Source organism: Pseudidiomarina terrestris, assembly GCF_030466375.1.
Lineage (GTDB): Bacteria > Pseudomonadota > Gammaproteobacteria > Enterobacterales > Alteromonadaceae > Pseudidiomarina > Pseudidiomarina terrestris.
This window is the reverse complement of sequence record NZ_JAGGJE010000003.1, coordinates 56,115-113,785: the sequence shown is the minus strand read 5'-3', so window position 1 is coordinate 113,785 and position 57,671 is coordinate 56,115. Positions and strand designations below refer to the sequence as shown.

At 52.4% G+C, this 57,671-nt stretch carries 43 protein-coding genes (2 of these 43 cut by a window edge); 20 read left to right on the top strand and 23 right to left on the bottom strand.

Annotated features, from left to right (window positions below):
* The 4 genes in view from J6J28_RS09040 to J6J28_RS09025 are tightly spaced (at most 27 nt apart) and all read left to right on the top strand, a layout consistent with a single transcriptional unit that may run on beyond the window.
* Positions 1-1,446, top strand: partial view of a TonB-dependent receptor gene (locus J6J28_RS09040; protein ID WP_301721219.1) — the 3' portion only. Its footprint begins 657 nt before the window's first position; the window shows 1,446 of its 2,103 coding nt (coding positions 658-2,103); its start codon lies beyond the left edge, outside the window; it ends in the stop codon at positions 1,444-1,446.
* 27 nt (positions 1,447-1,473) lie between these two features.
* Positions 1,474-2,094, top strand: a complete 621-nt coding sequence (pnuC, locus tag J6J28_RS09035; RefSeq protein WP_301721218.1) for a nicotinamide riboside transporter PnuC — start codon at positions 1,474-1,476, stop codon at positions 2,092-2,094.
* Positions 2,076-2,858 carry a phosphotransferase gene (locus J6J28_RS09030; protein WP_301721216.1) on the top strand — a complete coding sequence of 261 codons (783 nt, stop codon included), beginning with the start codon at positions 2,076-2,078 and terminating at the stop codon, positions 2,856-2,858. The genes pnuC and J6J28_RS09030 overlap by 19 nt, the downstream gene beginning before the upstream one ends.
* Positions 2,859-2,867: 9 nt before the next feature.
* Positions 2,868-4,214: an MFS transporter gene (locus J6J28_RS09025; protein ID WP_301721215.1), complete on the top strand. Its 1,347-nt coding sequence runs from the start codon at positions 2,868-2,870 to the stop codon at positions 4,212-4,214.
* 83 nt (positions 4,215-4,297) lie between these two features.
* On the opposite strand, the gene J6J28_RS09020 is transcribed toward J6J28_RS09025, so the two are convergent.
* From J6J28_RS09020 to J6J28_RS09005, 4 genes are all read right to left on the bottom strand, one after another.
* Positions 4,298-4,498, bottom strand: a complete 201-nt coding sequence (locus J6J28_RS09020) for a DUF3185 family protein (RefSeq protein WP_301721214.1) — start codon at positions 4,496-4,498, stop codon at positions 4,298-4,300.
* A 70-nt stretch (positions 4,499-4,568) separates the two neighbouring features.
* A complete protein-coding gene (locus J6J28_RS09015; protein WP_301721212.1) occupies positions 4,569-5,045 on the bottom strand; it encodes a Dps family protein in 477 nt (158 codons plus the stop codon).
* 107 nt (positions 5,046-5,152) lie between these two features.
* Entirely contained in the window at positions 5,153-6,076 is a 924-nt protein-coding gene (gene trhO / locus J6J28_RS09010; RefSeq protein WP_301721211.1) for an oxygen-dependent tRNA uridine(34) hydroxylase TrhO, read from the bottom strand.
* A gap of 72 nt (positions 6,077-6,148) precedes the next feature.
* Positions 6,149-6,682 carry a protein tyrosine phosphatase family protein gene (locus tag J6J28_RS09005; RefSeq protein ID WP_301721209.1) on the bottom strand — a complete coding sequence of 178 codons (534 nt, stop codon included), beginning with the start codon at positions 6,680-6,682 and terminating at the stop codon, positions 6,149-6,151.
* 109 nt (positions 6,683-6,791) lie between these two features.
* Between J6J28_RS09005 and recC the strand changes: the two genes are divergently transcribed.
* The 5 genes from recC (at position 6,792) to J6J28_RS08980 (ending at position 18,897) form a co-directional block, all read left to right on the top strand.
* The gene (gene recC, locus J6J28_RS09000) at positions 6,792-10,235 is read left to right on the top strand and encodes an exodeoxyribonuclease V subunit gamma (protein ID WP_301721208.1); all 3,444 of its coding nucleotides are present in this window, start codon (positions 6,792-6,794) and stop codon (positions 10,233-10,235) included.
* Positions 10,228-13,929 carry an exodeoxyribonuclease V subunit beta gene (recB, locus tag J6J28_RS08995; RefSeq protein ID WP_301721207.1) on the top strand — a complete coding sequence of 1,234 codons (3,702 nt, stop codon included), beginning with the start codon at positions 10,228-10,230 and terminating at the stop codon, positions 13,927-13,929. Before recC ends, recB begins: the two co-directional genes overlap by 8 nt.
* Entirely contained in the window at positions 13,920-15,884 is a 1,965-nt protein-coding gene (gene recD, locus J6J28_RS08990) for an exodeoxyribonuclease V subunit alpha (RefSeq protein WP_301721206.1), read from the top strand. The genes recB and recD overlap by 10 nt, the downstream gene beginning before the upstream one ends.
* Positions 15,881-16,300 carry an alternative ribosome rescue aminoacyl-tRNA hydrolase ArfB gene (gene arfB / locus J6J28_RS08985; protein ID WP_301721205.1) on the top strand — a complete coding sequence of 140 codons (420 nt, stop codon included), beginning with the start codon at positions 15,881-15,883 and terminating at the stop codon, positions 16,298-16,300. Before recD ends, arfB begins: the two co-directional genes overlap by 4 nt.
* 74 nt (positions 16,301-16,374) lie before the next feature.
* Positions 16,375-18,897 (top strand): penicillin acylase family protein, encoded by a 2,523-nt coding sequence (locus J6J28_RS08980; protein ID WP_301721203.1) that lies wholly within the window; start codon positions 16,375-16,377, stop codon positions 18,895-18,897.
* Here J6J28_RS08980 and J6J28_RS08975 read toward each other — a convergent pair.
* The 7 genes from J6J28_RS08975 to J6J28_RS08945 form a co-directional block, all read right to left on the bottom strand.
* Complete coding sequence (locus J6J28_RS08975) at positions 18,878-19,765, bottom strand: MaoC/PaaZ C-terminal domain-containing protein (protein WP_301721201.1); 888 nt, start codon at positions 19,763-19,765, stop codon at positions 18,878-18,880. The genes J6J28_RS08980 and J6J28_RS08975 overlap by 20 nt on opposite strands.
* A gap of 240 nt (positions 19,766-20,005) precedes the next feature.
* The gene (locus J6J28_RS08970) at positions 20,006-21,646 is read right to left on the bottom strand and encodes a PepSY domain-containing protein (protein WP_301721199.1); all 1,641 of its coding nucleotides are present in this window, start codon (positions 21,644-21,646) and stop codon (positions 20,006-20,008) included.
* Complete coding sequence (locus J6J28_RS08965) at positions 21,643-22,374, bottom strand: hypothetical protein (protein WP_301721198.1); 732 nt, start codon at positions 22,372-22,374, stop codon at positions 21,643-21,645. Before J6J28_RS08965 ends, J6J28_RS08970 begins: the two co-directional genes overlap by 4 nt.
* A gap of 68 nt (positions 22,375-22,442) precedes the next feature.
* Positions 22,443-25,145 carry a TonB-dependent receptor gene (locus J6J28_RS08960; RefSeq protein ID WP_301721197.1) on the bottom strand — a complete coding sequence of 901 codons (2,703 nt, stop codon included), beginning with the start codon at positions 25,143-25,145 and terminating at the stop codon, positions 22,443-22,445.
* A 327-nt stretch (positions 25,146-25,472) separates the two neighbouring features.
* Positions 25,473-26,516 carry a bifunctional glycosyltransferase family 2/GtrA family protein gene (locus tag J6J28_RS08955; RefSeq protein ID WP_301721196.1) on the bottom strand — a complete coding sequence of 348 codons (1,044 nt, stop codon included), beginning with the start codon at positions 26,514-26,516 and terminating at the stop codon, positions 25,473-25,475.
* Positions 26,517-26,526: 10 nt separating this feature from the next.
* Positions 26,527-27,552 carry a DUF3667 domain-containing protein gene (locus tag J6J28_RS08950; protein ID WP_301721195.1) on the bottom strand — a complete coding sequence of 342 codons (1,026 nt, stop codon included), beginning with the start codon at positions 27,550-27,552 and terminating at the stop codon, positions 26,527-26,529.
* A 138-nt stretch (positions 27,553-27,690) separates the two neighbouring features.
* Positions 27,691-27,993 carry a hypothetical protein gene (locus J6J28_RS08945; RefSeq protein ID WP_301721194.1) on the bottom strand — a complete coding sequence of 101 codons (303 nt, stop codon included), beginning with the start codon at positions 27,991-27,993 and terminating at the stop codon, positions 27,691-27,693.
* 211 nt (positions 27,994-28,204) lie between these two features.
* Here J6J28_RS08945 and J6J28_RS08940 point away from each other — a divergent pair, with 211 nt between their 5' ends.
* The gene (locus J6J28_RS08940) at positions 28,205-28,744 is read left to right on the top strand and encodes a WYL domain-containing protein (protein ID WP_301721193.1); all 540 of its coding nucleotides are present in this window, start codon (positions 28,205-28,207) and stop codon (positions 28,742-28,744) included.
* 2 nt (positions 28,745-28,746) lie between these two features.
* Here J6J28_RS08940 and J6J28_RS08935 read toward each other — a convergent pair whose 3' ends face one another.
* A complete protein-coding gene (locus tag J6J28_RS08935; RefSeq protein WP_301721366.1) occupies positions 28,747-29,211 on the bottom strand; it encodes a methylated-DNA--[protein]-cysteine S-methyltransferase in 465 nt (154 codons plus the stop codon).
* A 57-nt stretch (positions 29,212-29,268) separates the two neighbouring features.
* Here J6J28_RS08935 and J6J28_RS08930 point away from each other — a divergent pair, with 57 nt between their 5' ends.
* A complete protein-coding gene (locus J6J28_RS08930; protein WP_301721192.1) occupies positions 29,269-30,480 on the top strand; it encodes an Nramp family divalent metal transporter in 1,212 nt (403 codons plus the stop codon).
* Position 30,481: 1 nt separating this feature from the next.
* On the opposite strand, the gene J6J28_RS08925 is transcribed toward J6J28_RS08930, so the two are convergent.
* Positions 30,482-31,468 carry a hypothetical protein gene (locus J6J28_RS08925; protein ID WP_301721191.1) on the bottom strand — a complete coding sequence of 329 codons (987 nt, stop codon included), beginning with the start codon at positions 31,466-31,468 and terminating at the stop codon, positions 30,482-30,484.
* Positions 31,469-31,537: 69 nt separating this feature from the next.
* On the bottom strand, positions 31,538-33,217 hold the full coding sequence (locus J6J28_RS08920; RefSeq protein WP_301721190.1) for an NAD-dependent malic enzyme: 1,680 nt from the start codon (positions 33,215-33,217) through the stop codon (positions 31,538-31,540).
* 74 nt (positions 33,218-33,291) lie between these two features.
* Here J6J28_RS08920 and J6J28_RS08915 point away from each other — a divergent pair, with 74 nt between their 5' ends.
* Complete coding sequence (locus J6J28_RS08915; protein WP_301721189.1) at positions 33,292-33,741, top strand: OsmC family protein; 450 nt, start codon at positions 33,292-33,294, stop codon at positions 33,739-33,741.
* On the opposite strand, the gene J6J28_RS08910 is transcribed toward J6J28_RS08915, so the two are convergent.
* A complete protein-coding gene (locus J6J28_RS08910; protein ID WP_301721188.1) occupies positions 33,727-34,425 on the bottom strand; it encodes a 2OG-Fe(II) oxygenase in 699 nt (232 codons plus the stop codon). The genes J6J28_RS08915 and J6J28_RS08910 overlap by 15 nt on opposite strands.
* 179 nt (positions 34,426-34,604) lie before the next feature.
* Here J6J28_RS08910 and J6J28_RS08905 point away from each other — a divergent pair, with 179 nt between their 5' ends.
* The 5 genes from J6J28_RS08905 to J6J28_RS08885 all read left to right on the top strand — a co-directional run bounded on the left by J6J28_RS08905 (position 34,605) and on the right by J6J28_RS08885 (position 44,079).
* Positions 34,605-37,085 carry an ExeM/NucH family extracellular endonuclease gene (locus J6J28_RS08905; RefSeq protein ID WP_301721187.1) on the top strand — a complete coding sequence of 827 codons (2,481 nt, stop codon included), beginning with the start codon at positions 34,605-34,607 and terminating at the stop codon, positions 37,083-37,085.
* A gap of 148 nt (positions 37,086-37,233) precedes the next feature.
* Positions 37,234-38,937, top strand: coding sequence for a serine hydrolase domain-containing protein (locus J6J28_RS08900; RefSeq protein ID WP_301721186.1), 1,704 nt, complete (start codon positions 37,234-37,236; stop codon positions 38,935-38,937).
* Complete coding sequence (gene gdhA / locus J6J28_RS08895; RefSeq protein WP_301721185.1) at positions 38,934-40,286, top strand: NADP-specific glutamate dehydrogenase; 1,353 nt, start codon at positions 38,934-38,936, stop codon at positions 40,284-40,286. Before J6J28_RS08900 ends, gdhA begins: the two co-directional genes overlap by 4 nt.
* Before the next feature lie 111 nt (positions 40,287-40,397).
* The gene (locus J6J28_RS08890; protein ID WP_301721184.1) at positions 40,398-42,554 is read left to right on the top strand and encodes a S46 family peptidase; all 2,157 of its coding nucleotides are present in this window, start codon (positions 40,398-40,400) and stop codon (positions 42,552-42,554) included.
* A 148-nt stretch (positions 42,555-42,702) separates the two neighbouring features.
* Entirely contained in the window at positions 42,703-44,079 is a 1,377-nt protein-coding gene (locus J6J28_RS08885) for a DUF3300 domain-containing protein (RefSeq protein ID WP_301721183.1), read from the top strand.
* 81 nt (positions 44,080-44,160) lie between these two features.
* On the opposite strand, the gene J6J28_RS08880 is transcribed toward J6J28_RS08885, so the two are convergent.
* The 3 genes from J6J28_RS08880 to J6J28_RS08870 all read right to left on the bottom strand — a co-directional run bounded on the left by J6J28_RS08880 (position 44,161) and on the right by J6J28_RS08870 (position 49,221).
* Positions 44,161-47,043, bottom strand: a complete 2,883-nt coding sequence (locus J6J28_RS08880; protein WP_301721182.1) for an insulinase family protein — start codon at positions 47,041-47,043, stop codon at positions 44,161-44,163.
* A 116-nt stretch (positions 47,044-47,159) separates the two neighbouring features.
* Entirely contained in the window at positions 47,160-48,191 is a 1,032-nt protein-coding gene (locus tag J6J28_RS08875; RefSeq protein ID WP_301721181.1) for a GGDEF domain-containing protein, read from the bottom strand.
* A gap of 16 nt (positions 48,192-48,207) precedes the next feature.
* A complete protein-coding gene (locus J6J28_RS08870) occupies positions 48,208-49,221 on the bottom strand; it encodes a CNNM domain-containing protein (protein ID WP_301721180.1) in 1,014 nt (337 codons plus the stop codon).
* Between the two features lie 103 nt (positions 49,222-49,324).
* Between J6J28_RS08870 and J6J28_RS08865 the strand changes: the two genes are divergently transcribed.
* Positions 49,325-50,023, top strand: a complete 699-nt coding sequence (locus J6J28_RS08865) for a DNA-3-methyladenine glycosylase I (RefSeq protein ID WP_301721179.1) — start codon at positions 49,325-49,327, stop codon at positions 50,021-50,023.
* A 6-nt stretch (positions 50,024-50,029) separates the two neighbouring features.
* Here J6J28_RS08865 and J6J28_RS08860 read toward each other — a convergent pair whose 3' ends face one another.
* Positions 50,030-50,728, bottom strand: a complete 699-nt coding sequence (locus J6J28_RS08860) for an aspartate/glutamate racemase family protein (protein WP_301721178.1) — start codon at positions 50,726-50,728, stop codon at positions 50,030-50,032.
* Between the two features lie 41 nt (positions 50,729-50,769).
* Entirely contained in the window at positions 50,770-52,125 is a 1,356-nt protein-coding gene (gene gorA, locus J6J28_RS08855; RefSeq protein WP_301721177.1) for a glutathione-disulfide reductase, read from the bottom strand.
* A gap of 111 nt (positions 52,126-52,236) precedes the next feature.
* Between gorA and J6J28_RS08850 the strand changes: the two genes are divergently transcribed.
* On the top strand, positions 52,237-52,944 hold the full coding sequence (locus tag J6J28_RS08850; RefSeq protein WP_301721176.1) for a M48 family metallopeptidase: 708 nt from the start codon (positions 52,237-52,239) through the stop codon (positions 52,942-52,944).
* Here the strand turns inward: J6J28_RS08850 and J6J28_RS08845 are convergent.
* Positions 52,941-55,244, bottom strand: coding sequence for a S9 family peptidase (locus J6J28_RS08845; RefSeq protein ID WP_301721175.1), 2,304 nt, complete (start codon positions 55,242-55,244; stop codon positions 52,941-52,943). The genes J6J28_RS08850 and J6J28_RS08845 overlap by 4 nt on opposite strands.
* A gap of 104 nt (positions 55,245-55,348) precedes the next feature.
* On the opposite strand from J6J28_RS08845, the gene prlC reads away from it, so the two are divergent.
* The gene (gene prlC, locus J6J28_RS08840) at positions 55,349-57,415 is read left to right on the top strand and encodes an oligopeptidase A (RefSeq protein ID WP_301721174.1); all 2,067 of its coding nucleotides are present in this window, start codon (positions 55,349-55,351) and stop codon (positions 57,413-57,415) included.
* On the opposite strand, the gene J6J28_RS08835 is transcribed toward prlC, so the two are convergent.
* Both J6J28_RS08835 and J6J28_RS08830 read right to left on the bottom strand, forming a co-directional pair.
* Positions 57,412-57,615, bottom strand: a complete 204-nt coding sequence (locus J6J28_RS08835) for a DUF2970 domain-containing protein (protein WP_301721173.1) — start codon at positions 57,613-57,615, stop codon at positions 57,412-57,414. The two genes, prlC and J6J28_RS08835, sit on opposite strands and share 4 nt — an antisense overlap.
* A 2-nt stretch (positions 57,616-57,617) precedes the next feature.
* Positions 57,618-57,671, bottom strand: partial view of a hypothetical protein gene (locus tag J6J28_RS08830; RefSeq protein WP_301721172.1) — the 3' portion only. Its footprint extends 291 nt past the window's final position; 54 of the gene's 345 nt are visible here — the last part of the coding sequence; its start codon lies beyond the right edge, outside the window; its stop codon occupies positions 57,618-57,620.

Sequence of the window (57,671 nt, the reverse complement as noted above, 5' to 3'; positions counted from 1 at the left end):
AATATTCGCTTGAACCTGTTCACCGACCTCGGCTCGAGCTGGCAATTGCGTACCACCATTCATGATCTGCATCAGGACAATGGGTACGACGCATTTTCTTTGGATAACAGCCGCCAAACACTCTCTGATGAGCCGGGCGAAGATGATCTGGACTCCACCGCGGCGCGCTTTGCACTGAGCTATGCTGGTCGCCTTGCGAATCTGGAACTGTCCTTTACTCACCTCGATGCCGACAGCGTCTACAGCTATGATGAAGACTGGACCTTTGTCGGTATTGCACCAGGCTGGGAATACAGTTCATTTGATGCGTACCGCCGTGATCGCACAGATCAGACCCTGGAAGCTCGTTGGGTCAGCGCTCGTCCATTAGCATTGCTGGGTGGTGAAACGGACTGGGTGGCCGGACTTTACCACTATCAGCGCGACGAAGAACTGGTTCGTGATTTCTTTAACTGGGACAGCTATCAGCAAGACCAGTTTTTCAGTACTTATGAAAGTCGTCACCTTGCGGCGTACGGTGAGCTGGCGCAAAACTTTACCCAAGCCTGGCGGTTGACCGCGGGCGCCCGCGTTGAGCGCTACGATAATCCTTATCAGGACAGTAATGGTGTGCAGGCCGAGCCGGAAGATACCATGTGGGGTGGACGGTTGAGTCTGAGCTATCTGCCCGCCACAGATCATCTCTGGTATGCGACCCTGGCACGGGGCTACAAAGCCGGTGGTGTCAATGGTGAAGCACTGGGCAAAGTACAGGATACCGAACTGACGGAGCTGCGTGACTATCTACTGGCGCGCGCCACTTTCGCGCCTGAGCTGTTAACCAGCTTCGAAGTCGGGCATAAGCGCGTCAATGCCGATGACACCTTTAGTATGCAAGTGGCAGTGTTCATGCATCAGCGTGACGACGTGCAGCTCAAAGGCTGGGTCAATCGCGACCAAAGTTTTGTGGGCTATCTGCAAAATGCAGCACAGGGCAATGCTTACGGTGCTGAGCTGGAATTCAATTACCGCCCGGTCGATCAACTTGAGTTGTTCACCTCTGTGGGCTTACTGGAAACCGAGATTGAAGGCTTTGTCACGGAAGATGGCGTTGACATGAGTGGCCGCGACCAGGCTCATGCGCCCAACTATCAGTACAATGTTGGTGCTCGCTACGCCTGGAGTAAACAGCTTAGCGGTGTTATCGAAGTCGATGGCAAGGATGGCTTTTTCTACTCGGATTCGCACATGAGCCGTGCCGATGCTATGGCTGTGCTGCATGCCAGCCTGAAATGGCAGGCCGAGGACTGGCAGGTCACCTTGTGGGCGCGTAACCTGACGGACCAGGACTATGGTATTCGTGGCTTCTACTTCGGTAATGATCCGCGCCTCGAGTATGTACCGCAGACTTACGAGCAGTACGGTGAGCCGCGTCGCGTCGGAGTGACCTTCAAGTACTCGTTTTAATCCCATAACAGGTAAAGGTGTGCGGTGATGATAAGCTTTGCGGAGATTTGGCAACAGTTGTTAGCAACTTCCTGGCTGGAGTGGCTGGCAGTGGCTCTGGCGATTGGTTATCTGGTACTCGCCGCGCACCAATCCTTGTGGTGCTGGTATGCGGCCGCCATCAGCTGTGTGATCTACACGCAGTTGATGTTTGGTGCGCAGTTGTACATGGAATCGGCTCTGCAACTCATATACGTGGCCTTGGCCGCGTATGGCTGGTGGCAATGGCGGTACGGCCGTGGTCAGGATGATGCGACCGAGGTACAGGAGTACAGCTGGCAGTGGCACCTGCAATGGCTCGTGGGCCTGGCGGTGGTCGCTGCCGGCATTGCTTACCTGTTGCAGACTTATACGGACGCCGATGCCGTTTGGCTCGACAGTTACACCACGGTCTATTCACTCTTTGCGACCTGGCTGTTAACCCGCAAGCAGTTCGCCAACTGGTGGTACTGGCTGGTCATCGATGCTATCTATGTTTACCTGTATAGTAGTAAAGGCTTCGTGGTTACTGGAGGTCTGTACTTTGTTTATCTTATACTGGTCGTGTATGCGATGCGGCAATGGCAAACAACACAGGTGGATAGTAAACAATGCGAGAACAGTGGTTAGAAAGTTTACCCATTCGTGGTGTCATTAAAACCGAGCCGCTACTGCGCGGTGTCGCCAACAATGTCTATAAAATAACCACCACGCAAGCCAAATACATTCTCAAACAGTTTCGTTTCGACCATCCCTACGGCCTCGATCGTGAGCAGGAAGTGCGCGTTCAGCAGCAACTTGCTCAGTATCAGCTGGCGCCGGAGGTGATTCATTACGACGCGCCTCAGGGACTTGTCCTGCAGAGCTTCCTGGAAGAGCCTGATCTTGCCCATACTAAACTGCCGATGGCGGATAAATTAAGAGAGTTGGCGGATGTATCGGCACATATCCACCGCTTGTCTGTGGATGTTCCGGTCTGGTCTTTGCGCGAGCGCTTGCAGCGTTACTGTCTGCAGCTTGCCGAGTTTGATGCCGAGCGAGCACAGCACTTCAGTACGCGACTGGAGTTGTTCCGTAAGTTGTTAGACAGCTTCGCCGCGCGTCCGGTGTTTTGCCATAACGACCTGGGCATGCATCATATCTTTATAACACCTACCCTGCGAGTCATCGACTGGGAGTACGCCGGCTTGGGCGAACGTTATTTCGATCTAGCCAATACTATGGCCGTTAATGAATTGGACCTGCCGCAACGTAATGCGTTTATCAATGCCTATGAATCCGCTGCAGGCTTTGCAGTCGATCGACCAACCCTGGAGAACTGGCGCGAGCTGGTTGCTCTGGTGAATCAACTCTGGTACGAATTACATCACTATCTACAACGCATCACAGATTAGGGAGCGGGTATGAGCCGCAGCAGTTCAGAGCGTGATTTAACGGAACAAGTGTACGGTTATCTGGCAGAGGACGAAGATGCCAGAGTTTGTAAAGATATTCCGGAGGCCGCCTGCAACGATCAACCGAAGGCATTTGTTGCCCATTTGATCGCACTGAGTATGACCAAACTTGGTGACTCACTGGTCAGCGCGCGCCTGGTTCTGCCCTGGATTCTTGCGTCACTTGGAACCTCTTCTGTCTTTATCAGTGCTCTGGTGCCGTTGCGCGAGTCGTTAGCGCTGTTACCGCAGCTTATTATTGCTCAGCAAATGCGGGAAACCCCGGTACGTAAGTGGTTCTGGGTGTTTGGTAGTGTCGGCCAGGCATTATCTCTGGTGGGCATGTTACTCAGTGTCATCACGCTGCGCGGCAGTGCTTTAGGCTGGGCCATTGTCATCCTGCTAACGATTTTTAGTATTTCGCGGGGGGTCTGTTCGGTATCCATTAAAGATGTGCAGGGCAAGACCATTTCCAAAACACGCCGCGGGCGGCTCTCCGGCATCGCGGCCTCGGTTGCAGGTCTTTTATCAGTGTTGACGGCATTGGTAGTGCTCATGGCACCGACGTTGTTAGGCGGTACCTTGGAGCAGGGCAACGTGCTGATTTTCTCTGGCTTATTAGGTACAGCAGCGGTGTTATGGCTGGCTGCCGCGGCGACCTACGCACAGGTACCGGAAGTGCCCGGCGCCACTGAGGGGGGCGGCAATGCCATGATAGAGGCGCTAAAGTCGATGCGCTTGCTCTGGCAGAACAAACAGTTTGGCAGTTTTGTTCTAACGCGCGCCTTGCTCGTTTCTTCCGCATTCGCAATTCCGTTTATCGTGGTGATGATTCAACGTAGTGGGGAAGGTAGCTTGACCAGCCTGGGCGGCCTTATGCTCGCCAACGGTATTGCCGGCATGATGGCCGGGCGGTTCTGGGGGAAATGGTCGGACTCGGCGAGTCACTATGTGATGGCGGCAGCGGCTTTTCTGGCGGTGCTGATCATGGCCAGCGCCCTTGCTCTGTATAGCTTTGCTGAAGCCTGGCTGGCCCAGCAATGGCTGGCAGGACTGCTAATCTTTGCCGCGGCGGTGGCCCATCATGGCGCCCGTGTTGGTCGGAAAACCTATCTGGTGGATATGGCAACGGCGGATAATCGCGCCCAGTTGACTGCGGTGTCGAATACTGTCATTGGCGGTGTGTTGCTGCTCGGTATCCTGCTGGGGGCGCTGGACAGCTATGCCGGCGTTGAGGCCGTTATGGTGACCCTGATCGTATTGGGTAGCATCGCCGGAGTGCGCGCCTTGACCTTACCAAACGTGCAGCGCGATTAAATCAGAGACCTAAAAAAAGCCAACACCCTGGAGTGTTGGCTTAGCACTGTACCGTTCTCGTAAATTTCTACTTAACGACTTGCCTATTTTCTGCCGCGAACTGTGCCGTAAAGGCCCACAATAACTGCGACAACGCCGCCGATCAGATACCACATGGCGTCATCCGTGGTTTCGCCGGTGACGGCTTGCGAAACTTCTGAAGCTGGCGAGTTGTACGCCTGGTAGCCGAAGTAAAGCAAGATAATACCAACCACAAGTAAAATAATGCCGATAACTTTATTCATGAAATCGTCCTTAGGTTTATTGACTGTGTTTAGGTACTGCTGCTTTCAGCATAGCAAAGAAATCAATGAATTAGGAACCAAGATAGGATGTTAGCATCCACGCGGTTTTTTCCTGCTCTTTAATGTAGTCACTCATCAGTGCAGATGTACCTTCGTCGTCAGCGTCGCCGGCCAACCCCAGCAGTTCACGTTGCAGACGAATAGTGGTGCGATAGCTTTCCAGAATTTCACGTACACAAGCTTTGCCGTCGTGAATATCTTTCGCTTCCTGGATTTCACTGCTCTTGATGTAAGTTGAATAGGCGTGCAAGGGGCGCTGGCCCAACGTCAGAATGCGCTCTGCAATTTCATCAATTTTCATGAGCAAGTCGTTGTAGGTTTCTTCGAATTTGGCGTGCAGCTCAAAGAATTCCTGACCTTTCACATTCCAGTGAAAGCCGCGCACGTTCATGTAGAACACTTGATAGTTGGAAAGCAGCTGATTCAATTTCTCAGCGAGCTGTTCTGCATGTTTCTGCTCAAGACCAATAACGTTTAGCTGTTGCATCTGTAAACTCCTGCCTGTGGTTCTAAATTGTTGTTTCTACAATAAGATGTAAGGGTCAGTATAGACCCTTTCAAGGCGAACAGAGAAATCGATACAAACGATTAGGGTTATCGGCTTCCTTCAACTTTTCCGTCGCGGATATGTGCTTCGCCGCGTTGTTTGGCCAGCTGAATCTGCTTTTCCCGTTCGGCAAAACGCTCTTTTTGCTCAGTTGTGGTCTGATCATAACAGTGGGGGCAACTGACGCCTTTCTGATAGTGCTCAGATTGCTTTTCAGTCTCAGTAATGGGCATGCGACAGGCATAACACTGGTCATAATCGCCCTGTTTGAGGCCGTGGCGGACAGTCACGCGTTGGTCGAAAACGAAGCAGTCGCCGTTCCAGGTGGTCTCTTCTTCTGGCACCTCTTCCAGGTACTTGAGGATACCGCCTTTCAGGTGATAGACGTCATTGAAGCCAAGCGACTTCAGGTAGGCTGTTGATTTCTCGCAGCGAATACCACCGGTACAAAACATGGCTACTTTTTTGTGCTGCTCAGGGTCAAGATGATCTTTCACGTAGTCAGGGAAGTCGCGGAAGCTTTCGGTTTTCGGATTCACCGCACCTGCAAAGGTACCGACTGCATACTCGTAGTCGTTACGCGTATCGATGAGCAGAACCTCAGGGTCACGGATCAGATCGTTCCAGTCTTTAGGATCCACATAGGTGCCGACCACATTCTTCGGATCGACCCAGTCGATACCCATGGTCACAATCTCTTTTTTGAGTTTGACCTTGGTGCGGTAAAACGCTTGTGTATCGCTAGGTGATTCCTTGTGCTCAATATCGGCAAATTCAGGGCGTGAGCGAATAAACGCGAGCACATTGTCAATGCCTTCACGGGTTCCGCAAATGGTACCGTTAATGCCTTCACGGGCAAGTAACAGGGTGCCTTTCACACCATTGTCGACCAGGCAGTCGTAGAGTGGGGTACGAAAGGCTTCGAAATCGTTAATTTCCACAAACTTATAGAGTGCGGCACAAATATACATGGAGCTGTCCTTCTTTTGGCGGTTCGGATCGCAAATCCGAGGTCAAAATTGCGCGCGCATTCTAGCATATATTTATTCGTTGAGCAGCTCCTCAACACGCTTGCGCAGGCTGGTCATGCCGTAACGCTCACCGATCGCCAGGGCTTCAGCGGTATCAGCACCCTGAAACCAGGCGGCGCGTAATGCCATCAGAGCTCCAACCCGATTACTACTGGCGCAATGCATAAAGATATTTTTGTCTTCATTCAGCCATAAGGTCTGATGAAACAGCTTCACATTCTCTTCCGTCAGATCGTCGGCGCCGGCGATTGGAATGTGATAATAGGCCAGGTGATTATGGGTGGCCCATTCGGCTTCATGGATGTCGGCCATCTCGGCATGACTGCGCAGGTTCACGATCATGTCGACCCCGGCATCAGCAAGCATGGCAACTTCATGTTTCTTGGGCTGTCCGCCGGTGGCATGATTTGGGGCTGGGTGAGAAAAGTTGTAAATAGTCTCAAGATTATCATTGACGGCGATACCGTCGTTGTCTGCTGGCTGACTTGCGCAACCGGCAAGGGGAATCAGCAATAGCAGGACGAGTAACAACTGTAACTTTTTCATCTTCGACTCCTCGTTTAGAGTTTCGCGCGACACTAGATGTCGTGCAGACTTGCTAGCCTAGTCGGGCATGATTGGGTAGGATGATCCTCATGCATGGAGAGGATAGCAAATGAGTGAACAAAGCGCAGGATTAATCGTCGCCCACGGGCATCGGTTAGAGGATCTTACCGAACTGGTTGTCCGGCTTACAAGGATTGCCCCTCTTGCTCCATTAGAGAGCGAATGTGTGCTGGTACAGTCGAATGGGATTGCGCAGTGGCTCAAGCTGCATCTGGCACAAGCAACTGGCATTGCGGCGATGCTGGATGTGACCTTACCGGCTCGGTTTCAGTGGCAAGCCTATCGTGCGGTGCTTGGTGAAAACCTGCCGCGCTACTCCCCTTTTGATAAAGACCGCTTAACCTGGCGTCTGCTGCGGGTGTTGCCTCGCTACCTGGGTCAACCTGAGTTTGCAGCACTGCAAAACTACATGCGTGATGACAGCGAGCAGCGCAAGTTGTATCAGCTCTGTGAACGCCTTGCCGACTTGTTTGATCAGTACCAGATGTATCGTGCCGACTGGCTTGCCGACTGGGCTGAGGGCGGTGCTACCCAAGCGGATGCAGAGAACGCCTGGCAGCCATTGCTGTGGCGTGCGTTACTTGCCGACGTCGGTAATGAACGATGGAACAACCGGGCTGAGCTACATCGCCGTTTTGTCACTGCTGCGCGCGCCCTGACACCACAACAACGGCCGCCCGGGCTGCCGCCGCGAATCATTGTGTTTGGCATTTCCAGCTTGCCGCAACAAATGATCGAGGTTTTGCATGCCTTATCATCCTGTTGTCAGGTGATTTTGTGTGTCCACAACCCCTGTAAGCATTTCTGGATGGACAGTATTGATGGCCGCGACCTGTTTAAGGAAATTAAACGCAAGCGTCAGGGGCGAAAGCCGGGGCAGGCGGAGCTTGATATTAGCAACCTGCACAGTGAAACCCATGCATTGCTGGCCTCCTGGGGGAAGCAGGGCGGCGATTACATCGGCATGCTGGACCAATTCGATGCTACTGCTGAAAAAGGCTCTCAGTTTGAGAGTGTCGCATTTGATTTGTTTGATGAGGACCTCCCGGCCCAGCCGACACAGCTGAGCCAGCTGCAGTCGGATATCTTAAATTTACGCAGCAATCAGGAAGCGCAATCGTTGTGGGGTAATTTGCCTGATAACGATGACTCGCTGCAGTTTGTCAGCTGCCATAGTCCGCAACGTGAGGTCGAGGTCTTACATGACCAACTCCTGCATTTGTTTGCCACGCACGACGATCTGAAACCCAGTGACATTATTGTCATGGTGCCTGATGTGGATGGCTATGCCCCGCACATCAGTGCTGTGTTTGGCCGTTACCAGCGTGGCGATGACCGTTCCATCCCATTTACTATTGCCGATCAGGGGATGCGTCACAGGCATCCGATACTGGTGGCATTAGAATACGTGCTGACCTTAAATCTGCAGCGCGCCACCGCCAGCGAGATCCTTGATATTTTGCAGGTCGAGGCGCTGCAACAGCGCTTTGATTTGAGCCCGCAGGATGTGGTGCAGTTACAAACCTGGTTGCAGGAAGCGGGCGTGCGCTGGGCTCTGCACGAAGAGCATCGCCAGCAACTGGGCTTGCCGCCAGCCGCGGGGCGTAATTCCTGGCTGTTTGGTTTGCGGCGTATGCTGTTGGGGTATGCCGTCGGCAGCCAGCCCGATATCGACTCGGCCTGGCAGGACGATGAACCCTATCCGGAGGTGGGGGGACTGGCTGCTAACGCTGCGGGGGCTTTACAGCAAGTGGTACAGGCCCTCAGTGACGCCTTTTCAATGACCACCGAAGCTTTGACTCCGGATGCCTGGAGTGAGCGTTTACTTACTTTGATGGGGCGTCTGTTCAAGGCAACAGATGACAGCGACGAGCTCCTACTGAATCGTTTACGTAAGCAGCTGGAAGAGTGGGTCAGTGCTGCCGATGCGGCACAATTTCACGATCAGGTGCCCCTGACGGTGGTGGTTGAAAGTTGGCTCTCACGGGTCGATGAGCATCAGCTGAACCAAAGGTTTTTGGCCGGTAGTGTGAACTTTGCGACGCTGATGCCGATGCGGGCAATCCCCTTCAAGGGGGTGTTCCTGTTGGGGATGAATGACGGTGAGTATCCACGCCAGCGCAAGCCATTTGATTTCGATCTGATGGCCAGGGACTCACGTCCCGGTGACCGTTCGCGGCGCGAGGACGATCGTTACCTGTTTCTGGAAGCCCTGTTGTCCGCGCGCAATTGGCTGTATGTCAGCTGGTGTGGGCGCAGTATTAAAGACAACACGGACAAGCCGCCATCGGTACTGGTCAGTCAATTACGTGATCACCTGCAACAGCTTGGCGCGCAGGCCCCCGTGCAACATCACTTTTTACAGCCCTTTAATCCGGCGTACTTTCGCCAGCCTCAAAGTGGTCAGAATTATTTTACCTTCGCGCGTGAGTGGCAAAGCTTACATCAACAACAACCTCAGCCTCAGCCTGTTAAAGTCCAGCCGGCTGCTGAGTCCTGGTTACCAGAAGGCGCGGTCAACCTGCGTCAGCTGTATCACTTTTACCAGGAGCCCGCTCGCTGGTTAATGAACCTGCGCTTTCAGTCCTATTTACCGACTGCCCGCGTGGAAACAAATGACGAAGAGCTTTTTACCCTCGATGGTCTGACACGCTGGGAGTTAATTACTGCCATGAGTGAGCCATTGCTGACCGCTGCCGATGAAGATGCTGACGCTGATACCTGGTTGCACTGGCTCAATGCCTATAGCGAGCGATTGCAACGAGAAGGGCGTTTAAGTGGTGGTGCAGGGGGCGAACTGCAGAAGCAGAGCCTGATACAGACCGGACAGTTACTGTGGCTGGCGGTAACTGCAGAGTGTGAGCGTTATCCCTGCGTTCTGGAGCAGGAAATGGTGCAGGCTGGCGCCAGGTTACGGGTGGCCGATACATTTACCGGTCTGCGGAAAAATGCTGCCGGCCAACGTGTGCGACTGAAGCTGTCGGCTTCCAGGCTGGTGGAAAAGTCGGGTCAGCCCAGGTACCTCAAACTGGCACAAACCTGGCTTGAGCACCTGCTGTTGAACACCAAAGCGGCCACCACCACGCAGTTGATCAGCGAGGAAAAAACGCTGAGCCTGACCGCGCTCACGCCGGAATGTGCGCAGCAACAGCTGCAGCAAATTCTGGACTGTGCCGAGCGAGGCTTACAAGAGCCGCTGCCGGTGCATCTGGAGCTGGTGCTGGAAGGCTGGAAGAAATCTCTGAGCAAAGGAGCAGCGGACTTTATTAGCGCAGGCGATTTCGCATTTTTAAACGATGCCGCCGAGCGTTTTTATGAGGAGGGGACGCGGCATAATAGTACCGGGCCGCTGCGGTTACGGGCACGATATATGAGCCGGTTCTATCCCGCGTTTACCGATTTAGCTGAGGTGGAAAATCAGTCGACGCTGCTCGCTGAGAAACTATACCTGCCCTTACTTGAATGCTTGAGCGGAGGAGCAACTAATGAATGATGTTGCCGCAAAACCTCTGGTACCACTGCATTTTCCGCTGCGTAACAGCCATTTGATTGAAGCCAGTGCGGGAACCGGAAAGACCTACACCATCGCCGCGTTGTATCTGCGGCTGGTGTTAGGACACGATGCAGCAGACCCAGGTCAGCAACATGCCGGTGCGCGGATGAGGTCGCCACGCGAGATCCTGGTCGTGACCTTTACCGAGGCCGCGACCGAGGAACTCCGGGATCGCATCCGGGCGCGCTTAACCGAAGCTGCAGCGTATTTTCGCGGTGAACTGACGGCAGTGGATAGCTTTTTACGCGAGTTGCGCAGCGAATACCCGGAGGCCGCCTGGCCATTGCAGGCGCGGGTACTCGATTTAGCGGCACAACAAATGGATGAGGCGGCGGTATCAACGATTCACGGGTGGTGCAATAGCATGCTCAGTGAGCATGCCTTCGCCAGTGGCAGTCTCTTCACGCAAACGCTGAACGCCGATAACAGTGAGCTGCGGCTGCAAGCCGCGCAGGACTACTGGCGCCACTTTATTGCTGCGACTGCAGCTCATGACCTTGCCAGCTACCAGTTAATGACGGCGACCTTTGCCAGCCCCGAAGCTATCGTGAAGCGTTGTCGCGAGCTGGTACAAACCCATGATGGTGAGTCAGGGCCAGGCGATCTTGGGGCTATTCAGCGGTATCTGGAGGCTGAGCGAGCGTTTCGCAGTGAATTTCATAATGCGGGGCTTTGGCGACAACGTCTTGCGCAATTTCGCGAGAGTTTTGTCCCTAAGCTGGGCAATAAAGCTCTTATCGATGGCCGCAAGCTGACGGCTAAGAACCTGACGAACTGGTTGGCTGATTTCGACGACTGGCTCATTGAGCTGGACAACGAAGTCGCGGACGTCGCATTATTTCCAAAACTTACGCCGGCGGCACAGCGGCGCTTGACTACCGAAGGCGTGCAAGATGCCGCTAAGGTTGAGCTGAGTACAACAGAACTGGCATTCCCGGCGCTGGTCGAAGAGGCAATGCAACGTCAACAGCAGCTGCCAGATCCTACCCCAGAATTGCTGCGCCACGCCGCCAACTGGACCCGAAGCCGCTTTCGTGAGCTGCAGCAGCAACGCGCCGAAATTGGTTTTGACGACATGCTCACGCGGCTGCGGGATGCCTTACGCGGCGAAAATGGCGAGCCGTTGGCCGCTGCCCTGCGCAAGCAGTTCCCCATCGCCATGATTGATGAATTTCAGGATACCGACCCGGTGCAGTACGAAATATTCGATCGTATTTACCGTATCGCTGAAACTGACGAAGAACAGGGTATTTTCCTGATCGGCGATCCTAAACAGGCGATCTATTCTTTTCGCAATGCGGATATTTTCACCTATCTCGCGGCGCGCCTGGCGACGCGCGGCCGTCATCATACCCTAGCGGTCAATTTTCGCTCCACGCATGCGATGGTGGGCGCGGTTAATGCCCTTTTTGCACAGGCAGAACAAGCGCCACGGGGGGCCTTTTTGTTTAAGGCCGAAGATGAAAATCCCTTGCCCTTTATTCCTGTCGCCGCCAACGGTTTAGGTTCTGATTTTGTTTGCCAGGAGCAGGTGCAGCCGGCATTGGAGTTTGATCTGGTACCTTCCACGGGCAGCACAAAAGCCAACAACCCGGAGCTCGACGCAGCTCTTGCCAACGGCTTTGCTGAGCGAATTGTAAGTCTGCTAAATGACCCGACCGCGGGTTTTCACCATCGTGAAAGCGGTGCGTTTGAGGCGCTGCAGCCGCAGCATATTGCAATTCTGGTCAGCAATGGTTTTGAAGCGCGGTTGATACGTGATGCCCTGCGGCGGCGTGCGGTGGGTAGCGTTTATCTGTCCGAGCGCGACTCAGTGTTTGGCGGCAAATTGGCGCTGGACGTTTACAGTCTTCTCGATGCCTGCGCGAATCCGCGTGATCCAAGCCGGCTCCGGGGGGTGTTTGCCTGTGAGCTGCTGGGGCTCGACCTTGCGGAGCTGGCCAATATTACCGATCAGGAGCTGCGTTGGGACAGTTTCGCTGAACAATTTGCCAGCTATCACGATGCCTGGCAGCGCCATGGCGTGCTGGCGATGCTGCAACAATTGCTGCATGACTTCGAGGTTCCGGCACGGTTACTGGCGCAAGCCAATGGCGAGCGCCAGTTGACCGATGTGTTGCATTTAGCGGAGCTACTGCAACAGCAAGCGCAGCAGGTAGAGGGCAATCATGGTTTACTACGTTTTCTGGCTGAGCATATTGAACAGGCACAAAGCGACAATAACCGCGCCAGTAGTGCCGAGATGCAGTTGCGACTGGAAAGTGATGCCGAGCTGATTCAGGTGGTCACCATTCATAAATCAAAAGGGTTACAGTATCCATTGGTGTTTCTGCCCTTTGCGTCCCGCGCCCGCCAGGACGCCCCGGCCTACCCGCATCGCTACCACGATGCCGAAGGGAAGCTACGGGTTGCGCTGGATGGTGAGGATGCGGAAGTTGCGGAACGTATTAAGGCAGAGAACTTTGCCGAGGAGCTGCGCAAACTTTATGTCGCGGTCACTCGTGCGCAATACGCGACGTTTATCGGGCTGGCGGATTACAAGACACGAGGCAATAGCGCCATTAACTACTTGTTTGAGCATGGCGCAGGTGGAGAGGGTGGCAAACAACCACTACCTGAGCTGTCCGACTTTATGTTGCCTGATGTGAGCCGTACCGCAGATTTAACTGAGTTTCAGACCCTGAGCCAATTCCAGTCCGAACAGGCATCGCCTGCTGAGGTTCATGTCTGCAGGATGCCAGCAACGCACCGCTTCGAACCCTGGTGGGTAGCCAGCTACAGTGCGCTACGCTACGGCGAATGGGTGACCAGTGATGATGCTGAGGGCAGCAACGTGGTCGAAGCTATGCATGAAGATCAGACCGAGGTGGTCGAGCAACCTGTCGCAGATAGTATTCATAGCTTCCCGCGCGGCGCGACACCAGGAACCTTTTTACATAACTTGCTGGAGGATGCCGCCAACGAGGGCTTTGCCAAGGTTGTTGCTGATCCGGAAAGGTTCGGTCCGTGGGTTGCAGAACGAACGCAACTGGCGCCCTGGCATGAGCATGAAAATTTGCTCAAGGGTTGGTTGCATGAGTACCTGCACACCGATTTTGTACTGGGTGACACGGAACAGACCTGTTGTCGGCTGGTGGATCTAACGAGTTATCAGGCAGAACCGGAATTCTGGTTTCCTGCGCACCAGGTGGATGCCGAGCGTCTCGACGCGCTCGTACGTGGGTACGTGTTGCCAGAGCATGGCCGCCCGCGCGTGCTCGCGACGACCCTCAACGGCATGTTGAAAGGCTTTATCGACCTCGTGTTTGAATGGCAGGGCAAATACTATGTCGCTGATTACAAGTCGAATTACTTAGGCGCCAATGACAGTGCCTACCTACCGGCAGCAATGCGGGATAAAATTCTTGAGAGTCGCTACGACATGCAGTTTGTTATTTATACCCTGGCGCTGCACAAGTTGTTGCAGGCGCGTCTGGCTGACTATGATTATGATCGCCACGTTGGTGGCGCCTTGTACCTGTTTCTTCGGGGGCATCAGGCTCCCTCAGCGGGGGCCTTTTTCCATCGGCCCGAGCGGGCGCTTATTGAAGAGCTGGAGCAGCTGTTTGAACACCCGGAGGCGCTATGCAGTTAATCGCGAATCTAAGGGGTTGGTATGAGCAAGGCTGGTTGCGTGCGATTGATTTGAGTCTTGCCGAGTACCTGTATAGCAAGTTAGGTGCCGATGCTGAGGCCGTCGCGGTGCTGGCCGCTTTAGTCAGTCATCAGTTAGGGCATGGCCATCCATGCCTTGAGCTGAACGAGCTCTGGCAGGACCCTGAAGCCACCCTGCAAATCCCACCAGAGCACGCCTCTTATAGCAGCGTGCATCTATGTGCATCAGCCACTGAAATGGTGGCCGCGCTCGGTCCGGCCATCGTTGAACAACTGGCGCAGTCGACGGCCGTCAATACACTCAACTCGCCGCTGGTCTTGCAGGGCCAGGAGCGCTTGTACTTACGTCGCTACTGGGATTATGAGCAACAGATCAAACAGGATCTGGCGTTGCGAATGGCCCAGCAGGAGCCCATTGCGACGGACGCTCTGCGTGAGACGCTTGATGACTTATTTGGCGTTGCGACGACATTAAGCTGGCAACGGCTGGCATGCGCCATGGCAGTGCGTAGCGGCTTCACGGTAATTACCGGTGGGCCTGGAACGGGCAAAACCTATACCGTGGTGCGGTTGCTGGCCACTTTGCAAAAGCACAGAGCCGATGCCGAACCGCTTCGGATACGGCTGGCAGCGCCGACGGGGAAAGCGGCTAAGCGCATGGAAGATTCTATTAACGAAGAGCTCAAGCGCTTACCAACCGAGTACAGTGACTTGCTCACTGAGAACCAGGCGGTCACTTTGCACCGCTTGCTTGGCACTCAGTCGCGTAGTCGTGCATTTCGACACCATGCCAATAATCCCTTGCTCGCCGACGTGGTGATTATTGATGAAGCATCAATGGTTGATATTGAAATGATGGCGGCCATTACTGCTGCCCTGCCAACCACCACTAAATTAATTCTGCTGGGCGACAAAGATCAACTGGCCTCGGTTGAGGCCGGTGCAGTGCTTGGCCAACTATGCGACGAAGCTGAACAGGGGCATTATGCTGCAAATCTGGCGCAATGGCTGAATGCCACACTCACCAGCCCGGCCGTGAGCCGCGGCGATGACGTGGGTGCGCAGGAGTCAATCAGGCTTGCCGACGATCTGATTGACGCCGAAGGCGCGTCACAGTGGCCTTATCTGCAGCACACCGTTATGCTCAGAGAAAGTCGCCGCTTTAAGGCCGACGAGGGCATTGGTAAGTTGGCAACAGAGATTAACCAGCAACGTACGGCCTGGTTGAGGGAATGGTTAACCCGGGCTGAAGCGCTTACCAGAGAAGATGCAAAACTGGCCAATATTCAGTTGTTACAGGTCAGCAAAAACTCAGCAGCAAGCTTCAAAGCGCTGGTGCAGCAAGGCTATCAACCCTTACAACAGCTGGTCAGCGCCGGAGCTGAAGGCTTTCATGATGATGCTGCCTGGGGCGAAGCTTTATTAGAGCAGCTTGAGCAATTTCAGATGCTGGCTGCGTTACGTCGCGGCGACTGGGGTATGCAGCGTTTAAATGAACTTGCTACGCTATGGTTGAACGGCGATCGCGTGACCAGTGAGCAATGGTTTGTTGGCCGCCCGGTGATGATTACGCAGAATGATTACAGCCTGGATCTGCGTAACGGTGATATCGGCATTGTGGTCCAGCGCCGTCCGGATGAACCCCCGCGGGTCCTTTTCCGGGGCCACAAGAAAGGCAGTTTACGCTGGCTGTTGCCGTCACGGCTGACGCATGTAGAAACAGCGTACGTAATGACCATCCATAAATCGCAAGGCTCTGAGTTTACCCATACCGTGGTGGTGGTTCCAGAACACGATACGCCATTGTTAACGAAAGAGCTTCTCTATACCGGGATCACTCGGGCACGGAAGCAGCTGACACTGGTCTGCGCTAATCCCAGGCTGGTGCTGCAGGCAACTCAGCGGCGAATTCTTCGAGGCGGAGGTTTGACATGAATACGATAAAAATCTCGCAACGTGTAGCTGTGCCGGAGAGTGAGCTAGAGTGGCAGTTCATCCGCTCCAGTGGCGCCGGTGGGCAGAACGTGAATAAGGTGGCCACTGCCGCTCAGCTGATTTTTGATATTCAGTCTTCCTCGCTGCCGGATTTCTATAAGCAGCGTTTGCTCAGTAAAAGTGACCACCGAATTACCCAAAGCGGAAAAATTATAATCAAGAGCCAGGCGACTCGCAGTCAGGCCCACAATCGCGAACTGGCGCTGGAGCAGTTTATTGAGCTGGTGGCGAGTGCCGGCAAGGTACAGAAGCGCCGAATTGCCACCAAACCCAGCAAGGCGAGTAAGAAGCGCCGAATTGAAAAGAAGAAAAAGCGTGGTGATACCAAAAGCTTGCGACAAAAGCCATTGGTCTGATCCCACTTGCGACTCCGCGCGGGAGTGGCCATACTCTGACCGGCTAAAACAAAAAACTAACAGGTATTAAAAAAATGGCAAACTATTCTAAAAATGGCGTTTGGCGCCCATTACTGACAGCGGTGTGTGTTGCTGTACTGGCCGGTTGTGGCAGTAGCGATTCAGAGCCTGATGATAACGTCGGCACCCCGGATCCAGAACCTACAGGACTGGTCGCATTTGCACCTGATGGACAGGTCGAAGCGGATATCACCTGGACCAATTACGGCGTGCCTTACATCACCGCAGATAATCTCGAAAGTCTGGGTTATGGTGTTGGCTACGCATTTGCTCGCGATAATATTTGTATTCTTGCCGATCAGGTCGTCAAGTTTAATTCAGAACGGGCGCGTTATTTTGGCCCGGATCGTATCCCTGGTAGCGGCGACTCTGACAATATCTTAAATGACTTTGGCTATCTGGCGCTTGGTATCAGAGAAAACGCCGAACAGGGTTTTGAGCAAATCAGCGAACGTGCGCAAGCTCTGATCACCGGTTATGCCACGGGTTACAATCGCTATCTTGCAGATACCGGGGTCGATAACATTGCCCCAGCTTGTGCCGGCCAGCCGTGGGTGAAACCCATCACTCCGATCGACATCATGACCTATGCACAAGGCGTGGCTTTGTTACCGGGTGCGGCAAACTTCACCGGGCCTCTGTTCTTAGCCATTCCGCCGAATCAGGCCAGTGGCGCCACCAATAAAGAAACTGGCGAAGCCATGTCAACAGCGACCATTGCTGATTTACATGCCGATGTTCCGGATACCAACCCCACTGAATCAGGATCCAATGGCTGGGCCATCGGTAACGATTTAAGTGCCAGCGGTCAGGGTATGCTGATTGCCAATCCGCACTTTCCGCATACGGGTAATCAACGTTTCTGGCAGTTCGGTATTGAAGTCCCGGGTGAATTGAAAGTCGTTGGCGGCTCGTTATCTGGTATGCCTGGTATTGTAAATATCGGCTTCAACGAGAATGTGGCCTGGACGCATACCTTCTCGACGGCATCGCGCTTCACCATCCACCGGCTGACTTTGGATAGCAACGATTCAGAAGGTAAAACTTACCTGCTGGATGGCGAACCTGTGGAGATGAGCAGCAAGTTCCATGAAATCGAAGTCGCTACCGGTCCGGGTACCTTTATGACGCTGCAGCGTAGCAGCTACCACAGCGAGTTTGGTCCGGTTATCGTTATTCCCAATGCTTTGCCGTGGGGAACAGATCCGGTGACGGGTCAACAAGTCGCTTATGCGCTGCATGATGCCAATTTGCCAAACTACGATTTGTTTGATCATTGGTTAGGTATGAACCTTGCGGATAGCATCGAAAGTTATAAGCAGACCTTTGTTGACTACACCGGCACGGTATTTAATAACGCCATGGCGGTTGATAAAGAGGGTAATGCCTTTTTCACCGACGGTTCTTCGGTACCTAATATTGTGCCCGAAGCGCTTGCTGCCTGGTCACAAAACCCGCTTTATCAGGGGCTAACGCAACAAGCGGGTTTGTTTATTTTCCCTGGCGACGATAGTCTTTATTTGCCACAGGGAACCATTCCTTTTGCCCAGGCACCGCAGTTAGAGCGTAGTGACTTCGTGCAAAACTCAAATAACAGTTATTGGCTAACCAATCCTGAAGTGCCTATCACCGGGGTCTCGCCACTCTGGGGGCCGGTCGGTGACCAGCAATCGTTCCGCTCACGCTTGGGGCAGAAAATGCTCGCGGAAGGCGGTTCAGTCGACGGTAAATTCAACCGCGCAGATCTGGTTGACCGACTGATAAATAATCGTACCTGGTTATCCGAAGAGGTGCTGGCGGATTTGGTGGCGCATTGTCAGGCACAGGGAACCACACCAGTAACTAGCAGCAGCGGTGCGAGTGTGGATATTTCCAGCGGCTGTGCGGCGCTGGCGCAATTTGACGGGCGCATGAATCTAAGCAGTGTGGGTGCCATGATGTTCCGTGAATTCGCATCACAGTTCCGCCGCAATCCGCAATGGCAGGTCGCTTTTGATCCGGCCCAGCCAGTGACCACGCCAAACACCCTGGCGGCGAACGCGACCGTGTTGCAACAGTTGGCTGATGCGCAGGAGCGTATTCAACAGGCAGGCCTGCAGGTGGATGCTACGCTTGCAGAAGTGCAGTTTGTTGAGCGCAGCTTGCCTGATGGCACACCATCTGGCGTTAAGTTGCCATGGGGTGGCGCGAATAATATTGAAGGTGGGTTTAACGTCTTCAGTAGCAACACCGGTAACGATGGTACCTTGTTGCCACGGCATATTTACCCGGTTCTGCCTGGCTCAGACTTGAGCGCTGCCGCTGGTGGTTATCATGTCACTTATGGTTCGAGCTGGATGTTTGCGCTGGAGTTTACTGATCAGGGACCGGTTGCAGAAGGCTTGTTGACCTATTCACAGGCGTCGGACAGTGATTCTGATCACTATCTAGATCAGACCCTGTTGTATTCGTCACAGCCGCAATTACGTCCACTGCACTTTAGCAACGATGATATCGCAAGTGCAGCGGCTGAACAGCTTACTCTGACTGAAGAGTAAAACTTCCCTCGAGGCGCTGCAGGTGATCCTCAGCGCCGCAAATCTGATAGTCTCCGGCCGTATTGTCTGCTGATGGCTTTTGCCAAAGAGCAATGTCAGCAGGCAAGGGCACGGGACGTTTGAAGGTCACATCGATACGTTGCACGGGTTTTTGATGCGCCCGCTCGAGCTCAGCCTGCGCGCGACCCGCCATGTACATGCCGTGAATGATCGGCTTTTCGAAACCAAACCACCGCGACAGCAAAGGATGCAAATGGATAGGGTTAAAATCGCCCGATAAACGCGCGTAAGAACGTCCTGCGGTCGTATCCAGCTGCCAGTGTTTCAGTTGCTGCCAATCTTCCCCTGGCGCTACTGAGACTTTTTGCTCGCGCGGTTTGCTGGATTTAGGTCCTTGCTTGGGCATCACCTGATACTGACTGACGCAAGTCACAACCTTGCTGTCGTGTTGCCAAAACTCAACAGTAAATACCGGACGTAACCGACGCGGAGAGACTTTTGGACCTCGCGCCGGTAAATCGATGGTGGCGCGAATATAAAACTCTTCCCCAAGAGTAATGGGGGCGTGTAATTCGAGCTCGTTACTGACATGCACCAAGCCGGGAGCTGGCCATGGGAAGGCTTCATCCAGCATTTGCGCAAGGTGGACGCGCTGGGCGAGACAGTACATCAGCGTCAAGGGCACATCACTGACGAAACCATCGAATGCATCTTTGTAGCGGCCAACCTGGGCCTGACTAAGCGCTGGCGCATTGAATTCATTGCATACCTGAGTTGCAGAAGCTTCGGCCTGATCATTACGCGCGACAGTAAATAGCGAGCGAAAGAACATACCGGGTAGTTTCGGTAATTGAGATGGATGCGTCATAGGCCCCTGCAAGTCCTGCATAGTCATTCCTTACGTTTGATGCTGCTACTATAACATAATTTTGACTTTTGTAGCCATGCGTCCGTAGCATCGACGTCTATGCTTAGTATACACGCAATCGAAGAAGGGAAGGACAAACCACTGCTGCAGCCCCCGCAGAAGCGAGCACAAAAAAAGCGCCTGAAGTGAAGAACACCGCAGGCGCTTGCTTGGTTAGTGGTCCGCGCGGACTTGGTCTATTTAAATACCAAAATCATCGAAGCGGATACGGTCGCGTGGCACTTTGGCGTCGGCGAGCATTTGCATGGTCGCTTTCAGCATCGGTGGTGGCCCGCAAACGTAGACATCAAGGGCGTTGACATCCTGTTCAGCCAGCCATTTGGCAACAGTTTCGTGCACGAAACCCGTTTCACCTTGCCAGTTATCCTCAGCGTCGGCTTCAGACAGAACCGGCGTGTACTCAATGCCAGATGGTTGCTCGAACTCTTCGCGATAGCACAGTTCACTGCTATGCCGGGCGCCATAAAAGAATACGCACGGACGCGGTTCGCTGGCCGCCTGCTCAGTCTGCAACAGCGCACGTAGTGGTGCGACACCAGCTCCGCCGCCGATAAATAACTGCGTGCGGGCTGAGGCTTCGGTCAAGACAAAGTCACCGAATGGACCAATGGCTTCAACCTCATCACCTACTGCCAGATTGCACAGATAGGTTGAGCCCACCCCCGGCGGAACACCTTCGCTGGGCGACGGCATCTGCCGGACGGTGAAGACAAATTGGTGCGGGTCGGGCCGCGTCGCAACTGAATAGTGACGTGACAGTACTTGTTCCTGATGTGGGATCATGAACTGCATAAACTGACCAGCGCGGTAGTCAATCGATTCTTGGCTGACGAAAGTCAGCTCCACGATAGATGGCGTCAGCTGGCGCTTGCTCTTAAGCTCAAGCGCAACGGTCGCCACCTGCTCATTGGGTAGTTCAATCTCGATCTTCTCATCAACTCGGTGCTGGCAGGAAAGTCGCAGCCCGGCACTCAGCTCAGCAGGACTGAGCATAGCTTTTTCGGCTGCCGTCGGCGCAGGTAGCTGGTCACCATGCAGGGTTACTTTGCACAAGCCACAGGTACCGCCGCCACCACAACTACTGGCAACCGGCTGATTATTTTGCTGCAAATGCTCAAGCATGGTTGGCTTACGGCGCGGATTAAAATCTCCTTGAGCCAGGTTACGGCCTAACAGAATGAGTCCCGATAATGAGAACCACAATGCCAGCAGTCCCGCACTCCAAATCAGCAGATGATTGAAGCTGCGCTCGCCGCTATAATCCATAAAGTGCAGTTTGAAGGCCCAGTCGGCCAGCGTCCATGGAGTATTACGATGCTCAACGACTTGTCCGGAGGCGGCATCAACATAAATACGAGTATTTAAATCGTCCGCCATGTCGATGCGGAAACCGGCACTGTTCCAGCCCACCACTTCATCGCTACCGCTGACAGTGGTTACCTCAGTAACGTCACCGGGGCCACTGTAGCTGGCTAACGCAATCTCGGTTGCCAACGCAGCGTCTGTGGTCCAGAGGTTGCCGTCTGCGGCATTGATATAAAGGGTACTATCCGCTGTGGTGACGACGTACTGGCCGATCCCCATGACACTGTTCAGCTGGATCGATTTCGCCGACGGGTACCGCTCATAGATAGTTTCAATACCTACCCGCGTTTCCGTATCGACCAGCATTGGCGGGTGTTGGTGCTCCATGTACTGGTGACCCGACATGCCGTGGTGACCGGTGAAGGCGAAAAAGAGGCCACTGGCTAACCAAAGCAGTACCTGAACAATCAGAATAAGGCTTACCCAACGGTGCAGCCATTGCATAAAGCGCATCATTGGTCACCTCCATGTTTCTTCTTCTTAAAGCTGATGGTGTAAACCAACAATACCGCACCGGTGATCATCAAAATAAAGGTGCCGATAATAAAGGCTTTCAGCCACCAGGTTTCGATATCAACGCGTTCGTTGTAATCCATGATGTGGGTCATCCACATAATGTCAAAGCCGCGCCAGAAGGTGTGACGCTTGACCAACATCTCACCGGTGACTTCGGAAAGGTAAAGGCTGGTATTTCCGAAATCATCGTAGTTTACTTGCCAAATCGGCAGCAACGCAGGGTTAAGTTCGGTCGGTGGGTTTTCCGTAAGATAAACCACAGACTCGATTTGTGGTGTTTCCAGCGCATAATAGCGATTCGCGAGCTCGCGAATATGTTGCTCTTCAAGAACAATAGAGTTCAGCGATTGTGCATCAACAAGCATTTCGCCTTGGTGACCATCGAGCTGATAAACAGCGGTAAGCTCGTCGTTTAACCAGCGTGTCTCAAGCGAAATGCTTGTCGTGTGCGGGTAACGCTCAAGAATTTGGTCTAGCGCGCTGGGCTTGGTCGTTGCTGGAACAGCGGTCGCTGTGTCCTGAACTAAATGGTCGCCGTGAATAAAATCGAGTTGGAAAAATACCATATAGCCACCGCTAATGGTCCAAATCACCATCTGGACACCAAATATTAACGATAGCCAGCGATGCCAAACTCGCCATTGACTGGAACGCTGATGTTGCGCCATGTCCTACCTCAAGATGTGTTTAAAAAAAAGCTGCCGCTCGACGGAGCGAGCGGCAGAAGCGCAGATTATCAGAAACTGTAACGAACTTTTAGATACAGCTGACGGCCTAGCAAGTTGTAGGTCATGGTGTCAGTGTTTGCATCGGTCCAGCTTTGGATGAAAGGTGGCTCTTTATCGAACAAGTTGTTCACGCCAGCGGTGAGGCTGAGGTTGTTGTCCATAAAGTAGGTCCCTTGCACGTTGTGGTAGAACACGCTCGGTGCGTGGTCACCAATATCGCCAGGTGAGGCGTTAATATCATCAGCACTACCAATGTATTGGATGCTGTAATGAACGCGCCAGTCGTCACGCACGAAGGTTGCGTTAGCGTTTGAGCGCCAGTGCGTGTAACTACCACGGCCACCAGTGATGTAACCCGCGTATTCGATCTCACTTGCACCTTCAAACGGCGCGAAGGTGTACTCGTCCAAGTAGCTTACATTCCAGCTAAAGTCACTTGCCCAACCCGCCAGGTCAGTCTTATAAAAGACGGACGCATCAACACCTGAAACATTTTCTGTCGCGGCATTGGTCGGTTGTGCTGACAAGAAGTTGATGTCGCCTGTCAGAGAGTCGCGAGTGAAATGTTCTGCGCTACAGAACGGGTGCGAAAGGTTCTCTGAGTTATAACACACGGACAACTTGGTTGAGCCTGGAATGGTCTGAATCGCATTCTTGATATCGATATTGTAATAATCGAATGTGAATTGCAGGTTCTCGACAAAATCAACATCCCAAACGACGCCCGCAGTAAAGGTTTCTGCATCTTCCGGCTTCAGATTTGGATTACCGCCGACAGTAGTAAGAACGGTCGCACCGAATTGTGTGTAGCCTGTAGGTACGCCATCTGCCTGACAGTTGGCAGCCACTGTTGGATCTGCGCCAGCTTGATCCCAGCCATCACATGGGTCGGTCGTCGTTAAGTTGCCTTCAGCAACACCGCCAAACAGCTCAGGGATGTTAGGGATGCGGAAGGCGGTCGATTGCGTTGCACGCAGCTTCAGTGAATCCGATACCTGCCAGTGTAGACTTGCTTTGTAGTTACCATCGCTACCGAACGTATCATAGTCGCTGTAACGGTAAGCCAAGTCGAGACTCAGTGATTTTGCGAAATCATGATCTGCCAGCAATGGCAGTGAGGTTTCAACGTAAACTTCGTCGACCGTATAGCTACCTTCGATCGGCTCGGCCTGGTTGGTATTCATGATACCGGCCACAATCGAAGAGTCTGGGTTACGCCAACCTCTTTCTTTACGGTGCTCTACGCCAAACGCTACCGGGACCCAGCCTGCAGGGAGATCAAACAGGTCCCCGGTAATGTTTGCCGTAAGTGAACGCTGCTCATTACCACCATTATCGGTAGTGCGGAACATGATGTGATCTAAAGCTTCTTGCGATAGATCACCATAGCCAAGTAAATCGATACACGGAATACCATTGCTACCACAAGTATTTGGATCCAAACCTTGGTTCAGACGTTGCATATTGACGATATTGGTCATGCCATCAATCGCAGTGTTGCGGCCATAGTTGTACGCGACTTCCCAGTTCCAACCCTCACCGACATAGCCACTTGCACCAACTACGGTACGGAACGTATTAACGTCCTGGAAGAAAATCCGTGGGCCGCCTTCCAATAAACGGCGACCATCTAAGCGAATGGTCTCGCCGGTTGGGTTGGTCGGATGATCGGCACCAAACTCGATACCGCGCAATGTACCCGGTGTCGCCAGCTGCTCAGAGGTACGGTTATTGTATAGAATTTCGGTAAATACCGTGGTGTCAGCAGAAAGCTGATAATCGCCAAATACCGACATGTTCCAGTTGGTGACCGGGTTGACGGAGTTTAGGTAAGGGAAAAATGCAAAGTTATGTTTGGCGCTACTGTACGGCTCGTATGAGTCACCATCACCATTAGGATCTTGATTAAAGTTGATGCGGTCGCCAGCATTAGGGCCGGACAGAATCGTCGCACGTCCACCAATAGTGCTTGAACTACCGAAGCAATCGAGCTGACCTGTCGTCATTTCAGCTAAAGCACAGCCAGCCTGGTCGGCCATATTGATTTCATCAGAAGAGCGATAGCCTAAAGTGGCCATGATCCGACCTTTGTCACCGCTGGTACCAAAAATCATGTTGACGTTACGGTCTTGACCCTCGCCGTCATCAGTTGCGCCAACGCGTGCCTCGACAGTGAAACCATCGTAACTCTTACGGGTAATAATATTCACTACACCAGCCACGGCATCGGCGCCGTAAATTGCGGAAGCGCCATCTTTTAATACCTCGATGCGCTGAATCATCTCGACTGGAATCATGTTCAGGTCGACGGAGCTATTTGCACCGGTACCGCCGTTGACGATACGACGGCCATTCAGCAGTACTAGCGTCCGGTTAATGCCGAGGCCGCGCAAGTTGACTTGCGTGGTGCCGTAACCGTTGCCGGTCCAGTAAGCATTGCCTTGACCACCAGCTGCGCCTGCAGAAGCAGACATTCTTTGCAGAATCATCTCTACTGAGGTCATGCCTGAGACTTCGATATCTTCAGCGTCGAAGACCTGGATAGGCGCAGCACTTTCGGCTTCTGCCCGCTTCAACCGGGAACCGGTAACAGTAATGCGTTCTGCATCGGCCTGAGCATCGCTTTCATTGCTTTGCGCCAAAGCAGCTGGTGAGCTGAAAAGGGCTGCAGATACGCTTAGTGCTACTGAGGAGAAGAGTAATTTTTTCATTATGTCACCCTGAATAATTTATCGTTTTAATAGGTTTTGGATTTAAGCTTGAGTCTACCTGAACAACTTGTTTATACAACTCCTACAATAGAAGTTTTTAACTCAGAGTAAAGGGGGGAGCTTCTGAAAGTTGTATAAAGAATACTCGATATCCACTGGCTTTTAGGGGTTGTATAGGCAACCTTGAAGGGTGCTTTAAGCAACAGTTGCGCTCCCTACCTATTCTGAGGGGTAAGAGAGCGATCTATTAAAAAAAGTTGTTCAGGAAAAACCTCAAAGGCGGAGGAGATGCTAATAAATATTCGCTAAGAGCGCAATTAAATTCATCTATGCAGGATTTTTATCGCCAAACACCAGTTTTTTCTGTAGTCGGTAGCTGAGCAAAAATACAAGTACCTCGGCAACGGGCTTACCGATAAAGGGAGAAATCCCAATCAATAAGAGACCTTTGGTGAGTATGTAATTGGTGCCTACTAATATCGCGGCCAGCAGGGTGTAATGGGTAGCGTCACGGGATAGCGAACCGCCACGGCCAAATACCCACTGCCGGTTCATGCTGAAGTTAAAGATCCCCGAGCATAGACGGGCACTGGCGATAGCTGCGAGTATCTCGCCAGTGAAGCCATAGATGAGTGCGAATAGACCATAATCGATCGCCGCTGATGCAATACCAACCCCTGAGAACTTAAGGAACTTGCTGTAGATCCGAATCGAGTCCTGTACTGGCTTGAAATGGCTGCTCTTGTTGCCTTTTTCGTAAACCGTGGTGATCTCATGGCTACGAAACGCGAGCTCTTCGCGTTTGGCGAGAATCAGCATATCAAGCTCAAATTCATAGCGGTCGCTGGGAGATTCCAGCAGCTGCGGCAACAAGCTGGCAGGAATACCGCGCAAACCGGTTTGGGTATCTGGAATGTTGACTCTTAGCCCCAACCGAAACGTATATCTGGCAAAGATATTTCCGAGCCACGAGCGAAACGGAATATCCGGAGCTTTAAAATTACGACTGCCCAGCCAGAGTGCCTCGGGCTCGCCAGCAAACGCTTGTGTGACTGCCAGAATATCATGCGGCAAGTGCTGGCCATCGGCGTCTGCAGTGATCACGCCTTTGCTGTCAGGGACGTGTTTCAGCACCCACTGAAACCCCGTTTTTAGTGCCGCCCCTTTGCCTTGATTATTGTCATGCTCAAGCACCACAACCTGGGAAAAGTCGCTTAGCCGTGAAAAAATTGAGGATGGCTTGCTGCCGTCATTAACAACCACAATCGTCTGATAACTGTCAGAACTCTCGTTGAGCTGTCTTACCAGCTGTAATAGCTGCTCATCAGGGTTGTAAGCGGGGATTACAATTACAGGTCGGGAGTCAGCCAAAACGTCCTCGTTAAGCGGTTAAAATTCCAATAAATAACATGATAACAAAAGCAAAGGATAATAAGACAGCATAAACTAAAGCGCAGATGATGAATTTTAGAATAGTTAATAGCCAGCCCTGATTATAAAAAAGCTTCTGAGTGAACAACATATAGCTGACCATCCAGGCGAGCAATATGTTCTCTGCCCAGTCCACAACATCTTCAATCAGCGGAGAGCCAGTAAGTTCTGTGGCCCAGGTAGAGCCTCTACTAATAACCGTTAGCAACATAAGTGAGAGCAGTAAAAAAGCATGCGTATGTAACGCAGCACTGAGATGCTCTAGGTAGTAGCGCCCAGAAAAAGCGTAGATAAGCTTAAGAAATAAGGCCCAAAATGGCAGCATGATAAGCATCATCTGCGGGGCTAATGAAACCAACCTCTTAACTAGAATTTTGGGCTCTTTTGCCAACTCCTGAATTCTTTCTTCGATTTGTTGTTCTTGCTCTTCAGTAGCCCCGGGAAGACTCACTCTAAACTTTTCGACGACTTCTTCGGTTGTTGTTGGGGCGCTGACAATATCTTGTCGATTGAGTTGCGCTTCAACGGAAGCGAGTGTTTCATCAACTTGTTGTTGCTCTGCCGGAGTGAGTTCCTCCGAGGGGGCTCGAATCGCGTCAAAGTCAATTAAGCTGGTGAGTACCAAGAACGAAATGAGTGAGATGAAAAAATAAAGCCGCAAGGGTGGTACGTAGGATGCGTGTCGCCCCCGAACGAACTCTTGAGTAAGAAAAGCTGGTCGAGTAAAAAGGTTGACCAAGGTACGGTAAAAACGCGAATCCCAATGACTAATTTCTCCCATCAAGTCAGCGACCACCGCAAATACACTGCGAATGTAATGACGATCTTGCTGACCGCAGACATGGCAAAATTCACCTAAGAGTTCGCTGTCACAGTTTTTGCAGCGATGATCTTGTTTGTTCTTTAATTTTTCGTTTGCAGCGTCGACTGAATCAGTTGGCTGAGTAACGATCAAACTGGAATCTTGGCTAGTCATAAGTGCGATTATTGTTTTTATAGTAGTAGGAGTGTAGCTCAAGTTTAATCAGCCACACAAAAAAAAGGCGACTCCACAAAGGAATCACCTTTTTCATCTTTCATTTGAGCTGTCTTCAACGAGTACTACGCGGCGGTTCTACCGGTTACCGCCATTATCATTATCGCCATTATCTTTTTTCTTTTTGTCTTTGTCTTTGGCGTCTTTCTTCTTCCCTTGGGCATCAGCTTTCAATGCTTCACGCTGGGCTTCACGCTCGGCCTTCATCGCTTCGTGCTCAGCCTTCATTTTTTCGCGTAAATCCTGTTTGCGCTGTTCAGCTTTATCTTTGGCATCGTCGGCTTGCTGCTGGCCTTTATCTGCCTTTTGGCTTTGTGCTTCAGCGCCAAACGGAAGCACCATCACGAGACCAGCCATGATTAAAGTCAATAAACGTTTCATCGTGAACTCCTCAATGCAGCCTTTTCCAGAGAACGGGATTTCCTGACTACACTATAGTGTACTCGAGTTCCGAATAAATTGCTTAGTAACCCGTCAGGCATGAAATTACTTTGCGACGAATTTACAAAAATCGCAGGCTGCGTCATAGCATGTCGCAGTCGCAGTTTAATCTTTACATTCGCCGACACTGGATCAGAAAAGGAGTTCAGCCATGCAAACGGTTCTACGTTATCTACTGATGTTGCGTCATATCCCCAGACAGCCGCAAAAAATCGATGTAAACACCTTACGTGAACGTCTGATTGAGCAAGGCATCGATGTCAGTATCCGCACCATTCAACGCAATTTGATTGAGCTTTCCGAAGTTTTCCCTCTGACCACCGACGAACGCGGCAAGCCCTACGGTTGGAGTCTGCTGCCAGACGCACCTTTATTGCCTTTGCTCGCGCCGACGCAAGTTCATCGTGTTGCCAGTGCTGGCGATAAGATCCTCGCTGGGATGGCACAGATCGAGTTGCGTTGTGCCCCGGAAATCAGAAAACAGCTGGAAGCCTATCCGCTGAATGGCACGCAGCAACTGAACAGTGAAGATGAGCGTCTGTTACTGACGGCAAAAACCGAGTTAACCGATGAGCTCATCGTCTGGATCCTGAGTTACGGCGCCAAGGTCGAGGTATTGGCTCCACAAGAACTACGTGACAAAGTCGCAGAACAGGCCGCCGCCATGCATCAGTACTACCAGCAGCAGTAAGGTTAATCCTGCGCTGGCCAGCAGCCTTCGTGACGGAGTAACCAGGCTTTTTTATCCAGCCCTCCGGCGTAGCCCGTTAAGGTGCCATTGGCACCAATGACACGATGACAGGGTACGACAATACCAATAGGATTTTTGCTGTTGGCCAATCCGACGGCGCGCACGCCTTTAGGATTATTGATGGCCATGGCAATGTCGCCATAGCTTGCTAGCTTGCCGTAGGGGATATGCTGCAGCTTCTCCCAGACGCTTTGCTGAAAGCTTGTTCCCCGCGGTTTTAACGGAAGGTCGAAGACCCGCAATCGGCCGGCAAAGTAATCTTCTAGTTGTCTTGCGGTTTCGCGTAGCACGGGACACCAGCTCGGTTCACTCACCGGCTTTTCAATAAATGAAACCTGCTGTAGAGTTTCGCCATCGCTATAGATAGCGACGGGGCCTAATTCGGTGTCGATACTTGCTTGATAAATTGTGTTCATGGTATTGATTTAGCATATCTTGCCAGTCCGTACCAGAGAGAGTTAAAAATGATAACAAAGCTAAAGCAACTCAGTTTTGGCCCGGCCACCCTTGTCGCCGCTGCTTTTATTGGCCCCGGTACAGTAGTTACGGCCAGTCTTGCCGGTGCCAACTTTGGTTATGCGCTGCTGTGGGCTCTGGTGTTTTCAGTGTTGGCGACTATGGTGTTACAAGAGATGGCGGCACGTTTAGGTGTTGTGACTCAGCAGGGACTGGGTGAGGCCATCCGTTCGCAGTTGCAGAATCCGCTGCTGAAATGGTTTTCCATTGCGCTGGTATTGGCTGCAGTGGTCATTGGTAATAGTGTTTATCAGGGCGGTAACCTGACCGGCGCCAGCCTGGGGATGGCCGATCTAATTGGCACGTATGCCGGCTGGCTGCCACTGGTACTCGGGGTATTGGCCGCAGCCTTACTTTGGAGTGGCAGTTACCGCTTGCTGGAGCGAGTGCTTATTAGCCTGGTCATGGTGATGAGTATTGCCTTTATCGCGACGTTTCTCATCGCTCGTCCGGATTGGTCTGAGTTTTTCAGCGGCCTGCTCATTCCCAGCCTGCCGACAGGTTCACTGTTAACGGTGATTGCACTGATTGGTACCACCGTGGTTCCTTACAACCTCTTCCTGCATGCAGCCAGCTCCGCGCAAAAATGGAAAAGCCCAGAACAGTTACCTCAAGCACGTGGTGATTTGCTGCTATCCATTCCGCTGGGTGGGTTAATCTCCATCGCTATTGTCTCCACTGCCGCCGCAGCATTTTTTGGCCAGGCAGTGACTTTGGAAGGTGCAGCAGATTTGAGTGGCTCACTCCGGCCTTTAGCGGGAGATGGCGCGACTTGGTTGATGGCAATAGGCCTATTTGCGGCAGGGCTGTCATCCTCGCTTACGGCACCTTTAGCGTCGGCGTATGCATTAAGTGGGATCCTGGGTTACGGTGGCGATTTGCGTAGCTGGCCGTTTCGGCTGACCTGGCTGGCGATTATAGCGATTGGGGTGGTGATTGCGTCACTGGGACTACGTCCGGTCAGTGTGATTTGGTTTGCACAGGTTGCCAACGGACTGCTGTTACCTATTATGGCTCTCTTTTTGGTATGGGCATGCAATCACAAGATGATGGGCCGCTACCGCAACTCCTCACGGCAAAACCTGTTTGCCGCCATCGTCGTGTTGATTGCGGTTGGTTTGGGCTTGCGTAGCATCGGTGCTGCATTGCAATGGTGGTAAGCTATTGACCAAACAACAGTTCGAACTCGACACCAACTATCCACCTGGGGCGCCGGTGTTCATTCAGCTGTTCGCGCGGCCAATGCAGGCCGACCCAGCCTTCCAGATACAGCCAGTCGCGTAAAAAGCGTGCGCGATGCAAGGCGCGCAAACCATAGTCCTGCATCGGGACCGGATGCTCAGTCTCACCGTACCACCAGAGCTCAGCGCCTACCGCTCGCTCGTGATGGTAAATGTAGTACAGCTTTTCTGAGGCATGCCAGCGAACACCTTGGGTGCGCTCGGCGAATGTGCCGCGCGCCCAGAACTTGTTAAACCAGCGCTCACTTAACGCAAAGTCATGCTCTACGGTTTGGGCGATGCCAAAGCCGTCACTGTCGCGCCAAAAGCCCACTGTCTGTAAATGAATTTCGCTTCGCTCGTTGATAATGCCTTCGTAGCGGTAGCGGGCGCGCACATAGGGATCAAAATCGATGCCACCGCGAAAACCAGCACCAAAAGACACATTATGATTGGCATGCACCACGGGGTCAAAACCAAGCCCTACCATCCATTCTTCGTCAGCCTGATCACGACGAATGACTGTCGGCCGGGTCGTTTGTTGAGCGTTGATAAAATCATCAAAATCGCCGCGGCCAATAATCGCTGAAAGTTTGCGCTCAGCGTGAGGCAGGATGACTTTCGCCCGGAAGCTCGAGTCGACTTTCCAGCCATCGTATTCGTCCCATTCCGGGCGCAGGGTTAAACTGCCGTAGGCATCATTGTACGCGTCAGCATCAATGCCTTCGGCGAAAAAAGAGTCGAGCCAGGCAGCGGTGCTGGCGACGGTAGTCTTTAAGCCAGAGCGGAAATCATCGAGAAGCGCTTGCTCATCCGGGTCGTCATCGGTTTCGCTTTGTTGCGCGAACAGAGGCTTGCAGAGCGTCAGGCCAGCAAGTGTGACCATCACCAAACACAATGACTGAACGGGACGTGGGCAAGCTTGCATACGCTGACTCCTTGTTGATGATGTCTTTGAACATACAAGGAATCAGCGTCTTTCGCCAGTTCAGAAGGGTTAAATACTGACCCGCTTGTAGTGCCGATACTCGGGCGACCAGAAGTGCGAGTCGATACGCTGCTGCAAGGTCTCATCGCTGATTTCCAGAGCGTGACCCTGTGCTTGCGCAGTCTTACCTACGGCGAAGGCGATTTGCTTACTCAACTCAGCAATATGTGTGAGCGGCGGTAGCAGTTGCTCGTCTTTATTCAAAGCTCTGGGCGAGGCTTCCGCAAGGGTATTACTGGCCGCCATGAGCATCGCATCAGTGATAACTTTAGCCTTAACAGCAAGCACACCCAGGCCTATGCCAGGGAAGATGTAACTGTTGTTGCACTGCGCGATGGGATACAACCCACCGTTATACTTAATGGGCTCATAAGGACTACCAGTGGCCACGATGGCATCACCTTCGGTCCATTCGATCACATGTGCCGGGTGTGCTTCAATTTGTCGGGACGGATTCGACAATGGGAAAATAATGGGTTGTCTGGTGTACTGATGCATGGCCCGGATGACTTGCTCAGTGAAGAGGCCGGGCTGGCCGGAAACGCCGATAAGGATAGTCGGTTTCGCACAATGCATCACATCCAGCAGTGAAGGGTAATCGCCACTGTGTTGCCAGTCGCTGAGCTGCTCGCGAGGCTGCATCAACGCCTGCTGGAATTCACGAAGACCTTCCATCCCCTCGGTCAAAAGACCAAAGCGGTCGACCATAAAGATACGCTGTCGCGCTTCGCTGTCGGTCAGTCCCTCAGCAACCATTTGTGCAATAATTTGCTCGGCGATGCCGCAACCCGCAGAACCTGCGCCGACAAAGGCGACACGCTGATCCTTGAGCTCTACGCCTTTGGCTTTACAGGCAGCAAGCAAGGTACCGACGGTGACCGCTGCGGTGCCCTGAATATCGTCATTAAAACAGCAGAACTCGTCACGATAACGCTGCAAAATCGGCATGGCGTTGGGCTGTGCAAAGTCTTCAAACTGAATCATGGCTTCTGGCCAGCGGCGGCGCACAGCATGCATAAATTTATCAATAAACGTGTCGTAGCTTTCCTGATCAATACGTTTATGCCGCGCGCCCATGTACATAGGGTCATTGAGGAGTTTTTCGTTATTGGTGCCAACATCGAGACATACCGGCAAGGTATAAGCTGGGCTGATCCCGCCGCAGGCGGTGTACAGACTCAGTTTGCCGATGGGAATCCCCATGCCGCCAATACCCTGATCGCCCAGGCCAAGAATGCGTTCACCGTCGGTGACCACGATAACTTTAACTTTGCGCTTCGTCGCATTTCGGAGGATATCGTCAATCTGGTCGCGCTCTTCATACGAGATAAACAACCCGCGAGAGCTACGATAAATATCGGAAAATTGCTCGCACGCATCCCCCACCGTCGGGGTGTAGATAATCGGCATCATTTCCGCCAGGTTATCCTGCAGCAGCCGATAAAATAAGGTTTCATTGTTGTCCTGGATGGCACGAAGGTAGATGTGCTTGTTCAGTGCCGTGTCGAAACTCGAGTACTGCATATAACAGCGCTGCACTTGCTCCTCGATGGTTTCATAGCGCGGCGGCAATAAGCCTGTCAAATTAAACATTGCGCGCTCTTCGCGAGTAAATGCACTACCTTTATTGAGTAATGGTGTTTCTAACAGATTCGGGCCTGCATAGGGAATATACAGCGGATTCTTCATGGAATCATTCTCCTGGCGCGTACGAATGGAACAACGTTTAGCTCGTTATTATGGCAAAAAAATAAGGGAAACACATGGAAAATCCGAGCTTTGAAGTAAAACTGGAGTTGATTGACAACTATAAGTTTGAGATTGATTTTGGGGACTTTGGTCAGATCATGACGGATGAACCAGAGCCACTTGGGGAAGGGGATGGACCCAATCCGAGTCGTTTACTCGGTGCTGCAGTTGCCAATTGTCTGGCGGCAAGTCTGATGTTTGCGATTCGGAAATACAAGGGCGACCCCGGTAAAGTCAGCGCTAAGGTAAAAGGTGATATGGAGCGCATTGATGGGCGCTGGCGGGTGACACACCTGTTTGTCGAACTGGCACTTGGCAACCGCGCTGCGGCCATTGATAAGTTGGATCGCATCCTTGGCCAGTTTGAGGACTTTTGTGTGGTCACGCAAAGTGTACGCAGCGGTATCGAGGTTGCTGTGACCATCCTCGACGAAGACGGACTGGTGCTGTCATCGTCCGAATAGCTGTTGGCCTGAATTCATCAGGATCCAACTGGTGAGAATATACTTGTCGTTGGAAACCGGAACCGTACCCCGGTGGGTATGGGTAAAGTAACCCGGGGCAATAACCATGCGTCCCTGACGGGGCTGAATACTGCGTTCCTGATAATAGAAATCAGTGCTGCCACCTACTTCAACATCGTTCAGATAGAACATAAACAATAAGGTTCGATGCAGCGCCTCAGTGCTGTTTTGCTCTGGGAATACCTCGCAGTGCCAGTAGTTATAATTGCCTTGCCCGCGTTCATATTTTTGTGCCTGAATAGCCCCTAATCGGTACAAAAGCTCCATGTAGCCGGCTTCGTTTCCGGCGGCGACTTCATCGAAATTTTCATGGGTCAGTGCGACGGGCTCGCCTGTTCGGGGATGGCGGACTTGCAGTGCTAGTGGAGCAATCAAGGCAAAGCGGTATTTTTTAAAATAGGCCAGTGCGCAGCGCCGTGTCGCTTCGGTAATCGTTTGTAGCTGTTGCTGATATTCCGGGTGCTGATTTAAATAAAGATCAGTACTTAATTTCTTGCTGGTATCCACCCCGCCGCCGGTTCGGCCTTGCTGCCGGTGAGGGCTGCCCTCAAAGGTCTCGATAAAGCTCTGACAGAAGTCAGCACTTAGGGCATTGTCATAGATTTCAATAAAGTCGTTTGCCATCGTTAGTCTCTTTAAAGGTCGGTCTGACGGGTGCTTTCAGCATACGGATCCAAACGGTTGAGTTCCAGCCTGAAGTTGTCATTCACCTGTAACAAAAAGTAATTAAATTGTTAATTGATTTACGCTATAGTGTTCCGCGAAAACAACAAGTGGAACACACAACAATAAGAGAACGGACTATGAAACGCCATAACTTAGCCCTTGCGGTTTCTGCACTACTGGTCAGTAGTGCGGCGTCTGCAGATATTATTATTTCTGAGCACATCGAAGGCAGCAGTAACAATAAAGCTATCGAATTTTTCAATGCCGGTGCCACAGAAATTGATCTCAGCACCTACGTGTTAGAGATCTATTCGAACGGCAATACTGAAGCTGGAAATACCGTGCCATTGGTTGGCACACTGCCTCCGAATGGTATTTATGTTGTTGCGCACCCCTCAGCAAGCGCTGAAATTCAAGCCATCGCAGATAAGACAGGGAACCTTTATTACAATGGTAACGACGCGCTGGTGTTACGCAGCGGAGATGCTGTTGTTGATTCAATGGGGCAAATTGGTGTTGATGAAGTCTGGGAGTCTGATGGTGTCTCGATGCAGAATCAGACCATCCGCCGCAAAGACTCCATCACCTCTGGTGACACAGATCCGAGCGATGTTTACGCGCCGGGCGATGAATTTAACAGTTTTGCAATCGATGACATTAGCGACCTGGGCCAGCACCTAGGCTTCGGTAGCGCGCAACCGGAACCTGAGCCTGAGCCGGCGCCTGAATTCGGCGCTTGTGGCGACGCTGCAACCTTGGTTTCAGAAGTGCAGGGCAGTGGCTTATCAAGCCCACTATTTGAGTCAGAGGTAGTGGTCGAAGCTGTAGTAACTGCCGTTTATCTTGATGGCGAGCGGCCGCTAAACGGTTTCTTTATTCAGGAAGAAGATGCGGATCAGGATACGGATCCAGCGACCTCAGAAGGTGTGTTCGTTTACCATCGGGACACTGCCGTGGCTGCTGGCGACAAGGTTCGCCTCGCGGGTACGGTCGGTGAATTCTATGATTCCACGCAAGTCAGCGGTCTCACTGCTATCACTGTTTGTGCATCGGGCGAAAGTGTCACTCCTACCGCCTTTAGCGTTCCTGTTGACTCGCTGAATGCGTTTGAAGCCATAGAAGGCATGCTGGTAGAGCTTGAACATCCGGTTGTCGTTACCGATACGGAGACTTTGGGTGAGTACGGCGATTTCTGGGTGGCCCGTGATCGGCTCTATACGCCAACACAGGTCGCTGCGCCGGCGGAAGATAACACTATCAACTTCCGTTTAAATGCCTTTCTGATCGATGACGCCCGCGGCGTTACTAACGCGGAAGATGTACCTTTCCCTGCAGGTGGTTTAAGTGCAGTGAATACTCTCCGTTTAGGCACAGAAATCACCAATCCGGTGGGCGTGATTAACTACTCGTTCAGTGAGTACCGTTTATTACCGACTTCAGCGCTGCAATACATTGATGCGAATCCACGCACCGAAGCTCCGCAGCTCGCTGACGAAGGCGATTTACGCATTGCTTCGTTCAACGTTCAAAACTTCTTCAACGGTGACGGCGCCGGTGGCGGCTTCCCGACCGAACGGGGTGCTGGCACTTTGGTTGAGTATGAGCGTCAACTGGCGAAATTAGTGGCTGCCATTACGGCCATGAACGCCGACATCATTGGCCTTAACGAAATTGAGAATGATGGCTTTGCTGAGACCAGCGCGATTGCTCAACTGGTCGCGGAAGTCAACGCACAAAGCGATGCTGAGTGGGCTTTTGTAAGCTTTGGCGATGCCGAGTACGTTGGTAGCGACGCCATTACTAATGCGTTGATTTACCGTACTGACCGCGCAGCTGAAACCGGTACCGCGGTATTCACCACCGAAGTGCCTTTTGACTTTGGTAACCGCCCACCGATTGCGCAAACCTTCCACGATCTGGTCAACGAAGATGAAGTGACCGTGGTAGTGAACCATTTCCGTTCTAAAGGTGGCTGCAACAGCAGCGCAGCGGAAGGCGATAAGGACAGCGGTGACGGTCAGGGATGCTGGAACGCAACTCGTGTGCAAGCAGCGGAGAAAGTGCTTGAGTGGATAGCTAACGATCCAACCGGCCGCGATGTAGAGGATGTGATTCTGGTCGGTGACTTCAATGCTTATGGCATGGAAGATCCGGTACAGGCAATCATTGATGCAGGCTACACTGATTTGCAATTCGCTGCGTTGGGTGCGGAAAATCACACCTACGTCTACGATGGCCTGTCTGGTTCGCTTGATCATGCCTTCGCATCAACCAGCCTGAATGACAAAGTGGTAGCTACTGTCAACTGGAACATCAATGCAGATGAGCCACAGGTCTTTAGCTACAACACCGAGGACAAAAGCGAAGTGAATCTGGCGAACTACTACAATGAAGACCCTTACCGTAGTTCAGATCACGATCCAGTGGTGGTCGCCATGACTACTGAAGCGAATGACTCTGGTGATAACGATGGCGGTGATGCTGACGTTGATGACGGCAACTCTGCGCCACCGGTAGAAGAAATGCCCAACATTGATCATGCGACCACCAGCGGTTCATTCCCGGTATGGATGGGGCTGAGTCTGCTGTTACTTGGTTTGCTACGTCGCCGCGTATAAACACGCGACCCGACAAAAAGCTTAAACGCCGGTCTCTTGACCGGCGTTTTTTATGAGAAACTGAAAACCTCGCAAAAACTCCATCCACACAGCCGTTCATTATTTGCCTTTTTGGTCTACTATTGATGAAAACAAAAAGGAGCAAATCATGCGCGCATCTCTTTCTTATTTCATCATTTTTTGTTGTGCGGGTTTAACCGCGTGCTCGCCGGCATCGGATTCTCAAGAAACTCCGGCACCGGCAATGACCGTCGACCCGCTGGTTGAGCATGTCGAGCAGGTACTGACCGAAGTCTATTCTGATGAGCTGCCCGGGGCGACTGTGGTTATTTCACAAAAGGGTGACCTCATTGTTGAAACCGCTCGCGGTATGGCAGATATGGAACTGGATGTAGCGCTGCAGCCACACCATATTTTGCGGCTGGCATCAGTTACCAAGCAGTATACGGCAGCAACCATTCTCAAGTTAGTTGAACAGGGCAAGCTCGCTTTGGATGCTCCTGTGGGCGATGTCTTACCGAACTTCCACGTCCCCGAAATTACTATCCACCAGTTGCTGAATCATACCTCGGGTTTACCGAGCTATACCGATGTGCCGGGCTATGTGACCGGCGATGACATGCGCGCAGACTTATCCACCGCAGAAATTATTGCCCTAACCAGCGATTTGCCTTTGGAGTTCACTCCCGGAAGCCAGTGGCGTTATAACAATTCTGCCTATGTCGTGTTGGGGGCGGTCATTGAAGAAGTGACCGGCAATAGCTGGCATGAAGCTATGCAGGAACTGCTTTTTGAACCCTTAGGCTTAGGCACAACAGGGTACTACAGTGCCGCTGAAATTACGCCCGGCCGGGTTGAGGGTTACATGCAGCAAGAGCAGCTGGTTAACGCTCCCTTTATCAGTATGACGCAGCCGCATGCCGCGGGGGCTTTGTCGGCAACTGCTGCTGACGTCGATAAATGGCAACGCGCACTGCATGGCGGTAAGGTACTTAGCGACGCGCTCTACAGCCGCATGATCGACACTTCACAAGGCCTGCAAAACTACGCTTATGGTCTCTCGGTCACTTCCTTACGTGGCGAACAAATGATCAGTCATTCCGGTGGCATCCATGGTTTCAATACCTATGCTCTGTGGTTGCCGGAGCAGGAGGTTTCGGTTGTGGTATTAAGTAACTATGCTGGTCACACGCCTGCCGTGGGGGAAGTTGCTTTGCGTCTGGCAAGTCAGGTGATTGGCAAACCTTTTCCTATCGAAAAGGCGACCATCGAACTGCCAGCAAGTGAGCTGCAAGCGCTGGTCGGAACCTATCAGATTAGCGACGATGAGCAGCGCAGCTTAAGCTTAAACGACGGCGTACTTTACAGTCAGCGTGATGGCGGCCGGAAATTGGCGGTCGCAGCTGTAGGGAATGATCAATTCGTGCTGGAGGACTCACTGGTTTATTTCGAAGCGTTGCGCAACGAAGCCGGCCAGGTCACGGGCTTGAATTTTTATCAAATCGCAACCACTGAACCTGAGTATGCGGAGAAAATCAGCGATAAGGCACCGCAGCGCAGCGTCATTAACCTGAGTGATAGTCAGGCGCAGCGTCTTGTTGGTAACTATGAGCTGATGCCAGGCTTTGTCATCAGTATTCGGCATACTGAGGCAGGAATGGTTGCCCAAGCCACCGGACAGTCGGCATTTGTGGTGCAGGCGGAAAGCCCCTCTGTGCTATTTAATGATGAGTTTGGTATCGTCATGGAGTTTGAATTGCCAGAACAGGGACCCGCCAGCCAATTAATGCTTCTGCAAGGTGGTCAAAAATCCCCTGCTCCGCGTATGCAAGACCAAAAGGAGGGCGAATGACCTATATACACGACAGTATTGAACAACTGAAACAATCAAGTCCGGCACAGACTGAATTTTATCAGGCCGTTGAAGAGATCCTAGAATCATTGGCGCCGCTACTGGAACAAAACCCAAGGTATCGCCAACACTCGATCATCGAGCGTTTACTTGAACCTGAACGTCAGATCATGTTCCGCGTTCCCTGGGTTGACGACGACGGCAAAATTCAGGTCAACAAGGGCTATCGGGTTGAGTTCAATTCTGCGTTGGGGCCCTACAAAGGTGGCTTGCGCTTCCATCCCAGCGTGAATGCCAGCATTGTCAAGTTTCTGGGCTTCGAACAAATTTTCAAAAACGCCCTGACCGGTTTGCCTATTGGTGGTGGTAAAGGCGGTGCTAACTTTGACCCTAAAGGCAAATCCGATGCGGAAATCATGCGCTTTTGCCAGTCTTTTATGACCGAGCTGTATCGGCATATTGGTCCGCATACGGACGTTCCCGCCGGTGATATCGGTGTGGGGACACGAGAAATTGGCTATATGTTTGGTCAGTACAAGCGACTGGTGAATCGCTTTGAGGGCGTATTAACTGGCAAAAGTACCTTATGGGGCGGCTCTGCGCTGCGCAAAGAGGCAACCGGATTTGGCTGTGTGTATTTTGCAAAGTCATTATTAGAGAGTCGCGAGGAGCAACTAACGGGTAAAACCTGCTTGGTCTCGGGCTCAGGGAACGTTGCTATTTATACCATGGAGAAGCTTTATGAGCTGGGCGCTAAACCGGTAGCCTGTTCAGACTCCAGTGGTACAATTTACCATCAAAGCGGTATTGATTTAGATTTAGTTAAAGAAATCAAAGAAGTAAGGAATTCGCGCCTAAGCGAATATTGCGATACCCATAACGAAGCCTATTACACCCCACGCAGTGATTATCCTGAGCATGGTGAGCAAATCTGGACCTATCAGGCGGACCTGGCGTTTCCTTGCGCAACCCAAAATGAAATAAACGAAAGCGATGCACAATGCCTGGTGGAGCACGGCATCCAGGCGGTGGTTGAAGGCGCCAATATGCCCTGCACGCAAGCCGCCGTTGACTTGTTTCAGGAGCAACACGTACTTTACGGACCAGGTAAAGCAGCCAACGCTGGCGGTGTTGCCACCAGTCAGCTGGAAATGGCGCAAAACGCCAGTCTTACGCGCTGGACGCGAGAAGAAGTAGATGAGCAACTGAAATGCATCATGGAGCGTATTTACCGGGATGCGAAACGCACCGCCGAAGAGTTTGACGACCCGGATAATCTGGTGCTTGGTGCAAATATCGCCGGCTTCCGCCGAGTGGCGGATGCGATGATTGATCAGGGTGTGGTTTAACCACCCTGATCGCGCTTCAGCACAGGCAAAGATTGACTTTCAGACCGGTAACGGCAATGATGACTGCAGCAAATAACCTTCTGGTATTTATCTAAAAAAACGAGAAAAAGAATGAAAAAGTCACTTATTGCATTGGCTCTGGTGAGCTCAGTGGCCGTTGCTGATGAAGGCATGTGGATGCCGCAGCAGCTGCCAGAAATCGCGGATAAACTGAAAGCAGCGGGTCTTGAACTGGATCCAAATGAGCTGACCCAATTAACCGAGTTCCCTATGGGAGCCGTCGTCAGCTTAGGCGGGTGTTCCGCCTCCTTTGTCTCACCGCAAGGTCTGGTTGTTACTAATCACCACTGTGTTTACAACAGCATTGCGTACAACTCCACGCCCGAGAATGATTTATTAGCGAACGGCTTTTTGGCCGCGACTATGGATGAGGAAGTGGCAGCGGCACCCGGCTCACGTATTTACGTCACCAAAGCTGTGGAGAATGTCACCACTCAGGTCATCGATGCTGAAACTGCAAAGCTGACTGGCAAAGACCGCGTCGACGCCATTGAAGAGAACTACAAGCGTATTGTGGCGCAATGCGAAGAAGACGCAGGGCACCGTTGCTCGGTGTCGTCATTCTATGGTGGTCTTGAGTACTATCTGATCAAGCAGTTAGAAATCAAAGACGTGCGTCTGGTTCACGCACCAGCTGAAGGTGTAGGTAAGTTCGGCGGCGATACTGACAACTGGATGTGGCCGCGTCACACCGGTGACTACTCGTTCTATCGGGCTTATGTAAGCCCGGCAGGAGAGTCTGCTGAATTTGCTGAAGAGAACGTGCCTTATCAGCCGGAACATCACCTTACTATTGCCAGCGAAGCATTGGATGAAGGTGACTTCGTCATGGCCCTAGGGTATCCGGGCCGAACCAACCGTCACCGCCTGCCAAGTGAAGTCGAAAATACCTTTACCTGGAGTTATCCCAATACCGTGGAACGTTTCCGCGATAACCTGGACATCATTGCGGCACAGACCGAAGACAATAAAGACGCTGAGCTTAAATATGCAAGCCGCGTTGCGGGATTAAATAATTACCTGAAAAATCGTCAGGGCATGCTCGACAGTTTTGCCAACTCTGACCTTTTACAGCGTAAACAAGCCGAACATCAAGCCTTAAAAGAGTGGGTCAGCAGCAGCGCTGAAAACGGTGCTGCCTATGCAGAGGATCTGCAAGCGATTGAGCAGCTGCTTGCCGAACGCCATGCAGGTGAACGTGACGACTATTACCGTTCATTGGCGACACCGCGCTTATTGGGAATGGCCTCAGTACTCTATAAATTAAGCCAGGAACAAGTGAAACCTGATGCCGAGCGTGAGGCGGGCTATCAGGAACGTGACTTGCCGCGCTTTGAAGCTTATGTGGCTGGCTTTGACCGGAGTTATGACGCGAGTGTGGAAATGGCGCTCGATTTTTACAACCTGAAAAATTATTTGCAGACGCCGGCCGAGCAACGTGATGCGATCTTCGATAATGCGCTGGGATTGCAAGCGGAAATGTCTGACGCAGAGCTGCGAGATCTGATTGCGCGCTGGTATGCAGAGACAGATCTGAGCGAGCTCGATGTTCGTAACGCGCTGCTGGAAGCAACGCCGAGCCAGTTTGCCGATAGTAATGACGTTTTCGTGCAGGCGGCTGTGGCATTGTATCCACAGCAGCAAGCCGAGCAGGATAAAGCGGAAGAGTTAGCAGGTCAGATCCAGGCTGCTTACGCGAACTACATGCGGGCCAAGATTGCGTTCATGCGTCAACAAGGTGAAGCTGTCTACCCTGATGCTAATAGTACGCTTCGGGTCACTTATGGCACAGTCACCGGCCGTGATCACGGTACTTATGATGGTACTGCCTGGACGGCCTTTACGACGTTGCGCGGTATCCAGCAAAAAGCGACAGGTGAAGGTGAGTTTAACGCCCCACAAGCTCAGTTGGATGCGATCAAGAATGAAAACTACGCCGACTACCATGTTGAAAGTCTGGACTCGGTACCGGTGAACTACCTGGCTACTCTTGATATTACCGGAGGCAACTCAGGTTCTGCTGTGCTCAACGGTAAAGCAGAACTTGTCGGTTTGGCTTTTGACGGGACGCTGGATTCCATTATCTCTGACTGGGATTTCAATATTGATAATACCCGTTCGATCCAGGTCGACAGTCGCTTCATGTTATGGCAGATGGAAGTCGTAGACGGTGCCGATAACCTGCTGAAAGAGCTCGGTATTAAGTAATTAGTTGCCACTCTTAAGAAACACCGCTCACTCGAGCGGTGTTTTTCTTTGTACATTCTTTACATTGCTCCTGTCACTTATTCACGCCACGACTCGTCTATACTCTTACTGACAGTCTAAAACCTGTCTGCCAAACGGAGGTGTTACGATGTTTAAATTCAATCCGGCGAAATTGCCTTTATTAAAATTCAGTGTGCTTTCTATAGCACTGGCAACCTCGGTTGGCTGTACAGCAATTTCCACTGCGCATGCTGAATCACAAAGCTATTCGGTAAGCACGACCAATGGCGTCTATACGCAAGCGGATCTTGACCGCATGCTGGCGCCTGTCGCCCTATACCCGGACAGCTTACTGTCGCATATCCTAATTGCTGCGACCTACCCACTGGAAGTGGTCCAGGCCGAGCGCTGGGTTAGCCGCCATGATCATCTGGCACCCGAGCAAGCGCTCGCCCGCGCAGATGAAGAAAACTGGGACCCCAGCGTCAAGGCGCTGGTTGCAACCCCGGATGTGCTCAAACAGATGAGTGAAAATTTGGAGTGGACCCAGGCGCTGGGCGAAGCTTTTATTGCGCAGCAAGAAGAAGTTCTGGCCAGCATTCAGGTGCTGCGTGATCGCGCCTATATCGCCGGCAACCTTCGTAGCGACGAACATGTCTCGGTGGCACGAGAAGCGCGCACCATTCGCATCGAAACCGTGCGCCGTGAGTATATTTATGTGCCGGTTTACGATACCCGTTACGTTTACGGTCCCTGGTGGCATAGAACTCCGCCGGTGTACTGGGGTCGCCCGGGCGTTACATTTCGCGTGGGCAGCGGTGTTCACTGGTCGCTCTCGTACCATGTACCGCACTGGTATTTCTTTAGTGATTTCTACTGGCCAAGTCGCTACGTAGTGGTGCATCACCACCATTACCATGAGCGCGAGCGCAATCATCGCCGAGATGATCGTTACCGGCCAAGACCAGGTGACGGTGATCGCTGGCGTCATGATCCGCGCCATCGCCGCAATGTTGAATATCGCCACGCCGAGCTGGTCGAAAACCCGCCACTACGACATCATAAAGAAGAGCCTGGCAGGGTTGTTGGCACGCCAGTAAAAGATAAGCGTCCGCCGCAAGTGGAGGTACGCCGTCGTCTGCTCGAAGCTGAAGCTCAGCCAAGGATGCGTCGAATTGAAGAGCGTGGCCCGATTGCCAAGCAACCAGGACGCGTGGAGCAAAAGCCAAGCGAGCCTGTTATGCGTCAGCAGCCGATCTTTGAGCGTAAGGCCAACCAACCTGTGGTCAGGCAGCAGCCGCGCTTTGAGCCGAAGCCAAGCCAGCCGGTCGTACGTCAGCAGCCGCGCTTTGAGCCGAAGCCAAGTCAGCCGGTCGTTCGCCAGCAGCCACGCTTTGAGCCGAAGCCAAGTCAGCCGGTCGTTCGTCAGCAGCCACGCTTTGAGCCGAAGCCGCGCCCGGAGCCGAAACCGATGCGTCAACCCGTCGAAGTTAAAGATGGCAAGAGTCGTAAACATATCGACTAAGCACGCAAAAAAAAAAGCGCGAAGGCTGGCATTTGCCACCCCTCGCGCTTGTATTAAACAAGCAGTAGTCGGTTTATCGGGCTACTGCTTTTTCATTTGCGCATGAAAGTCAGAGAGCTCTTTCACCAGAGTTTGCGTGTCAAAGTCAGCGAAAGGCTGGTCGGCAAACTTAGTGCCTCGCATTTGCACGCTGACGCGCGCCGCTGCTTCGTTCTGCATGGTGTCCTGGTAGAAAGCTTTGATATCTGCCAGCGTCACTTCTTCAACAGCATCAATCAATTGCTGCTTGCTGTCAAAACTGTAATCTTCGCGGTACCAGTCCGATAAGAGTGGCCCCAGTTCTTCCTGCAGGTTTTTCGGTGGCTCATTCAGGCTGAGCAGAAGACTGCTTTTCAATTGCTCAAACTCCGCCTGAGTCATTTTCTCCAGCTCAGCCGCATACTCTGTTTTAAAGGCATCGAAGCGTTCCTGCATTGCTGCGACGTCTTTAACAGGCGTTTGAATGTACATCGCAAAGCCGGTGTAATCGTCAATGCGCACTGCAGTACCGCCCACAGCATAAGCCAGCTGCTCTTCTGTGCGTAACCGGTCAAAGGCAATATTGCTGAAATGATCTTTGAGTACCGACGCTGCAGCATAGGTCGCATAGCCTGGTGTCAAATTCACATGCACATCAATTAGGCCCACGTCAGCGACAGCGATATCTTCCTGCCATACCAGATGCTTCTCAGCTTCAGGTTGCCAGAAAGCTGCCATAGTGTAAGACGTGTCAGCGCTTGCTGCCGGCAACGCAGAATCCAGCGTGGCGACGACAGTGTCGAGCGCCGCGGTATCGTAATTACCAAAGGCGAAGACGCGTAACTCATGCTGAGTGAGAAACTCGTTCATGAAGACTTGCAGATCGGTGGCGGTCAACGACTTCGCTGTTTCGATCAAGGTACTGGTGTTGTAATTACCTTCACGAATCAATTTATTGTAGGCACCGAAGGCCTGATAAAACGGGAATTGTTGACCCTGGTTGTTCAGTCCCCGAACATAGCGGTCGACAGCCTGAGCAAAGCTCTGTGGCTCAACATCAACGATGAGTCCGCTCAGCGCGCGCTCCAGCAGCAGGGGCTGTTTATCGGTAAAACCACCGATGCGCATGGTCAAGCCGGTACCTGCGGACAGGCGAAGCTGCATTCCGGCAATGCCAGCTTCGGTTGCTAGGGCACTTTGTTCCAGTGCATACAGACTGCTCCACAGCGACAACAGCACATCAGCTTTTGCGGATTGCAAAGGTGCTGCACTGTTCATATTAATTTCGAGTAAGCCGCGCGGCTGGTCCGCGAAATCCTGGCTCGGGTAATGCCAGACGGTTACCTTTTCGTTGTCGATGACAACTTCGGGTTTCTCGCGTTTTTGCTCGGCGACAACGGCAAAGTTTTCGGGCAACATGCGATTGACCGCAGGCAGTTCAAGATCGACCATCGGCTCCGCCTGCCAGCGCATTTTCTCGTCTGCTGAAATGGTTACGACCTGGTATTTCCCGTCGTAATAATACAGCTCACTATCATGAGGCTCCTGCTTGCTCACATACCATACCCGCAGGCGCTCGGGGGTCAGCTGCGCTAGCACGTCACGAATCGCTTCTGCATCGAAGCGTTCATAATGGAAGGGGGCTGCGATCGCCATTTCCGCGGGCACTTCTTGCATGGCCGCAGCAAGGTTAGAGACGTAACCGAATTCGTCAGTCTTTTCCAGAAAACGGAATTGATTGGCAAGACTGGTTTTGATCTCACTGTAGTATTTTTTGTCGACACCATCGCGCTTAATAAGGTCGATGTAATTCATTAACACAGCAGTGATTTCGTCGCGTTTTTGCATACCTGTATCGGTCAGGTTGACGTCAATTTGCAGCACACCGTAATTACCATAGTAGGTGGGGCTGGCAGACGCATTCAGACTCGAAATAAGACCAAGCTTTTTCAGCTCATAAGCAGGGGCACCGGGCATTTCCGAACCCAGCAGGTAGGTAATAAAGCGGTTAGGTTTAACGGCAAACTGGTCACTGTTATCGTCAATAATGAACTCGAGACGTAATTGTTTTACGTCCTGATTAGGCACGTAGTGAATGCGTTTACCGCCGACTTCTGAAAAATCAATTTTAGCGGTGACTTCTGGCTCTGGAATGGCATCATTCTCTATCGAAGTAAAGTGCTGCACCGCCATCTTTTCAAGCTCAGCCAGAGATTTATTGCCCAGCAGGGCAACTTTCATAATGTTGGCGGAGTAATACTGCTCGTAGAAAGCAACGGTTTCTGCATGCAGGTTGCTTCCTTCTTTATCACCTAAAGACTCCAGATTACCAATTAAAAAACGGTTTGCAGGGTGATCGCCAAGCAGATTACGCGCCAGTTTGAACTGACCGAAAAAGTCCATCTCGCGGCGCATGGACCACTCAGCGTTGACCGCGTTCTTTTCTTTATCGGTATATTCAGGATAAAGCATCGGCGCTTTAAAGAAATCTGAGAACCGGTCCAAGGCTTCATCCACTGCATCATTATTAATGCTAAACATGTAGTTGGTGATATCGAGCCAGGTGGACGCGTTGCGGCTACCGCCATTGGCGGTCATAAAGGAGGAGTAACCTTTGGTGTCAGGGTAACGCTCTGTGCCCAGAAACAGCATATGCTCCAGGTAGTGAGCCATACCCTGCTGGGTCATCGGGTCGTGCAACAACCCCACACCAACACTAAGCGCGGCGGCTGATTTTTCCGTACCTGGGTCGGATATCAACATCACCTCAAGCTGATTGGGCAGGACAATGGTTTTATAAGCACGGTCATCATTAGGAGATTTGATGACCTCGGCTGCTGTTTGCTGATGCACGGCGGTTGTGGTTTCTGCCGTGGTGTTGGTCTGGCTACCACAACCGGCAAGCAGTGCCAGGCTGATGGCACTGGTCAGAACGATACGCTTCATAAAATGTTCTCTCTTAAGAATGGCGAGTTTAGAAAACTAATCACACCAGTGTAGAACGGCTGAGGCTCGTTTGGCAGTATTCCTTGCTAAGAAAGGCAATAGCTTTGTAACAAAATCTAATCGTGACTCACACGGACACAATTGCGGCCCTCTTCTTTGGCACGGTAGAGCGCACGATCAGCCTCAATAAAGGTGTGCTCGAATGACTTATCGGGATGCAGCGCGGCAACGCCAAAGCTCATGGTCAGGGTTTGCCCAAAAGCGGTCTCATTATCGGCAATATACTGGCGTAACCGCTCACTGTAGAGCTTCGCTTGCTCCAGAGTATAGCCTGGCAGTATCAGCATGAACTCTTCGCCCCCCCAGCGGCCGACGAGGCCATCATTACGGGTAAAGTCGCGCAACAATTGCGCAGCATGGCGCAGAACTTCATCGCCTTTAATGTGGCCGAGACTGTCATTGATCGCTTTAAAGTTATCGATATCGGCGATGACCACGGTTGAATGCGAAACTTGCCCGGTTCCCAGCTGACGGTGTTGCATTGCCACCACTGAGTCTAACTTGATGCGGTTGTACAGGCCGGTCAATTTATCGGTCACCGACTGAATTTCTAATTCACGATAGGCAGACTCACGCGAGCCTTCATAAAACCGGAACAAGAACCAGAGCGCGACACAGACCTCAATAATATTAAGCAGGGCGCCCAGACCGAGTGCGCGGGGCATGGGCTGCTGAATTTGGATCGCCATAAAGGCGATGACATAAAGGAATAGCAGGCCGGTAATCCAGGCGCCTAGCTTCCGGCCGAGCAGGAAAAAGACAATGGGGGGGATGATCATGACCCAGAGGATGGCGTAGTTCTGGCCATTTGCCAGATGAATGAACACCATCACATTAAAAATGACTGCGGCGCAGGCTAACCACGAGGTGAGTATTAGCTGCCGATGATTACGAAAATAGAGCAGTAATCCGGATGCGACCGCAAAGCTCACATAATTAAACAGGGCGGTATCGTAGCTGGCAAAAACGAAGACGTTAATGCTACCGATAATGACCGAGAACAGCGCGATAATCTTCAGCACAGCGCGCAATAACTGTGACTGGTGATGGGCAGACTGATCCGTATAAGTTAAAAGTGAATGGGGCATCGTTTCTCTGTCATAACTACTCAGGCTTTACCCGTTTCCCCCAGCGCTGCTTGGCATAGCGCCGCAGGCTTGGAATGGTATCGGTTTCATCCATAATGGGCTGCCCCAGGATGGTTTCAATAATGTCCTCTAAAGTGATGAGACCGAGCCAGGTACCATGCTCATCAAACACCACCGCCATATGCTTCCTGGCCTCTAAAAACCGTGTCAGCGCAGTTTCTAAATCAATGCTGGGGCTCAGTACTTCGACCTCACGCGCCAGACTGCTGACTTTCTCGTCCCGGTGCGATTGCAAAGCTTCATTACGCAAAATAATACCGTGCGGTATTTCGTCATCATCAATCACCGGGAACCGCGAGTAAGGCATGGCTTTCACTTGCTCGAGAAACTCGCCGACGGTGCTGTCGGGACGGACGGCTTCGCAAACCATGCGTGGGGTCATTGCCTTGCTGACCTTTATCGCATGCAGATCGAGGATATTACTGATGACGCGTTTTTCATCGGCATCAATTGCTTTTTGCTCGTGGCCGACAATCGCCAATGCTTTTATTTCAGCGCGGATATCGATGTCGTGGGCATTACCGCCGATACGCTTAGTGATCTGATCCGACGCCCAGATAAAAGGCTTGAGCGCGATAATCATGGTGTTGAGCATGGGCGGTAACGCAGGGGCCAGGCCGCGCCAGAACTTAGCGCCGATGGTCTTCGGGATGATCTCAGAAAGCACCAGGATGACCAGAGTCATTACCGCCGAGGCGATGGCAAGATAGCCGTCGCCAAATACCACGCCGACTTGCGCACCAACACCGGCGGCACCGACGGTGTGAGCAATAGTGTTTAATGTTAAAATTGCCGCCAGCGGGCGATCAATTGTCGACTTCAGTTGTTGCAACTGATCATGCAGCCGCGGGCGGTCGGTCCGCAGCTGAGCGATGTAACTTGGTGTGATCGAGAGTAACGCTGCCTCCAGTATCGAGCACAGAAATGAAATTCCGACAGCGACAAAGGCGAAAACAATCAGTAAAAACATTGCGGCCTGCAGTATGAATGAGAAATAAAAGCGCTATTGTGAAACTAGCACAGAGATGGTTAGCTAAGCTAGTGAGTATACGACAATTGACTGAGCAAATCCGATGAAATTTGATTACTTTCAAGAGCGTGCACGAGCGCGCAAGGGCGCGACTGAGCTAGAGCAACGACTGCCACAGGTGCATCCCAAACAGCGCCTCACCGAATACGATGATGCTTTCTACCTGGCGGAGATGACCCGGGGGATTTTTCGGGCAGGCTTTGTGTGGCGAATTATTGATAACAAGTGGGCGGATTTCCAGACAGCATTTAGCGGCTTTGTGCCGCTTTACTGGCAACAGGTGCCGCCAGAGCGTCTGGAGCAGCTTGCCGATGATCCACGCATCGTACGTAACTGGCAGAAAATTGAAACGGTGCCGGTGAACGCGCGCATGATTGTAGAGGTGGCAGAAGAGCATGGCAGCTTCGGCAATTTTCTTGCCCACTGGCCTTCATCCGATCAGGCTGGCTTACTTGACTACTTCAAGGTCAACGGCGCGCGCCTTGCTGGCGCAACTGCACAACACTTTCTAAGGCGCGTTGGCTGGGATGGCTTTGTGCTATCGGCGGATGTGGTGACGGCATTAAAAAACCATAATCTGATGGACGCCTCGCCAACCAGCAAGCGCGGTATGCGGCAGGCACAACAAGCTTTTAATCAATGGCATGAAGAAACCGGATTGCCGTACAGTCATCTGTCGCGGATTGTCTCGATGACGGTCGATGCCGCAGCCGCTGAGCGTAAGCCGCGCCGCCGGTCCTAGCCGAGTTTACCGCGTATCCTGCAGCGCAGCCTTGATGGCGGCCGCGGCATGGATCTCGGTGGTGTCGTAAAGTTTGATCAAGGTATCGTTTTGATTCAGCAGCAGACCGATTTCGGTACAGCCCAGAATCACTCCCTCGGCACCGCGTTCGGCCAGTTCTTCGCAGACGGCGAGAAAACGCTGTTTGGCGGCGACGTTAAACTTGCCCTGACAGAGTTCGTCAAAGATACACGCGTGAATAAACTGCCGTGCGGCGGAGGGGGGCGTCAACACAGTGATACCGTGCTGTTCCAGACGCTGCCGATAAAAGTCCTGCTCCATGGTAAAGCGCGTGCCTAACAGTCCGACTGTCCCATGATTGTTGCTTCGAATTGCCTCGGCCAGAGCGTCGATAATGTGCAAAAGTGGAACACCGATGCCTGCCTGAACTTCATCAGCTACTTTATGCATGGTATTGGTTGCGATCAGGACCATGTCAGCACCCGCGGCTTCCAGAGCTTGCGCCGCCTGGCGTAGAATAATGACTGTTTGCGTCCAGTCCCCCGCCCGTTGCAGTGCTTCAATTTCGGCGAAATCGACGCTGAACAGCACGAGTTTAGCCGAGTGGTGGCCGCCACAGCTGTTGCGGGTGTATTGGTTAAGCAGACGGTAGTAGACCGCAGTCGACTCCCAGCTCATGCCTCCAATAACTCCGATTGTTTTCATCTGCGGCGCCCCTGAACTCGTTGCTTATTCTGGCTGTGTCATTAACGCAGGGTAACAAATTCCTCTGCACTGGTTGGGTGTAAGGCCACGGTGGCATCGAAATCTGCCTTGGTTGCACCCATTTTCAGTGCCACGGCAAAACCCTGCAAAATTTCGTCCATGCCCTCACCGATACCATGAATGCCGACCACCTTTTCTTCCTCACCGGTGCACACTAGCTTGAAGGTGCTCAGCGCCCGGTGTGGGGTCACGGCGTTGTACATGGCGGCGAACTTGGAGCGATAGACCTTAACGTTGCCTTCACCATATTTGGCTACGGCTTCGACTTCGGTCAGGCCCACGGTGCCGATCGGCGGGTGGCTGAACACAATTGTTGGGATCTGGGTGTAATCCATATGAGCATCGGCAAGCTCAGGATTGAACAGACGCTCAGCAAGCAGACGCCCGGCTTTAATTGCTACCGGCGTAAGTTGTGCTTCACCGGTGATGTCGCCCACCGCATATATACCCTCAACATTGGTGTTCTGGTATTTGTCGGTGCGCACAAACCCGACCGGATCCACCTCAACACCTGCAGCCTCCAGATTAATCTTGTCAGTAGCTGGCTCACGGCCGATTGCCCAGACCAGACAATCCACATCTTCGATAACGTCACCGGACTCGGTATGGACGTTCAACAAACCCTTGTCGGTCTTGACCACTTTGGCTACGACAGTGTTGGTATGCAGGCTGGGGCCATCAAGCTCAAGACGTTCGAGCAAAGCCTCAGTAATATCTTCATCAAAATAACGCAACGGACGGTCGCGCCGGACCAACAGATGACTATCACTACCTAAAGCATGCAAAACACCAGCAATTTCTACGGCGATATAACCGGCACCGACAACCACAGCTTTATTCGGACGCTCTTCCAGGGCAAAGAAACCGTCGGAATCGATACCGTACTCGGCGCCTTCACAAGAAGGCACGATGGCCCGGCCGCCAACGGCAATGGTGATGTGTTTAGCAGTGATCTGTTCGCCGTTCACTTCGACGGTATTTTTGTCAACGAAGCGCGCGAAGCCTTCGATGTATTCCACGCCGTTGCTCTCAAAACCGCGTTTGTAGCCACCATGGATGCGTTCAATGTAGGCTTCGCGGTTACGTACTAAGGTTTTCCAATCGAAGCCGTTTTGCTGAATATCGAAACCATAGGCTTCGCTGTACTTCAGTGCTTCAGCAATATGGGCACCGTACCACATGACTTTTTTCGGCACGCAACCAACATTCACGCAGGTTCCACCAACGGCTTTCGCTTCGATAACGGCAGCCTTTGCACCGCGAATCGCTGCGCGGTTGGCTGAGGCAATACCACCACTTCCTGCGCCAATGGCTAGATAATCGTAATGTCGGGTCATGCGTTGTGCTCCTGTTACGTGCTAATCTGTGATTCAATTGAAGGCGGTATGATCGCCCAAAAAGAACGAGTGTGCAACGCAAGCGGCAGTGAAAGCGAGATGAAAAAAACGATGAGCTTAATCTATCCCATCCATCGCAGTAAGAATCGCCGCTCGGTCGCGATTAAAGTTCGCGATGGCCAGGTGCAGATCCATGCGCCCTGGAGACTCTCAGCGGCTAAAATACAGCAGTTCGTCGCCAGTAAAGAAGATTGGATACAAAAGCACTTGCAGCGGCAACAACAACAGCTGGCGAATTTGCAGCCGCGTCTCTGGCAAACGGGAGAACGACTGCGCTGGTTGGGCCGTCCGTTAGAGTTACAGATAGTGACAGCGACCCGCAAAAATTGCGACTGCGAAGAGAACGCGCTGATTGCGACCGTGACAGCTCGCTCCAATCCGGCCAAAGAGCCGAAAGGTATGATTCGTGCCTGGTACCAGCAGCAGGCTAAAGCCTGGCTGGATGACTTTTTCCGAGACTGGCCCGCTGACCATCCATTGCAGCCGAGCAGTTGGGAGGTGGGCAATTTCTCCAGCAAGTGGGGGCATTGCAGCCGTAAGGGGGAGTTGAAGTTTTCCTGGAAGTTATGGCTGGCGCCCGAGTGGGTCGTGCGCAACGTGGTGATTCATGAGCTTTGCCACCTGGCTGAATTTAACCACAGTAAAAGTTTCTGGACGCTGGTCGCAAGGTATTCAGACGACTATGAAGCTGCTGAGCAGTGGCTTCGTCAACACGGCATGACCGTGTTGAACGAAGCTTATCTTGATTACCCCGACTAACGGGCACCTGCAGGTAGGTGCTCACGCAGGAAATCGGTCATCATGGTACGCAGGTGCAACGTAGTTCCTTCCCCTTCACGAATGCCGTGGGTACGGTTCGGGTAGGCAAAAAACTCGAACTGTTTACCATGCTTGATCAGTTCATTTACTAACCGTTCTGATCCCTGAAAATGGACATTGTCGTCGCCGGTGCCGTGCACCAACAACAAGTCGCCCTGCAGGTTTTCCGCATGGGTAATGGCTGAAGTTTCACGGTAGCGTTCAGCGGCTTCAGGTAACAGTCCTGAATAGCGTTCCTGATAGATGGTGTCGTACAACGTCAAGTCAGGTACTGGTGCCAGTGCTATGCCAACATCGTAGGCGTCCGGGTAGCGGAACAAGGCGTTCAGTGTTTGCGAACCGCCACCACTGTGACCCCAGATGCCGACGCGGTCTTCATCAATAAAGGACCAGCGGTCCAGCATGGCCTGGAGGGCATCGTGTTGATCGCGCACAGTCACTACCCCAAGGTTTTTATAAATGGAACGACGCCAGTCGAACCCGCGCGGCGACTTGGTACCACGGTTATCGATGGAAGCAACGATATACCCCTGTTGAGTTAAATAGGTGTGCCACAAAAAGCGCTCACCGCCCCAACTGTTGCTGACGGTTTGTCCCCAGGGTTCGCCGTACACATAGAACAGAATCGGGTAGTTTTTGTTCGGATCAAAATTAACCGGCTTCATAATAAAACCGTCAAGCTGCAGCCCATCCTGAGCGCGAACCTGGAAAAACTCAAAGCTACCACGGGCCAGCTCGTTCAACGCCGACTGCGCTTCGCCGTTGTCTTTGATCAAGCGGATACGCTGGTGCTGGGGCAGACTGATCATATCGACTTGTGGCATCTGAGTGACACTCGAATAAGTGTGTACTGCATAGTCAGCATTAGCGGAAAGCTGGTAGCTGTGAGTGCCGGCCTGGGCAGGCGTAAGACGCTCCAGTTTGCTGCTGCCATCGAGCGCGGCACGGAACAGATAGCGCTCCAGAGGCGTCTCGGGTGAAGCAATAAAGTAGACCCAGCCCTGCTGTTCATTGATCTGCAGCACTTCGACAACATCCCAGTTGCCGCGGGTGATTGCCGTCAGGCGACCGGTATCCCGATCCACCCGGTAAATGTGGCGATAGCCACTGCGTTCGCTCAACCAGGTAAAGCTGTCGCCACCATCAAGGAACATAACGTCATCAACGTACTCAGCCCAGCTGTCGGTGGTTTCACGGACCACTTCGGTGACGGCCCCAGAATCGGCATCGGCTAAAAACGCGCGATTGACCGCCTGCGAGCGGGTCAGTTGCTGGATAAATAATTGCTCAGAGTTACCTGCCCATTGCATGCGTACCAGATAATGCTGACGCGGGTCACCCGGCACCTTCATCCAGGTGGTTTCGCCGGTATCAGCTGACATAACGCCGATCCGCATGGACGCATTGATTTCACCGACTTTCGGGTAAGGGAAGGTCTTTAACGTCGGATAAAGCTCGTCGGTGTTGTTGATCATGGTGAACACTGGGGTACCTGAGGTATCCAATTGCCAATAGGCGATCTCTTTACCGTCCGGGCTCCAGCGGAAGCCATCCCGTAAGAAAAACTCTTCTTCGTTGACCCAGTCAAAGGTGCCGTTAACAATAGTTTCACTGCCATCATGGGTCAGTTGGGTAATGCGGCCATCACGCAGACGTTCAACGTAGATATTATTCTGCATTACGTAGGCGACACGTTCTGCTGCGGGATCGAACTTAGCGAACTGCAAGGTGGACGCATCAGCAAAGGTACCGAGCTGAGTCAGCGAGCGCGCTTGCAGATCGAAAACCCAGTAATCGCCCAGCGTGTGGGTCCGCCATGAACGCTTGGTATTAGTGAAGATCAACAGCTTGTCGCCGGCATTCGACCAATGGTAATCGGCCACATGCAAGGGAGTATCCATGCCGGTTGGCGTTAGCTCAGTGGCGCTGATTAAAACAGTGCGCTCTTGTGTACCCGGATGGTAACGGACTAACTCACGACCTTCGCCCTCGGCGCTGTTTTCCAGTGTGGTATAACCGCTGCCATCGGCAAGCCAGCGCGTAGGAGGCACGCCACGCGCCTGATAGGTGTCAGTGTTGTAGAGTGCCTCGAGGCTTAAGCGTTCGCCATCGACCGCGGTCTGCTGTGTCACTGCTGGCGCTTCGCCCGGCAAACTGCTGCAAGCAGACAGGCCGGTAACAAGTATGGCTGCGGCCATTCCATGACGCATCTTGCGTGACCACATGTAAGCTAAATTCATGATGATTTCCCATTGTTATTTAAACTGCGACCTTGAAAAACTACGCTTTGTCCTAAGATCTACATTAAAGTAGTTACACAGCGCATTATTCAAGAGGAAGCCGAATGAGTCAAAACCCTTTATTGAGCGAGTATCGACTACCGCCGTTTGAAGAGATCAAACCCGAGCATATTGTACCTGCAATCGAAGCGCGCATTGCTGCGTGTAAAGCGACCATCGAAAAGGTTCTCGAGCAAAAGGATTTCAGCTGGAAAGGCTTGGTAGCGCCTTTAGAAGATCAAGACGATCTATTGGAGCGCAGTTGGTCTCCGGTGGCGCATCTGAATGCCGTGGTGAGTTCTGCTGAGCTCCGTGAAGCGCACGATACGTGCCTGCCTATGCTCAGCGACTACGGCACCTTTGTCGGACAGCATCAGGGTTTGTTTAAAGCTTTTCAGGCGCTCAAAGCAAGTGACGACTACGCGACCTTGTCGGAAGCCCAGCGCAAAGTGATTGACGATACCCTGCGCGATTTTGAACTGTCCGGTATTGCTCTGCCAGAGGACAAAAAAAAGCGCTATGCAGAAATCCAGACGCGCTTATCGGACCTTGCCTCCACGTTCAGTAACCACTTACTCGATGCCACCGATGGTTGGCACTATCTGGTGACCGATGAGAAACGTTTGAGCGGCTTACCCGAAAGTGCCGTCGACGCGGCCGCGAGTGCCGCTGCGGAAAATGACCAGCAAGGCTGGCGTTTTACACTCGCCATGCCCAGTTACCTGCCGGTGATGATGTACGCCGATGATGCAGAATTACGCAAAGTCATGTACCAGGCGTTTACTACGCGTGCGTCCGATCAGGGCCCGCAAGCAGGGGAGTTTGATAATACAGCTGTTATGGCTGAAACACTGGCGCTGCGACACGAACTCGCGCAACTGTTAGGTTTCCGCGACTATGCTGAACTCAGCCTGGCGACCAAGATGGCGGAATCGGCCGACCAGGTAGAGCAATTTCTCATGGATCTGGCCGAGCGGTCTTTGCCGCAGGCTCACGCAGATTATCAGGAAGTTCTCGACTTTGCGCAGAGTGACTATGGCATCAACCAGCTGGAAGCCTGGGATGTGGCCTACTTCAGTGAGAAGCTCAAGCAGCAGAAGTATGCAATCTCGGACGAAGAGTTGCGTCCCTACTTTCCCGAAGAGCAAGTATTAAAAGGCTTGTTCACTGTGGTCGAGCGTTTGTTTGGAATTAACGTTGAGGAGCAGACGCCACCGTCGCGTTATCACGATAACCTGCGTTATTTTGTCATTGGCGACAGCAAGGGCGAGCTCCGCGGTAGCTTTTATCTCGATCTCTATGCCCGCAATGGTAAACGTGGTGGCGCCTGGATGGCTGAATGTGCGGTGCGTCGTGTCGACAGTGCCAACAAACTGCAATTTCCGATTGCTTACCTGACCTGTAACTTCAATAAACCTGTAGGTGACAAGCCAGCCCTGTTCACCCACGATGAAGTATTGACCCTGTTCCATGAGTTTGGTCACGGCCTGCACCACATGCTCACCAAAGTTGATGTTGCAGGAGTATCGGGCATCAACGGGGTAGCCTGGGATGCGGTCGAGTTGCCGTCACAGTTTTTGGAAAACTGGTGCTGGGAACCGAAAGCTCTGGCTGTGATATCAGGCCATTACGAAACCGGTGACCCGTTACCTGAAGACCTGCTTAATAAGATGCTCGCAGCACGAAATTTCCAATCGGCGATGCAAATGGTTCGTCAATTGGAGTTTAGCCTGTTTGATCTGCGCATCCACCGCGATTACGATCCCGCGCAAGGTGATCAGATACAGGCGGTGCTGGACACCGTGCGCGATCAGGTCGCAGTAAGGAAACCACCAGCATACAATCGTTTCCAACATGGTTTTGGCCATATTTTTGCCGGCGGCTATGCCGCGGGATATTACAGTTACAAGTGGGCTGAAGTGCTGTCGGCAGATGCTTTTAGTCGTTTTGAAGAGGAAGGTATTTTTAATTACGACGTCGGCAGGGATTTCCTGGAGGCGATTCTGGAGCGCGGTGGTTCGCGTGAGGCAATGCAGCTGTTTAAAGAGTTTCGCGGTCGCGAGCCGCAAGTTGAAGCCTTATTGAGTCATTCAGGGATCACGTCCCTGGAACATGCTGGTACTCCCCTTTAAGGGAGTACCCAGTTGACGATTAGCAATAAGGTCACCACGAATAGCACAATAAAGAACACGCCAATGCCGATAAAGAGGCCGGGATGTCCCTTGCTGAAGTCGCGTTGGCGGTTTTCTTCGCTTTGCACACCAAAAAGCGCAGCGAGAACGCTGAACACCACAGTGAACACGCTCGGTTTGGAGTCTTTCATCTTCGGCATGGTTAGCTCAGGCTTACTTTCTTATTACTGCTGTAGTCGCTTTGGTCTTGCCTGGA

Excerpts from the sequence above, each read along its gene's own strand:
- J6J28_RS08900 (WP_301721186.1), top strand. The coding sequence starts at position 37,234 with ATGCGCGCATCTCTTTCTTATTTCATCATTTTTTGTTGTGCGGGTTTA.
- trhO (WP_301721211.1), bottom strand. The coding sequence starts at position 6,076 with ATGTATATTTGTGCCGCACTCTATAAGTTTGTGGAAATTAACGATTTC.
- J6J28_RS08910 (WP_301721188.1), bottom strand. The coding sequence starts at position 34,425 with ATGGCAAACGACTTTATTGAAATCTATGACAATGCCCTAAGTGCTGAC.
- J6J28_RS08950 (WP_301721195.1), bottom strand. The coding sequence starts at position 27,552 with ATGACTAGCCAAGATTCCAGTTTGATCGTTACTCAGCCAACTGATTCA.
- J6J28_RS08860 (WP_301721178.1), bottom strand. The coding sequence starts at position 50,728 with ATGAAAACAATCGGAGTTATTGGAGGCATGAGCTGGGAGTCGACTGCG.
- recB (WP_301721207.1), top strand. The coding sequence starts at position 10,228 with ATGAATGATGTTGCCGCAAAACCTCTGGTACCACTGCATTTTCCGCTG.
- J6J28_RS09005 (WP_301721209.1), bottom strand. The coding sequence starts at position 6,682 with ATGAAAAAGTTACAGTTGTTACTCGTCCTGCTATTGCTGATTCCCCTT.
- J6J28_RS09025 (WP_301721215.1), top strand. The coding sequence starts at position 2,868 with ATGAGCCGCAGCAGTTCAGAGCGTGATTTAACGGAACAAGTGTACGGT.
- J6J28_RS08890 (WP_301721184.1), top strand. The coding sequence starts at position 40,398 with ATGAAAAAGTCACTTATTGCATTGGCTCTGGTGAGCTCAGTGGCCGTT.
- J6J28_RS08945 (WP_301721194.1), bottom strand. The coding sequence starts at position 27,993 with ATGAAACGTTTATTGACTTTAATCATGGCTGGTCTCGTGATGGTGCTT.
- arfB (WP_301721205.1), top strand. The coding sequence starts at position 15,881 with ATGAATACGATAAAAATCTCGCAACGTGTAGCTGTGCCGGAGAGTGAG.
- J6J28_RS08960 (WP_301721197.1), bottom strand. The coding sequence starts at position 25,145 with ATGAAAAAATTACTCTTCTCCTCAGTAGCACTAAGCGTATCTGCAGCC.
- J6J28_RS08925 (WP_301721191.1), bottom strand. The coding sequence starts at position 31,468 with ATGCAAGCTTGCCCACGTCCCGTTCAGTCATTGTGTTTGGTGATGGTC.
- J6J28_RS08905 (WP_301721187.1), top strand. The coding sequence starts at position 34,605 with ATGAAACGCCATAACTTAGCCCTTGCGGTTTCTGCACTACTGGTCAGT.
- gorA (WP_301721177.1), bottom strand. The coding sequence starts at position 52,125 with ATGACCCGACATTACGATTATCTAGCCATTGGCGCAGGAAGTGGTGGT.
- J6J28_RS08940 (WP_301721193.1), top strand. The coding sequence starts at position 28,205 with ATGCAAACGGTTCTACGTTATCTACTGATGTTGCGTCATATCCCCAGA.
- J6J28_RS08965 (WP_301721198.1), bottom strand. The coding sequence starts at position 22,374 with ATGGCGCAACATCAGCGTTCCAGTCAATGGCGAGTTTGGCATCGCTGG.
- J6J28_RS08975 (WP_301721201.1), bottom strand. The coding sequence starts at position 19,765 with ATGACGCATCCATCTCAATTACCGAAACTACCCGGTATGTTCTTTCGC.
- J6J28_RS08920 (WP_301721190.1), bottom strand. The coding sequence starts at position 33,217 with ATGAAGAATCCGCTGTATATTCCCTATGCAGGCCCGAATCTGTTAGAA.
- J6J28_RS08835 (WP_301721173.1), bottom strand. The coding sequence starts at position 57,615 with ATGCCGAAGATGAAAGACTCCAAACCGAGCGTGTTCACTGTGGTGTTC.
- recC (WP_301721208.1), top strand. The coding sequence starts at position 6,792 with ATGAGTGAACAAAGCGCAGGATTAATCGTCGCCCACGGGCATCGGTTA.
- J6J28_RS08880 (WP_301721182.1), bottom strand. The coding sequence starts at position 47,043 with ATGAAGCGTATCGTTCTGACCAGTGCCATCAGCCTGGCACTGCTTGCC.
- J6J28_RS08875 (WP_301721181.1), bottom strand. The coding sequence starts at position 48,191 with ATGCCCCATTCACTTTTAACTTATACGGATCAGTCTGCCCATCACCAG.
- J6J28_RS09015 (WP_301721212.1), bottom strand. The coding sequence starts at position 5,045 with ATGCAACAGCTAAACGTTATTGGTCTTGAGCAGAAACATGCAGAACAG.
- J6J28_RS08845 (WP_301721175.1), bottom strand. The coding sequence starts at position 55,244 with ATGAATTTAGCTTACATGTGGTCACGCAAGATGCGTCATGGAATGGCC.
- J6J28_RS08915 (WP_301721189.1), top strand. The coding sequence starts at position 33,292 with ATGGAAAATCCGAGCTTTGAAGTAAAACTGGAGTTGATTGACAACTAT.
- J6J28_RS08865 (WP_301721179.1), top strand. The coding sequence starts at position 49,325 with ATGAAATTTGATTACTTTCAAGAGCGTGCACGAGCGCGCAAGGGCGCG.
- J6J28_RS08980 (WP_301721203.1), top strand. The coding sequence starts at position 16,375 with ATGGCAAACTATTCTAAAAATGGCGTTTGGCGCCCATTACTGACAGCG.
- pnuC (WP_301721218.1), top strand. The coding sequence starts at position 1,474 with ATGATAAGCTTTGCGGAGATTTGGCAACAGTTGTTAGCAACTTCCTGG.
- J6J28_RS09030 (WP_301721216.1), top strand. The coding sequence starts at position 2,076 with ATGCGAGAACAGTGGTTAGAAAGTTTACCCATTCGTGGTGTCATTAAA.
- J6J28_RS08970 (WP_301721199.1), bottom strand. The coding sequence starts at position 21,646 with ATGATGCGCTTTATGCAATGGCTGCACCGTTGGGTAAGCCTTATTCTG.
- gdhA (WP_301721185.1), top strand. The coding sequence starts at position 38,934 with ATGACCTATATACACGACAGTATTGAACAACTGAAACAATCAAGTCCG.
- J6J28_RS08930 (WP_301721192.1), top strand. The coding sequence starts at position 29,269 with ATGATAACAAAGCTAAAGCAACTCAGTTTTGGCCCGGCCACCCTTGTC.
- prlC (WP_301721174.1), top strand. The coding sequence starts at position 55,349 with ATGAGTCAAAACCCTTTATTGAGCGAGTATCGACTACCGCCGTTTGAA.
- recD (WP_301721206.1), top strand. The coding sequence starts at position 13,920 with ATGCAGTTAATCGCGAATCTAAGGGGTTGGTATGAGCAAGGCTGGTTG.
- J6J28_RS08850 (WP_301721176.1), top strand. The coding sequence starts at position 52,237 with ATGAGCTTAATCTATCCCATCCATCGCAGTAAGAATCGCCGCTCGGTC.
- J6J28_RS09020 (WP_301721214.1), bottom strand. The coding sequence starts at position 4,498 with ATGAATAAAGTTATCGGCATTATTTTACTTGTGGTTGGTATTATCTTG.
- J6J28_RS08870 (WP_301721180.1), bottom strand. The coding sequence starts at position 49,221 with ATGTTTTTACTGATTGTTTTCGCCTTTGTCGCTGTCGGAATTTCATTT.
- J6J28_RS08885 (WP_301721183.1), top strand. The coding sequence starts at position 42,703 with ATGTTTAAATTCAATCCGGCGAAATTGCCTTTATTAAAATTCAGTGTG.